A 52,654-nucleotide genomic window follows, 5' to 3' on the forward strand; every position below is an offset into this window, starting at 1 on the left:
CAGGTCGAGGGCGTGTTCCAGCGCGGCGACGCCATTGCCATTCGCGATCTGGAAGGGCGCACGCTGGCGCATGGCCTGTCCGAATACGATGCGATCGAGTGCAGCCGCCTGATCGGCACCCATTCGAGCGAGCAGGAAACGATCCTCGGCTATTCGCCGCGTTCGTCGATCGTGCACCGGGACCAGCTGATCCTGCTATGACGCCGAATTCCCTATGACGATTGCCCTCACCGGTGGCACGGGTTTCGTTGGCCAGGCATTGATCGAGCAGGCGCGGGCGCAGGGCGTCGTCGTCCAGGCGCTGGCGCGCAAGCCGCAGGAGCGGCGCAACGGCGTCGACTGGATCGCCGGCGATCTCGGTGACCGCAAGGCGCTCGCCAAGCTGGTCGATGGCACCGAGGCGGTGATCCACGTCGCAGGGCTGACCCACGCGCAAAACCCGGCCGCGTTCGAGGAGGCGAATGTCGCGGGCACCCTCGCGGTGATCGAGGCGGCGCATGCGGCGGGCGTACAGCGGCTGATCTTCGTTTCCTCTCTGTCGGCGCGCGAGCCTGGGCTCTCGGCCTATGGCGCCTCGAAGGCGCGCGCAGAACGCGTGGTCAAGGCCTCCGGGCTCGACTGGACGATCGTTCGCCCGCCGACGGTCTATGGCCCGCGCGACAAGGACGTGTTCGAACTGTTTCGCTCGGCCAAGTGGGGCGTTATCCCGACTCCCAAGGAAGGGCGCTCCTCGCTGATCCACGTCGAGGACTTGGCGCGCCTGCTGCTGGCGCTGATGCCGGGGGGCGAGGGCGTGTCGCACATGAATTTCGAGCCTGACGACGGCAAGCGCGGTGGCTGGAGCCATTACGAGCTCGCGCGGATGATCGGCTGGTCGGTCGGGCGCAGGCCCAAGGTCATCGGTCTGTCGAAGCGAACGATGCAGTGGGCGGCCAAGGCAGATGCCATGTTGCGCGGCGCCAAGGCCAAGCTTACGCTCGACCGCGTCGGCTATATGACCCACCCCGACTGGGTGGTCAGCCTCGGCGCGCGGGTGCCCGCGGCGCTGTGGCGGCCGCGAGTCGAGACGCGCGAGGGCATGAAGGCCACGGCGCAGTGGTATCGCGCCGAGGGCTGGCTCTGAGTCGTTAGCCGCTGGTTCGTCTCGTCTCGGCTAAATGCTGCGGTGCAGAAAACTTTTCTTACCAATAAGACCAATTAGATCAGCGTTCTATTCCTAGCTTTGCTCCTCAACTTCGCAGGAGCAGCATATGTCCAATCCCAACAAGACGCCGCGTGACGGAAGCGATGGAGCCCTTTCCGCCTCGGCGCGTTCCAACATCGCCATGCTGGTTTTCGGCTTCTTCACCCTCTGCTTCCTCGTCGCGATCGACCACGAAGAGTGGTTCCACCTGCGTCCGATCAGCGCCGGCGCAGTGGCCGTGTCGCACGCCTCTGATCAGGCGTCGGAGGCGCCGTGACGGCCGCGCACGAGGTCGCTACAGAAGCGCGGAATCGCTATTCCGGCAAAGGCGCGACACGATGATCGTCAAGGCGACTCCCAGCCTCAAGCAGATCGTTCGCGAGGTCTGGCGACCGCTCATGATCCTGTTCGTCTGGGACGTGCTCGTGACCGTCGCCTATTACCGGCCCAGCTTTTCGGCGCCCGAACTCCCGCTCACACTGTTCGGTTCTGTGCTCGCGCTGTTTCTCGGGTTCCGCAGCAATTCGGCCTATCAGCGCTGGTGGGAGGCGCGGTCGCTGTGGGGGCTGATGATCAACGCCAGCCGCAGCCTGGCGCGCGGGGTGCGCAATTTCATGCCCGATCCCGCCGCAGCGCCGCTCAAGCGCGAGATCGTCCGGCGACAGATCGCCTATGTCAACGCGCTGCGGTGCCAGCTTCGGCGCCAGGCGATGGACGAAGATATCGGCCGGTTCATCGAAGATCCGGTCCAGGATCCGGCGCTGGGCCGCGTGAACGTGGCCAACGGCCTGCTCGACGGCACCGGACGGCGGATCGCCGATGTCCGCGCGAAGGGCTGGATCGACAGCATCCAGCAGACGCAGATCGAGGCAGTGCTGGTCGACATCGCCAATGCCCAGGGCGGCATGGAGCGGATCAAGAACACGCCGCTGCCGGTCCACTATCGGTTTTTCCCGACCCTGTTCACGCACCTGTTCTGCATCCTGTTGCCGTTCGGCCTGGTCGAGACCTTGGGGCTCGCGACGCCGCTGGGTTCGACCGTGGCAGGGCTGATGTTTCTCGCCGTTCTGGCGATCGGTGACGACCTGGCCGAGCCGTTCGACAACCGGGTTCACGACCTGCCGCTTTCGGCGATGTGCCGCACGATCGAGATCGATCTGCTCGAAGCGATCGGCGACGCTCCGCGCCCGCCATTGCAGGCGGACAAATACGGCGTGCTCTGGTAGGTCTTCGGGTCGAGCCTCCCGGAGACCGCCGATGCCGAGCACTGCCAATCTGATCGCCTTCGCGCTGATCGCGCTCGGCATGGTGCTCACGCCCGGCCCGAACATGGTCTATCTGATCTCGCGCTCGATCTGCCAGGGGCGCGTGGCCGGGCTTATCTCGCTCGGCGGCGTGGCGCTGGGTTTCCTGTTCTACATGCTTTGCGCGGCCTTCGGCATCACCACGCTCGTGCTCGCCGTACCCTATGCCTACGACGCGATCCGTCTGGCCGGCGCCGCCTATCTGCTGTGGCTGGCCTGGCAGGCACTACGTCCCGGCGGCCGTTCGCCGTTCGAGGTCCGCGAACTGCCGGTCGACGGTCCGCGCAAGCTGTTCCTGATGGGGTTCCTGACCAACCTGCTCAATCCGAAGATCGCGGTCATGTACCTGTCGCTGCTGCCGCAGTTCATCGATCCCGCGCGCGGCTCTGTGCTGACGCAGGCGCTGGCGCTCGGCTCGACGCAGATCGTCATCAGCGTTTTGGTCAATGCCGCGATCGCGCTCTCGGCCGCGTCGATCGCGACCTTCCTTACCCAGCGGCCGACCTGGGCCGTGGTTCAACGCTGGCTGATGGGAACGGTGCTCGCCGGGCTCGCGGTCAGAATGGCGACCGAAGCCCGGCGGTAATCAGAACACCGGATCGTAGCCGGGCGGCAGTTCGCCCTGATCGTCGTCGGGCTTGCCCGGGACGTGGATGCCGCATTCGGTCTTGTCCCAGCCCTTCCAGCGGCCCGAGCGCGGATCCTCGCCCGCAGCGACCTTGGTCGTGCAGGGCGAGCAGCCGATCGAGGGATAGCCTTCGGCCACCAGCGGATGCGCGGGCAGGTCGTGCTCCTCGACATAGGCGGCGAGGTCCTCGGCGCTCCAGTCGATCAGCGGATTGATCTTGAGCCGGCCCTGGGCGTCGGTCACGTCGATCTCGAAGCGCGGCAGATTGGCGCGCGTCGCGGCCTGAAACGCCTTGCGGCCGGTGATCGTCGCATCATAGCCCGCCAGTGCCTTGGCCAGCGGCTTGACCTTGCGAATCTCGCAGCAGCCGTCGGGATCGTAGGACCAGCGCAGTCCGCTCTCGTCCTTCTTGGCCAGTTCGGCCTCGTCGGGCGTGAGGTTGATCACGTTGGTCAGGCCGAGCCTGGCGATCAGTGCATCGCGATAGGCCAGCGTCTCGGGAAAGTGCTTGCCGGTCTCGAGGAACAGCACGGGGATGTTCGGGTCGATCCGCGAGACGAGGTGCAGCAGCACCGTGCTCTCGGCGCCGAAGCTCGAGACCACGGCGACGTCGCCCGCCGCGCCGCTCTTGAGCACGCTGGAGAGCATCTCCAGCGTCTCGGTGCCGCGGAACATGCGGTTGAGGCGGATTGCATCCGCTTCGGTGAAACGCGGCCCCGTGTCGATACGGTCAACGGCGCGCACTAACTGTTCAGCCATGCCTCTTGGACCAGATTGCCGGGCGGCCGTCTCCAGTTGCCTGGTAGACGTCGGGCCAGCGGTTGAAAGCGTTCTCCGCATCCTGCGGATCGAGCGGGGCGTTCGGCGCGAAGCTGTCGAAGCCGCAGCGGCGGAGGTGCGAGAGCTGATCGACGAAGACCGCGCCCACGGCGCGCAGTTCGCCCTCGTAGCCCGCCTCGCGCAGCAGGCGCGCCGACGAATAGCCGCGGCCGTCGCCGAACGAGGGGAAGTTGACTTCGACCAGCCGCAGCCGGTCGAGGAAGGGCAGAAGCTCGCGTGCGTCATCGCCGGGTTCGATGCGAACCGAAGCGGCGTTGGTCTGATCGCCGAAGGAATCGACCGTCACCGCGGGATCGGTCACGGGCTCGTCGTCGCGGAACCGGTATTGGGTCTCAACCATAGATCGCCTCCTTGAACGGAGCCATGCCGATGCGGCGGTAGGTATCGAGGAAGCGTTCACCTTCCTGGCGCTGGGCCAGATAGAGGTTCGTCGCCTTTTCGACCGCGTCGACGACGCCGTCTTCGCTGAAGCCGGGCCCGGTGATCGTGCCGAGCGAGGTGTCCGCGCCTTCCGAACCGCCGAGCGAGAGCTGGTAGTTCTCGACGCCCTTGCGGTCGACGCCGAGGATGCCGATGTGGCCGGCGTGGTGGTGGCCGCAGGCGTTGATGCAGCCCGAGATCTTGAGCTTGAGCTCGCCGATCGTGTCCAGCCGGTCCTGTTCCTTGAAGCGCTCGGCGATCTTCTGCGCGACCGGGATCGAGCGGGCATTGGCCAGGCTACAATAGTCGAGGCCCGGGCAGGCGATGATGTCGCCGATCGTGTCGAGGTTGGCGGTCGAGAGACCGGCCGCGTCGAGCTTCTGCCAGACCGTGTAGAGATCGGCTTTCTTTACATGCGGGAAGACGATGTTCTGGGCGTGGGTCACGCGCAGTTCGTCGAACGAATAGTCGCGCGCCAGATCGGCCATCAGGCGGATCTGGTCGGCGCTGGCATCGCCGGGAATGCCGCCCACGGGCTTCAGGCTGACGGTCGCGATGACGTAGCCCTTTGCCTTGTGCGCGACGGTGTTGTTGTCGACCCACAGCTTGAAGTCGGGATCGGACAGGTCGAGATCGTCCGAAGCCGCGGCGTCGAAAGCCGGGTCGGCGAAGTGCGGGATGATCCGCTCGAGCTCTGCGATCGGAGGCTCGATGCCCTGCGTCAGCAGGTGCGCGAACTCTTCCTCGACCTGGCGCGTGTATTCGTCCTTGCCCATCTCGTGGACCAGGATCTTGATGCGCGCCTTGTACTTGTTGTCGCGCCGGCCGTAGCGGTTGTAGACGCGCAGGCACGCCTCCGAGTACGTGATCAGCTGGTCGAGCGGCACGAAGGGATTGATCAGCGGCGCGATCATCGGCGTGCGGCCCATGCCGCCGCCGACGTAGAAGGCGCAACCGATCTCGCCCGCGTCGTTCTTGACGATCTCGATGCCGATGTCGTGCAGGCGCATGGCCGCGCGATCGGTCTTTGACGCGATCACCGCGATCTTGAACTTGCGCGGCAGGTGCAGGAATTCGGGGTGGAAGCTCGACCACTGACGCAGCAGTTCGGCATAAGGGCGCGGGTCGATCAGCTCGTCGGCGGCGGCGCCGGCGTACTGGTCAGAGCTGATGTTGCGGATGCAGTTGCCGCTGGTCTGGATGGCGTGCATTTCCACCGTCGCGAGGTCGGCCAGGATGTCGGGCGCCTCTTCCAGCTTGATCCAGTTGTACTGGATGTTCTGGCGCGTGGTGAAGTGGCCATAGCCGCGGTCGTACTTGTCGGCGATGTCGCCGAGCATCCGCATCTGGGCCGAGCTCAAGGTGCCATAGGGCACGGCGACGCGCAGCATATAGGCATGGAGCTGGAGATAGAGGCCGTTCTGCAGGCGCAGTGGGCGGAAGTTTTCCTCGGCCAGGGTGCCGTCGAGCCGGCGGCGGGTCTGGTCGCGGAATTCCTCGACGCGGACATCGACCATTTCCTGGTCGTAGGAGTCGTACTTGTACATCTCAGATCACCCAGTTCAGCGCCGAAGGATCGGCGGGCTTGAGGGTCAGGTCGGGGCGCACCGTCGGCCCCAGGGCGCGGATGCGTTCCTTGATGTGGTTCGGCCGGACGCCCTCGGGCGTCTGCGTGGCATCGACCACGTAGGACGAGTTCACGTGGCGCGCGGCTTCTTCGCGCGCGAGGATCTCGTCGGGATGTTCGGTCGCGTCGACGGCGTCTTCGATGTGGAGCGACCAGGCCTGGCCGTCCCACCAGATGACGGCGCCCGTTTTCAGGTCGTTGCCCGTTAGGATTTTCACTTCTCTACCTCCAGCGCCAGTTTGCGCAGTTCCTGTTCCGGTTCGGCGGTGACGTCGCCGATCACGATAAGGGCGGGGCTCTTAACGCGATGCGTCGCGACGAGCGAGGGCAAACCGGCGAGCGGTCCACGCAAAACGCGCATTTCGGGGCGGCTGGCGTTCTCGATCACCGCGACGGGGACGTCGGGGGCGAGACCGTCGGTCATCAGCTTTTCCGAGATCGCTTCGCTGGTGGCGACGCCCATGTAGATCACCAGGGTGCGGCCCTTGCCGGCGAGGCCCGACCAGTCCTGCTCGGTCAGGCCCTTGCACTGGCCGGCGACGAAGCTGACGATCGAGGCGCTGTCGCGGTGGGTCAAGGGGATCTGCGCGGCGGCGGCCGCTCCCGTTGCTGCCGTGATGCCGGGGACGATCGCCACGGGCACGCCGGCGGCGCGGCAGGCCTCGGCCTCTTCGCCGCCACGACCGAAGACGAAGGGATCGCCGCCCTTGAGGCGGACGACGTCATGCCCGGTCAGCGCTGCGGCGACGAGCAAGGCATTGATTTCATGCTGCGGCATCGTGTGGCGCGCGCGGCTCTTGGCCACCGAGACGAGCTTCGCGGCGGGATGCGCGAGCGCCAGGATCGCAGGATCGACCAGCCCGTCGTGGACGATCAGCTTGGTGCTGCCGATGAGCCTTGCTGCACGCAAGGTCAGCAGGTCCGGATCGCCGGGGCCGGCGCCGACCAGGTGGACCGTGCCGACCGGGGGCGGGATCGATGACGGGGATTCGTTCATTGCGGCGCATTTGGCGACGAATGGGCAAACTCGCCAGTCAGATTGCGTTGGGGCGGGGCTAGGAGAACTTTAGCTAGCCTTGGCGTGGGCGCGGAAAGTCTTCCGGCACTTCGCGCAGCCGGATGTCGCGGAGCGGCGCCGGCACCCGCAATCCGTTCTCGCGGAACAGGGCCCACAGCCGCTTGAGCACGTCGGAGCGGACATTGCCGATGCCTTCCTCGGGATCGTCGATCCAGATCTGGATCTCGAACTGGATGCCGTTTTCGCCCAGGGTGTGGAGCCAGACCGTCGGCGCCGGATTGTCGAGCACGCGGTCGGTCTCGCGCGCCGCCCTGAGCATCAGCGCCTCGGCAAAGGCGATGTCGGTGTCGTAGGTCACCGAGACGGGCACCTTCACGCGGACGTCGCGGCTCGAATAGGACCAGTTCTCCACCTGATTGATCATCAGGTTCTCGTTGGGGATCAGGTATTCCTTCTTGTCGCGCGTGATCACAGAAACCGCACGGATGCCGATCTTCTTGACCTGGCCGACCGTGTTCGAGATCCCGTCGTTGACCGCGATGACGTCGCCCGGCTTGATCGAGCGGTCCATCAGCAGGATGATCCCGGCGATCAGGTTGCCGAAGGTCTTCTGCAGACCGAAACCGATCGCGAGGCCGAAGGCGCCCGAGAACACGGTCAGCGCGGTCAGGTTGATGCCGAGCACGTCGATGCCGATAAGGATCGCGACGACCCATACGACAATCGAGGCGATCTTCTCGCCAATCAGCCGCTCGGCCGCGTCGAGCGGGGTCAGCCGGTGGAACAGCCGCCGCACCAGGCCGGCGGCGATACGCCCGCCGACAAACACGCCGGCGAGGACGACGAGCGTGATGATCGCTCGATATATCGAAATGCGCGAGCTGCCGACGTCGAAACCGATCGAGTCCAGGTGCCGGACGACTTCGGAAAGGCCGGCCTCCCAGGTCATAGGGCGGCGAAGCCCCGTTCGAGATCGGCGATCAGGTCGGTCGGGTCTTCCAGCCCGATGGCCAGCCGCAAGCCGAAGCGGTCGGTCGGATTCCAGCCCGCGGGCGGCCAGGGCGTCACCGCGCGGATCGGCGCAGGATCGACGGGCACGACGAGACTCTCGAAGCCGCCCCAGGAATAGCCGATGCCGAACAGGCTCAGCGCATCGACGAAGCGTGCGCGGCTGGCGGCATCGCCGCCTTTGAACACGAAGCTGAACAGCCCGCAGCCGCCGGTGAAGTCGCGCGCCCAGACCTCGTGTCCCGGCGCGCCCGGCAGCATGGGGCAGAGAACATGCGCGACTTCGGGCCGCGATCGCAGCCATTCAGCGATCTCAAGCGCGCTTGAGGTTTCCTGCCTAAGCCGGATTCCCAAGGTGCGCAGCCCGCGCAGTGCCAGTGCGGCATCGTCGGGTGAGACCACCTGGCCGAGCTGCTGCGCGCGCTTGCGCAGCACGGCGTAAAATTTCTCCCCGGCCGACGCGGCACCCATCATCAGGTCCGAATGGCCGCCGACATGCTTCGATAGCGACATGACGGTGATGTCGATCCCGCGTTCGAGCGCGGGAAAGCCGAGCGGGCTGGCCCAAGTGTTGTCGAAGACCGAGACGAGTCCATGCCGGCGCGCGATCGCAGCGAGCGCAGGTACGTCCTGAACTTCCATCGTCAGGCTGCCCGGTGCCTCGAGCAGCACCGCGCGACTCCGCTCGCAGATCCCGGCTTCGAGCGAAGCCGGGTCGAGCGGATCGAAGAACCTTGTCTCGACGCCGAAGTCGGTCAGCAGGCCGATACCCATCGCGCGCGTCGGATCATAGGCATTGTCGGTGATCAGCAGCACATCGCCGGCCTTGAGCACGGCCATCAATGCCCCGGCCAGCGCAGCGACGCCCGAGGGGTAGAGGATCGTTCCGGCGGCTCCCGGCTCGATCTCGGTCAGCGCCTCGGCCAGGGCCCACTGCGTCGGCGCGCCGCGGCGGCCATAGAAGAAGCGCCCGTCCTCGTTGCGCTTGGGACCGTCCTTGAGCGCGGCCATGTCCGCATAGAGATGCGTCGAGGCGCGCCAGACTGGCGGGTTGACCACCGATCCGGTCCATTCGGGGCGTCGCCCGGCCGAAACGAGGCGGGTGGCGATTTTCGGCTTGTCGGTCGGGGTCTTGGCCATCGCCCCAGCCTTACCGCCGCGATGGCGGGCAGGGCAAGGATTGGCGTTATCGCGTCCCTTGCTGCGCTGCAGCAATCGTCCTGACACATAAGCTTGTCATCGCGCAGGAGCTGGAATTGTTCGCGAAAGGACAGGCAGACGATGCGCAAACCCCTGCAGATCGGTGCGACTGCGCTTCTTCTCGTTCTCTGGAGCCTGTCGGTGGCGGCGGCACCCGATCGGCCGGAAGGCGATTGGCCGGGCGACGGCATCGAGCATGCGAGCCTGCAAGGCGCTCTGCAGCTCGACGGCGAGGTCTTCCATGTCCAGGGCCTCGCGCTCGATAGCCGGCGAATCTGGGTCACTTCGGTCGATCAGACCAGCCGCAAGGGCTATCTCCATCTGTTCGATCGGACCACCGGCAAGGTCCTGCACCGTGTCGAGCTGACCGACGGTGTGCGCTATCATCCGGGCGGCATTTCGTTGTCGGGCCGGTCGATCTGGGTGCCGGTGGCCGAAATGCGGCCGGACAGTTCGGCCGTGCTGATCGAGATCGACGCCGACAGCCTCAAGGTGCGCCGCCGCATCCGCGTGGCGGACCATCTCGGCTGCGTGGCGGCGACGGGCCGCACCCTCGTCGCGGGCAATTGGGACAGCCGGCTGCTCTATGTCATCGATCTCGACGATCCTGGGCGGATGCGCACCGTGCCCAATCCGTCGCCCACGCACCATCAGGACATGAAATTCGTCGACGGCCAACTCGTCGCGGCCGGCAGTCTGGGCTGGTGGAGCGGCACCGTCGACTGGATCGACTGGCCCTCGATGGAACTGCGCCGCAGCCTGCGCGCTGGCGCGGTCGGCCCCGTGCGGCCGTTCGGGCGCGGCGGGCCCTATACCGGCGAAGGCATGGCGATCGAGGGGCGCGATCTCTACGTGGTGCCCGAAGACGGCCCGAGCCGCCTGTTCCATTTCCGGCTGGACGCGTGAGGGAAGGCCAGGGTCGATCGGTCCTAGCGCACGTTCAGGCCGAGTTGGCCGAGGAGCTGCGCAGCCTGCTCGCGCGAGATCGTCGCGCCGCGAAACTGGCGGGCGTCGAACAACTGCAGCCCGCCGAGATCGGCCCCGCGCAAGTCCGCGCCGTCGAAGCGCGCGCCGTCCAAGTTGGCCTCTCGCAGGCTGCATTCGACGAGCGTGGCCTGGCGGAAATCGCATTTGCGCAGATCGGCCTGCGAGAAATCGACCCGGGTCAGCGTGGCCTTGCGGAAGGTGTGACCGGCGAGCTTGGCGTTGACGAACAGGGTCTCGCCGAAATGGATCTCCAATCCCTTCACCTCGAACAGGTCGCCGCCGGTCAGCTTGCACTGGTCGAACTTCGCGGCCTGCAGGTTGGTGCGCCGGAACGCGGCATTGTTAAAATCGCTGGCGACGCAGCGCGCCGCGCCCATGTCTGCCCCGGTGAAATTGACGAAGGCGCCGCGGCACGATTGCCAGGTCGTATCTTCGAGCTTTGCGCGGCTGATGTCGGCTTTCCGCACGTTGCAGCGTTCGAACCGCCAGCCGGTCAGATCGAGCCCGGAGAGGTCGACCTCTTCGAGATCGCAGTCGACCAGACATTGCGCGCGCCCGGTCAGGCGCTCGATGTCGGCCCGCGCCAGGGTCCGATCCCGCACGGCGCGATCAGCGAAAAGATCATCCATGTCTGGCTAGGCCGGCCCCGTTGCCTTGGGGGTCGCCGGATCGGCGCCCCATTCGCTCCAGCTGCCGTCGTAGAGCGAAACCTTGTCGCGGCCGAGCAGGTGCAGCGCGAAGGCCACGGCGCAGGCGGTCATACCGCTGCCGCAGGTGGCAATGATTGGGCGGTCGAGGTCGACGCCGGCCTCCTCGAACACTGCGGTCAGCGCGGCCTTGTCTTTGTAGGTGCCGTCGGCGTTGAACAGCGCCTTGTAAGGCACGTTGCGCGAGCCGGGAATGTGGCCGGAGGCCAGGCCGGGGCGGCTTTCCTGCTCCTCACCCGTAAAGCGCGGGGTGCCGCGCGCGTCGACCAGTTGTTCTTCGCCGTGGCGCAGGTTGGCGAGGACGTCGTCCTTGGTGCGCAGCCGCTTGGCGTCGGACCAGGCGGTGAAATGACGCGCGCGCAGCGCGTTGCGCCCGTTCTCGATCGTGCGCCCTTCGGCCCTCCACTTGGCGAGGCCGCCGTCGAGCACGGCGACGTGGTGCGCGCCGAAGACCTGGCGCAGCATGTACCAGGCACGCGCCGATGTCCGAATCGCGCTGTCGTCGTAGAGGACGATGCGGCTGCCGTCGCCGAGACCGAGCTCCTGCATGCGGCTGGCGAACTTTTCGGCCGAGGGCAGGGTATTGTCGATCGGCGATGCGGGATCGACCAGTTCGGCCAGATTGAGGAAGACCGCGCCCGGAATGTGACCGGCCTCATAGTCCGCGCGCGCATCGCGCGCGGCGTCGGGCAGGTGATAGCTCGCATCGACGATCCTCAGATCGCTCGCGCCCATCTCATGGGCGAGCCATTCGGTCGAGACCAGGCTGTCCATTGCGTTCCCTTTGTTATGCTGCCGCGATTACTCCGTGGGTGGGCCGACGTCGAGAGCCGATCATGCCGGAACGCCGAGTTCTCTTTGACCCAGGCCGCGATCGACCCCCGGCCCGCGATCCAGCGGGAAGGGCCGCAGCGCGCCGCCCGGCTGCTCGCTGGCCTGGCCCACCACGAAGACGCGCGTGGCGACGGTTCCGTTCCCCGCTTCCGCGCGGAAGCGTGCCAGGGGCACGAAGACGCGAGCCGAGCCGCTGCCGATCGGCAGGATCGAGGCGATCGGCATGCGCAGTTCGCCGGCGAACGAGACCGACTCGCCCGGCGCGAGCGTCGCCGACTCGTGGAGCATGGATAGTGCGGCGTCGGCAGGCAGTAGCTGTTCTTCGGCCGAGCGCGAGGCGTGGGCCGAAACGATGTCGCCTGCCAGGCGCAGCGGGCCGGTCTCGGCATCGGCGCGGTTGGTCAGGGTCAGTCGATAGGCGAGCGCAGCGTTGACCATGGCGCGGCTCAAGTGGCGTGCCTCGAACCGCATCTCGAGCGGGCCTTCGGCAATCGCGGGCGGGGCGGGCTCGGGCGCTGGAGCGGGCGGTGGCGGCGGCGCCTTGTTGAGTTCTTGCGGGCGCGGCAGCGTCGCGGGCGGGCTGGGTTCGGGCCGTGCCTCGGCCGGTGTGGATGTTGGCGTGGGTTCGGCCGGCTCGTAAGATTCATCGAACGCGGCAGGGCTGCGCGTGCGGCGATAGAGCAGCGAGCCGATCAGCGCGACCAGCGCCGCACCGCCACCGATCCAGGGCCAGAGCCAGGGCGTCGCGTTGGTTACGGCGGAGGCGGGGGCCGCAGGAGCCGCTGGCTCGATCGCGGGAGCCGCGGTGCCCGTGGCCGGAATCGGCACGGTGGTAATCTGGGGTTGTTCGATCCCGGCCGGAGCCGGCGTGGGGGTGGATTGCCCGGCCGGTGGGCCGCGCAGCTCGATCGCAGCGCCGGTGCCGGGGCTCGGCCGCTCGGTTGCGCGCGGGCTTGCGGTCGCGCGCGGCGGCGCCGGACTTGCCGCGACGGGTGGCACCACGATCGTCGGCGGCGGTGTCGGGCTTGGCGCGGCGCGCGTCGGCGGCGCTGCCGTGGGATTCTCGGGGTCGACCGGGCCGGCCGCGGTCGCGGTCGGCGAGGGGCGCGCGGCGGGGAGCTGGAAGTCCTGCACCGCTCCCGGCGTTTGCGCCTGGGCGGCTGCGGCCAGAGCGAGCGCCGGCAGCATCGCCGTGCGCGCCATCAGGCCGGATGTGCTATATGATGTCTTTGTCATGTCCCCGCAGCGATCCCATGTCCCGCACGCGTGAACCGTGGGTGAACCCGCGCGACCTGGCCGCCGACTTGTGCGAGCGGCGCGATGACGGCAAGAGGCTTCGATGAGCGATACGCCACAAAGTTCGACTCCGTTGCATCTGGGCCAGCAGTCCGCACTGCCCGCTTCTCCGCAAGCGGCCGTGCTCGACTACGTCCCCAACCCGCGCACGGGCAGCCTCTATCTCGTGCGCTTCGCGGCGCCCGAATTCACCTCGCTTTGCCCCGTCACCGGCCAGCCCGATTTCGCGCATCTCGTGCTCGACTATGCGCCGGGCGAGACGATCGTCGAATCGAAGAGCCTCAAGCTGTTCCTCGGCTCGTTCCGCAACCACTGCGGCTTCCACGAGGATGTCACCGTCGGTATCGGCCAGCGGCTGTTCGCCGAGATGAAACCCAAGTGGCTGCGCATCGGCGGCTACTGGTATCCGCGCGGCGGCATCCCGATCGACGTGTTCTGGCAGTCGGACGTACCGCCGGCCGGGCTGTGGGTGCCCGACCAGGGTGTCGCGTCCTACCGCGGGCGCGGCTGAGCCGACTGGACCGAGGCGAGACGCAGCGAGGCTACCGGCTGGTTCTCGCGCGGTTCGCCCGAGCTCATCGCGACATTGGCGCTGATCGGCAGGCAACGCGCTTCGACCGACGGATAGTCGGCGCTCAGTGCAACGTCGCTTTCGAGCGCCATTTCGGCGTCGGCTTCGCACAGCACGCGCGCTTCGTAATGCTTCGGCGTAGCGGCCAGCTTCTGGCACTGGCTGCCGTCATCGGCGCAACCGAACAGGATAAGCGCGAAGATCATGCCGAAGCTCCTTCGATGAACCGAACGTCATGCGCGACGAAACGGTTCCTCGGTTCAACGCATCTTGTGGAAAAAACCTTCGCGCCTTCTTTGCAGCGCTTCGATTCCCTATCTCGACGACGGAGGTGAGCCGATGAGCGAATCCAAGATCGTAGCCTGTCCGACCTGCGCGACGCTGAACCGCCTGCCCGCCGGGAGGCTCGGCACCGGCGGCACTTGCGGGCGCTGCAAAGGCGCGCTGTTCCAGGCGACGCCGGTCGTGCTGACCGCGGCCAATTTCGATGCCCACGCCAGCAAGAGCGACCTGCCGCTGCTCGTCGATTTCTGGGCGGCCTGGTGCGGCCCGTGCCGGCAGATGGCGCCGGCCTTCGCCCAGGCGGCGGGTGAGCTCGAACCGGCGATGCGTCTCGGCAAGCTCGACACCGAGGCCGAACAGGCGATCGCGGGACGCTACGGCATCCGCTCGATCCCGACCTTGATCCTTTTCCACAAGGGCCGCGAGATCGCGCGCCAGGCGGGCGCGATGCCGCCGGCGGCGATCGTCCGCTGGGCGCGCGAGGCGGCTAGCGCGACAGCCGCTTGAGCGTTCCGCCGAGCGGCGCGGGCATGAAGCTGTCGCCCTCCGGCCAGTCGAGGAAGCCGAAGGCCGCCCAGGTGCCGCCGTCGACGTGGAGCGTCGTGCCGGTCACCGTGCGCGAGAGGTCGCTGACGAGGAACACAACGCCGTCGACCACCTCCTCTACCGTCGGCGGGCGCTTCTGCGGGACGTAGAACTCGATCGACTGGCCCAATGCGTCAGGGCCGAGCTCGGCGAGGCGCGCGAAGTCCTCGGGCGCGAGCGCGGCGTTCGAGGCGCGCGCGAGGCTGGTGTCGCTGGCCAGGCAGTTTACCCGGATCATGTCCTTGCCGAGCTCGACCGCGAGCGCTCGGCTGAAATTGGTCGTCGCAGCCTTGGCGCCGGCATAGACCGCGAAGGTCGCGGCGCCGCGGTGTGCCTCGATCGTGGTGAAGTTGACGATCGCGCCGCCGTTCCGCGACCGACGCAGCAGCGGCAGCGCGCGGTGGCAGGAATCGACGACATAGCCGTAGTTGAGCCGGATATCGCGCGCGTGGCTCTCGCGCGTCGTAGCCTCGAACAGCGAACGTGCGACGCCGCCGGGCACGTTGACCAGGATGTCGATATGATCGGTGTGCGCCGCGACCGCGTCGTAGAAGGCGTCGAGCGAGGCAGCATCCTCGACGTCGGCGTAGAGCGCGGTGATCGTGCCGCCGCGCGCCTCGACCTCGGGCACGATCGCCGCGAGTCCGTCGCGATCGTTGTCGCAGCAGATCACTTCGACGCCCTCGTCTATCAGCCCCAGGGTGACGCCGCGGCCGATATGGCCGGCCGCGCCGCCCACAACCACCGCGATCTTGCCGCGCATCGCTTCGGCTGCAGCCCTCAGTCCCATGTCGCTCTCCCGTTCTCGTTCGCGCCAGCCTATGGCGTGCTGAGCGACTGTTCAATATCGTGCGAGAGCTTGCGCAGGTCCGATTGCTCCGCCTATTGTATCCATCCGAATATAGATGCCGGAGAGACCGATGCCGCGCCTTCTGGCCCTGCTTGCCTTGCTGTTCGCCGCGATCGCGCCCGCAAACGCGCAGACGCGCGCGCCGCTGGTGCTCGCCGCCGCGAGCCTGCAGGAATCGCTGAACGCCGCGGCCGACAGCTGGGCGCGCAAGGGGCATCCGCGACCGGTGATCTCCTTCGCCGGGTCCTCGGCGCTTGCGCGGCAGATCGAGGCCGGGGCGCCGGCAGACCTGTTCATCTCGGCCGACGAGGAGTGGATGGACTATGTCGCGAACAAGCGGCTGGTGAAGCCCAACACGCGCGCCGCTTTCCTGTTCAACAACCTCGTGCTCGTCGCGCCGATTGCGAGCACCGTCCGGCTGACCGTGGCGCCACGCTTCCCGCTGGCGCGCGCGCTCGGCCAGGGCCGGCTGGCCATGGCCGATCCCGACGCGGTGCCCGCGGGCAAGTACGGCAAGCAGGCGCTGACGCGCCTCGGCGTCTGGCCCTCGGTCCAGGATCGCGTCGCGCGTGCCGAGAACGTGCGCGCCGCGCTGGCGCTCGTCGGTCGCGGCGAGGCGCCGCTGGGGATCGTCTACACCACCGACGCGCTTGCCGATCGCAGCGTCAAGGTCGTCGGCCGCTTTCCCGCGAACAGCCATGCGCTGATCGCCTATCCGGTCGCGACGCTGGCGAAATCGACCAATCCCGAGGGCGAGGCCTTCCGCCGCTATCTCCTTTCGGGCGAGGGCAAGGCCGTGTTCCGCCGCTTCGGCTTCGGTTCGCGGTGACGTGACCGAAACCGAATGGCAGATCGTCGCGCTGTCGCTGCGCGTAAGCGGCGTGGCGATCCTGCTCGCGCTGCCGCTGGCTTTCGCGCTGGCCTGGCTGCTCGCGCGCGGGCGCTTTCCCGGCAAGGTCCTGCTCGACGCGCTGGTCCACCTGCCGCTGGTGCTGCCGCCCGTGGTGACGGGCTGGATGCTGCTGCTGGCCTTCGGCGCCAACGGCCCGGCCGGGCGGTTCCTGGCCGAGACGCTGGGCCTGACCTTCATGTTCCGCTGGACCGGCGCGGCGCTGGCCGCCGCGGTCATGGCGCTGCCGCTGATGGTGCGGGCGATGCGGCTGTCGATCGAGGCGGTCGACCGGAGGCTCGAAGGCGCGGCGCGCACGCTCGGGGCGGGACCCTGGCGGACCTTCTTCACCGTCACCCTGCCGTTGACCATGCCTGGCGTGCTGGCCGGCCTGGTGCTCGGCTTCGCGCGCTCGATCGGCGAATTCGGCGCGACGATCACCTTCGTCTCGAACATTCCCGGCGAGACGCAGACCCTGCCGCTGGCGATCTACGCGGCGTTGCAGGTGCCGGGCAGCGAGGGCGCGGTGACGCGGCTGGCGGTGATCTCGGTGCTGCTGTCGCTGGCGGCGCTGGTGGCATCCGAGATGCTGGCGCGCCGCAGCGGGCGGGGGGGCGGCCATGTCCTTTGAGATCGACGTCACGATCGAACGCGGTGCGGCGCGCATCGTCGCCAACTACAAGGTGCCCAAGGGCCTGATCGCGCTGTTCGGCCCCTCGGGCGCGGGCAAGACCTCGATCCTCGACACCGTCGCCGGGCTGCTGCGCCCTACGCGCGGACGCATCGCCGTGGGCGATACCGTGCTGTTCGACAGCGAACGGAAGATCGACCTGCCGCCCGAACGCCGCGCCTGCGGCTACGTCTTCCAGGACGGCCGGCTGTTCCCGCACAAGTCGGTGCGCGACAACTTGCTCTACGGCTGGAAGCTCGCTGCCGAAGACCAGCGTTGGTTGGCGCTCGAGGAGGCGGTCGACTTCCTCGGTATCGCGCCGCTGCTCGATCGCATGCCGCGCACGCTCTCGGGCGGCGAGGCGCAACGCGTGGCGATCGGCCGGGCGCTGCTGCGCGGACCGAAGTTCCTGCTGATGGACGAGCCGCTGTCCTCGCTCGACATGGCGCGGCGCGAGGAGATCATGGCCGTGATCCTGCGCATCCGCGACGAATTGAAGCTGCCGATCCTCTACGTCAGCCACGACCGTGCCGAGGTCGAGCGGCTGGCCGATACGGTGATTCCGATCGGGGGCTAGATCGCCTTCATAAGCCCGGGCACTTGCAGTAGCAGTTCGCGCGCGAGGAAGCCGATCGGGCCGATCTCGACCGCGCAGCGACGGCCGGCCTCGCCGTGGAGCCACGAGGCCCAGAGCGCGGCCTCGAGCGGCGGCGCGCCGCGCGCGGCCAGGCCCGCGGCGATGCCGGCGAGGACGTCGCCCGAGCCGCCCGTGGCGAGTCCGACCCCGCCGCCGGCATAGGCGAACAGCGCGCCGTCGCGGTCGGCGATGAAGCTGGTCGAGCCCTTGAGCGTCACCACCGCGCCGAAGGTCTCGGCCGCGCGGCGCACCGCGGCGGGACGATCGGCCTCGATCTCGGCCGCGTCGCAATCGAGCATGGCGGCCATTTCGCCGATGTGCGGGGTCAGGATCGCCGGGCTCTTGCGCGCCGCCAGCGCTGCCGCGCGAGACGGCAGCTCCATCAAGGCTGCGGCATCGACGACGAGCGCCGGCCCGTCGTCCGCTTCGAGCAGTCGGTCGAGCGCCGCGCCGGCCGCCTTTGCCCCGCTCATCGCCGGGCCGACGACGATGGCGTCGCTGCGCGCGATGAAGTCGTCCAGGCCATCGTGCAGGCAGGCGATCTCGCCCTCGTGGTCTTCGTCGATCGGGAAGACCGCGATCTCGGGCATGGCCACGCCGAGCGCCAGCGCCGTGCTCCTGGCGGTTGCGACCTGGACCTTGCCCGCGCCCGCACGAAGCGCCGCTTCCGCGGTCAGCAAGAGCCCGCCAGGCACGCGCGCGCAGCCGCCGATGATGAAGACGCGGCCGCGTGCGTTCTTGTCGGCATGGTGGTCGGGATCGGGCAGCGGATGATCGCGCAGCCAATTGCTGTCCAGCGGAGTGGGGATGGGCGGAGTGGCATCACCCACGCGCGGCGACCATCTGATCGGGCTCGGCCGTGATCGGGGTGTCGTCCTCTTCCATCGGGGCGGTGACGTTGTAGCGCGACAGCACCAGCCCGCCGTCGCGGCCCGCCGCGGGGTCGAACTTGTATTCGGTGATCGCGCAGTTGGCGACGTCGCCCTGCTTGTCGATCGCCAGGATCTCGGCCTCGGTCAGGTTCTCTATGACGTAGCGCAGGCAGAGCACGACGACCTGGTGCGCGACGATCATCACGCGGCGGCCGCCGTAGTGGAGCGAGACCGTGTCCATCAGTGCACGCAGGCGGAATATCACGTCGGTCCAGGACTCGCCACCGGGCGGGCGGTGGTAGAACTTGCCCAGCAGCTTGCGGAACTCGGCCTGGTCGGGCTGGAACTCGTGGATGCCCGCGACCGTCAGGCCGTCGAGCACGCCGAATTCCTTCTCGCGCAGCCGCTCGTCCAGACATATCTTCTCGTCACCGGGGCAACCGCCGGCCTGGCGGAAGATCTGCGCGGTTTCGACCGCGCGGACATAGGGGCTCGCGAGCATGATCTCGGGCCGCTGTTCTTCGTGCCACGAGGCAAACCAGCGGCCGAGCGCCTGGGCTTGCTCGCGACCGAGCGCAGACAGCGGCACGTCGACGTCGCGGCTGGTCAAGGCGATGCGGGCCAGTCCCTCGGCGGTGGCCTTGTCGCGCGCGACGTTGCCCGCGCTCTGGCCGTGGCGCACGACCCACAGCGTAGAGGGCCAGCGCGGGGTCATCGGGGATGGGCTTTGCGATGGGTCATGGGAGGGTAACCGAGCGCGCGCCGCGCGGTTCCGATGTCAGGGGCGATCGGCGCGCGAACGCCCACCCAGGGCCAGCCGGGCATCGCCGAGCCGGTCGCGTGCGTAGACGTCGTCGCGGAACACGATGCGGCCGCCCTCGGGCATGGCCGTCAGATATGTGATGTAGACGGGAACCAGTTCGGGCAGGGCCAGGCGCTGCTCGGGATCGCCGCGCGGTCGGCGCGGCAGTGGGCGATTCATCAGCCAGCGGCCTAGCCGCTGCGCGTCCTCGAGCCGCACGCAGCCCGATGACAGCTGGCGCACGTCCTTGCGCAGCAGATCCTTGTCGGGGGTATCGTGCAGGTAGATGCCCTGGTCGTTGGGGAACATGAACTTGACCGTCCCCATGAAATTGCTGCCGCCGGGAAGCTGGCGCACGCGCGGCGCGGTGTCGCCGCCGGCCTCGACTGCACGCCAGTCGATCCGCGCGGGATCGATCGGGCGTGCCTGGTCCGACCAGTCCGAAAGTACCTGATAGCCGCCATTGCCGAGATAGGTCGTGCCCTTGGTATTCACGTTCCAGGCGACGCGGCTGCGCACGAGATCGGGCGGAACGTTCCAGTATGGGTTGACCACCGCATAGCGGATGTAGCCGGCCATCGTCGGCGTCTGCATCGCTTCCTCGGGCTTGCCGACGACGACGCGCATCGTGCCTGCGGGGCGGCCGTTTTCATACATCCACAGCCGCGCGCTGGCGGTGTCGACGAGGACATAGCGGCTGGCCGGATTGGCAGGGATCGCGCGGAGGCGATCGAGGTTGAGCGCGATCTGACGGCGCTGCGCCTCGTCGAGCGTCGCGTCGTCGAGGGCCTTGCGCAGCGGCGCGTAGAGCGGGTGCATCCAGGCCATCGTGCGCAGATGGCCTTCGAGCGAGGGCGCGCGCTCGGCCGTCTGCAGCGCGCTGCGGGCGGTGGGGACCGCAGGGCTCAGCGCCTCGCTCTCGTAGATCATCGGCGCGCGCTTGCCCGAGCGGAGCGCTTTCACGTAGGCGACGTAGCTCTTCGAGGCGGCGACTTCGGCCTTGGCCAGGTCCTCGGGCGTGCCGCCACGCGCCGCTTCGAACGCGCGCGCGAGCGCCGAGGCCTTGACCTTGCCGGGCTTGATCCGGTCGCGCGGGGCGGTTTCGAGCAGGTCCAGCAGCCGCGCCGCGGCGGGTGACACGCCGTTGGCCGCGATCCACAGTGGGCGGTTGTCGCGCGCGGCGTAGAATTCGCGCAGGTCCGAACCCGCGCGCTTGGCGATCTCGGCGCGCAGGGACGCCGAGGGGCTCGCCGCTGCCGCGGCCTCCCTGGCCTGGAGCGTGGCGGCACTGGTCGGGACCAGCGCCGCCGCACCCAGCGCGAACAGCAGTGCGCGTGTCACCGTCAGCCGCGTTCGCCGCGGCGGTAGGGACGGTCGATCGTGCGCGCAGCGCCCGGTTCGCCTTCGTAGTAACGGCCTTCGCGGACATAGCCGTCGGCGCAACCGTCGTTGTTGGCATCGGCCCAGACCGCGCCGGCAAGGCCGCCCACGGCCGCGCCGATCAGGGCACCGCCGAGCACGCTCACGCCGCCTGTGACCGCGCCGAGCGCCGCCCCCCCGGCACCGCCGACCGCCGCGCCGGTAAGCGCGGTACCGCCGACCGAACGGCAATCGCGCGGTGCCGCGGCGGCAGCGGTGTAATCGGGTGCCGTGCTGGCGGGCGCCGCGCTGGCGAGCGCGCTGTCATTGGTCGAGGCGCAGGCGGCGAGCGGCATCGAGGCTGCCGCCAGAAGCATCAAAACGGAAGGTTTCACAGTCCATCTCCTTCAGGCGTTGGGCGGCCAGCCTTTGCCGTTCCGCCGAAACGTTGCCCCCGCGAGCCAAACGCCGGAACCCTCGTGCTGTTCCGCCGCGGTCCCACGGCTCGGCGTGCGTTACTTTCGGTTAACCGTGTGGGAAATCTCACAGACCCCACCTTGCGGAGGGGCCTAGACCGATGGCGGCTCAACGAAAGCGACCCGTTGATAGAGCCACAACCTTGGGCCCCCGCTTCGGCGGGGGCATCTTTTTGCGACGGCTATGGACGAGGCTGAAAAGCCGCTAAGGGCGCGGCAGCAAGGGGACCGCCCATGGATTTCGACGACCAACTGCGCCGCTATTTCGCCACCACCGACCTGACCCAGGTGCCGCCCGAGGCACTGGAGACGGGAGTCGAGAAGATGCGCGTCGATTTCGGCATGGAGCAGGATCGGCCGCGCCGCTTCGCGCTGTGGACCTTGCTTCACATGTTCGGCGCAGCGCCCGATCTCGACGTTGCCTTCAAGGACGACGCCGATCGCAACGCTGCGCGGGACTTCATGGAAATGATGGAGCGCGCCGCCGGAGACTGAGCGGCGTCAGCCTGCCGGCGTGACGTTCACGTCCAGAACCTCGATCGCGTCTTCGCGCCCGTTGAACGCCACGCATTCTCCCGCCTCGGCACCGATCATCGCGCGGGCGAGCGGCGCGGTCCAGCTGACCGACCCCGCCGCGGGATCGGCCTCGTCGTCGCCGACGATCGAGAACGTCCGGTGCTTGCCGGCCAGGGTGAAGCTGACGGTCGTGCCGATCTCCACGGTCTCGCCGTCGGGCTCGGGCGCAGGTTCGGCGGTGATCTGGCGGGTCTGCCAATAGCGCAGGTCGCGCTTGGCCGCTTTGATCTCGCTCTCTTCGGCGCCCTCAGCCTCAAGCCGCGCGACCGCGGCTTCGACCTCGGCCACCTTTTCGTCGATCAGCCGCAGTCCACGCGGCGTGACCAGGTTGGGGCCGGGCGGGATCGGGATCTCGAACTTGGGCTCCAGATGTTCTTCGTCGCCTTCCCGGCGAAATGCCACGCTCATCGCTGTCTCCTAAGCGGTGAACGCTTCGATGGCCTCGTTGGCTTCGAGCCATTTCACCTCGGCCGCCGCGATGTCGTCCTCGATCTGCGCGCGGCGCTTCATGAGTTCGGTCATCGTCAGCTTGGCCAGTTCGCCGCTGGCCGACGAGGGATCGAACATCGCCTGATCGACCGCGCTGCGCTGCTTGGCCAGCTTTTCCAGCTCGCTCTCGATCGTCTTGGCGCGCTTGCGCAGTTCCTGACTCTTCTCGCGGGCTTCGGCGGCGGCCTTGCGCTGGTCCTTCTTGTTGACGCCCTTCTCACGTCCGCCGCCCGCCGAGGACTGCGGCTCCTTGGCGAGGACGAAGGCGATGTAATCGTCGATCGAGCCGTCGAACTCGCGCGCCGCGCCGCTGTCGACGAGGACCAGCCGGTCGGCGGTCATCTCGAGCATGTGGCGATCGTGGCTGACGATCACCACAGCGCCCGAATAGTCGTTGAGCGCCTGGATCAGCGCCTCGCGCGCGTCGACGTCGAGGTGGTTGGTCGGTTCGTCGAGGATCAGCATGTGCGGCGCGTCGCGCGTGATCAGCGCCAGCGCCAGACGCGCGCGCTCGCCGCCCGAAAGCTTGCCGACCTCGGTCGTCGCCTTGTTGCCCGAGAAGCCGAAGCGCCCGAGCTGCGCGCGCACGGCCGATTGCGTCGCGCCCTTCATCAGCTGGGTCATGTGCTGCAGCGGCGTCTCGCTGCGGTCGAGTTCCTCGACCTGGTACTGGGTGAAATAGCCGACGCGCATCTTGCCGCTGGCGTTCATCGCGCCGTCCATCGGCTTGAGTTGCGCCGCGAGCAGCCGCGCGAGGGTGGTCTTGCCGTTGCCGTTGCGGCCGAGCAGGGCGATGCGATCGTCGGGATCGAGGCGCAGGTTCAGCTTGCTGAGCACGGGCGTGTCGCCATAGCCGACCGAGGCATAGTCGAGCGTGATCAGCGGCGGGCGCAATTCGTCGGGATCGGGAAATTCGAAGCTCAGCGAGGGATCGTCGATCAGCTCGGCGATCGGCTGGAGCTTGGCCAGCGCCTTCTGGCGCGACTGCGCCTGCTTGGCGGTCGAGGCGCGCGCCGAGTTCTTGGCGATGTATTCCTGCAGATGGTCGCGCTGCGCCTGCTGCTTGGCCTTGGCCGAGGCGAGCTGCGCCTGGCGCTCGGCGCGCTGGCGCTCGAAGGCGTCGTAGCCGCCCGGATAGAGCGTCAGCTTGCCACCCGACAGGTGGAGGATGTGGTTGACCACGTTGTTGAGGAAGTCGCGCTCGTGACTGACGAGCAGGATCGTCGCCGGATAGGACTTGAGGAAGTCCTCCAGCCACAGCACGGCTTCGAGATCGAGGTGGTTCGACGGTTCGTCGAGCAGCAGCAGGTCGGGCTGCGAGAACAGCAGCGCGGCGAGGGCGACGCGCATGCGCCAGCCGCCCGAGAAGCTTTCGAGCGGGCGGTGCTGCGCGTCCTCGTCGAAGCCGAGGCCGACGAGGATGCGCGCGGCGCGCGACGGCGCCGAATGGGCGTCGATCGCGATCAGCCGCTCGTGGATCTCGCCCAGATGGTGCGGATCCTCGCAGGTCTCGCTCTCTATCATCAGCGCGGCGCGCTCGATGTCGGCGGCGAGCACGGTCTCGAACGGGGTGGCATCGCCGCCCGGGGCTTCCTGCGCGATGTAGCCGAGCCGGCTGCCGCGCGGCATGGCGACAGAGCCCGTATCGGGTTCGAGCATGCCGGCGATGACGCGCACGAGCGTGGACTTGCCCGCGCCGTTGCGGCCGATCAGGCCAATGCGGCCGCGTGGCGGCAGCTTGGCCGTAGCGTCGTCGATGATCGTGCGTCCGCCAAGGCGAACCGTGATGCCGGAAAGGTTGAGCATGGCGCGCGCCTAGCAGGCGCGGCGCGCGACCGGAAGCTCGGATCAGCTCAGCGCCGACTCCTTAGCGGAAGAATACCAGCCAGAGGATCAGGATGACGGGGATCGGAACGCCGACCAGCCAAAGAAGCAGAGCCTTGCCCATGATTTAACTCCTCGATTTCGGTTTGGCATGAAACCACCGGTCGCGCGGAAGGTTGCTGAGGCCTGATCGAGATCATGTTTCAAGACACGAGGACCGGCCGCGATGGATCGCCTGTTTACCCGCTTTTCCACGCTGATCTCCGCGGCGACCGGCCAGCCCCTGGCCTTCGTTCTGGCTTTCGGGGTGATTATCGTATGGGGCGTCACCGGGCCGCTGTTTCACTATTCGGATACCTGGCAGCTCGTGGTGAACACGGGCACGACGATCGTCACCTTCCTGATGGTGTTCCTGATCCAGAACAGCCAGAACCGCGATGCCGCGGCGATGCAGGCCAAGCTCGACGAGCTGATCCGCGCCGTCGACAATGCGCGAGAGCAGTTCATCGCCATCGAGCACCTGACCGATCGCGAGATCGAGAATATCCGCGCCGCGCTCGAGCGCGAGGTCAGCTGCAAGCCGGGCGAGGAGGACACCGCGCGCAAGTCGCTCGAACATCTGCTCAAGCGCCAGTGAAGCGATGATCGCGATCGTCGCGGGATTGTAACCGAGCTGGGGCAGGTCTGGTGCTCGAAGGAGCACGCCGATGAACCCGCCCGCCAGCCCCGCCGACCTCGACCGCATCAAGGAAGAGATCAGCGACGATTTCGACGAGGAACTCGAGCTCGAGCTCGAGGATGCACGGCTCGAGGACGTCGAAGGGATCGACGACGAGGAATTCGACCTCGAAGCGCGGCGAAGCCGCCGGCTCGACCGCCGCGTCTACTTCCGCGAGCTGTTCCGCCTGCAGCACGAGCTCGTCCGCCTGCAGGACTGGGTCGTCCACCAGGGCCTGCGCGTCGTGGTGATCTTCGAAGGGCGCGACTCGGCGGGGAAGGGGGGCGCGATCAAGCGCATCACCCAGCGGCTTAACCCGCGTGTCTGCCGCGTCGCGGCGCTGCCCGCGCCCAACGAGCGCGAACGCACGCAATGGTATTTCCAGCGCTACGTCCAGCACCTGCCCGCGGCGGGCGAGATCGTGCTGTTCGACCGGTCCTGGTACAACCGCGCCGGCGTCGAGCGTGTCATGGGCTTTTGCAGCGAGGACGACGTCGAGGAATTCTTCCGCTCGGTTCCCGAGTTCGAGCGGATGCTCGCGCGCTCGGGCATCATCCTCATAAAATACTGGTTCTCGATCACCGACGAGGAGCAGCAGTTCCGCTTTGCGCTGCGCATCCACGATCCGCTCAAGCAGTGGAAACTTTCGCCGATGGACGTGGAATCGCGGCGCATGTGGGAGGACTATACGCGGGCGAAGGAAGCCATGCTCGATCGCACGCACATTCCCGAAGCACCTTGGTGGGTTGTCGCGGCCGACGACAAGAAACGCGCGCGGCTCAACTGCATCGATCACCTGCTTTCACAGTTCGCCTATACCGACGTTCCCAAGGCAGCGGTGCACCTGCCGGACCGCGTGCGGCACGACGACTACATCCGCCATCCGGTTCCCGACGAGATGTACGTGTCGGCCAAGTTCTAATTCGGTCGCTAACGGACGTAGTTTTTTGATCGCCGGCACGGGTCATTCGTGCGTCTCAGGCGTTAGGCCTTTCTGAATCGGGGAGATCCAATACCGAACCCAAGCGAAAGACCTCATCCATGTCGGTCATCAAGATCCTGCTCGTCGAGGACGAAAAAGACATTCAGTTGATCGTCAAGATCGTGCTCGAGAAGAGCGGCGATTTCGCGATCGAGACTTTCGACGACGGAATCTCGGCGCTCGAACATCTGTCGGCCGAGCGGGATCGTTACGATCTTGCCGTGGTGAACTTCAGGCTTCCCGGCATGCACGGGTTGGAATTCATCCGGAAGATGCAGGCCATCCCCGCCTATGCGGACCTTCCGGCGATCCTCATTTCAGCTGCCCTGTTCGAGCGTGACCTCAACGGATACGAGGATATCGATGTGCTCGGCCTGATTTCGAAGCCGTTCGACGTGAAGGGATTGCCGCGCCAGGTGATGGACCTCTATCGCAGGCGCGACGGCTAGACGGGCCCTGCGCAACCATTTCGCCGGATCGCGCGTTTCTCGAGCAGATCGTGATCTTCGATCAAGCGAGGGGTGTCATGCAGGTCCAGTCCGCCGCCGCCGCAGCCCAGCCCGCCAGGATTCTCGTCCTGGAGGACGACGTATTCAACGCCATGCTGATGGAGGAAGCGCTCCAGGCTGCGGGGCACGAGGTCGTTGGTCCGGCGCTGACCATACCGCGCGCGATGAAACTTCTTGAAGACGGCGCGGTCGACGCGGCTGTGATTGACCTCCAGATCAACGACGACGTCTCATTCGACGTCGGTCGCCGGCTTGATGAACTGCAGATCCCTTGGGCGATCACCACGGGACATGCGCCCAATGCGATCGCGCCGCGGTTTTCGCACGTGCGGGTGCTGCCAAAGCCTTTCACCGTGGCTTCGCTGCTCAAATTCGTCGATGCGACGCTGCAGAGCCGATTGGGCTGAAGCCTGCCGTCTTCGATCGTGCCGGATGATGAAATTCCTTGTCAGTGGGGCGCGAGGCGTGCTTGGACGCCGCACCGGAATCTTCGGGGGAAGCCATGGCCGATCTGTATCTTTCGCTGGGCGAAGCCGTCGACGGCCTGACCTTCGTCAACGTCCAGGCCACCGACGCGCCGATCGAGCTGGCGCCTGTCTTCGTCGCGCCCGTCGCGTCGGCCACAGCCGGGGAGGATGACGCCGTCGAACTCGCCTTGCTGCAAGGTCAGATCGTCACGCTGGTCGGTTTCGACTCCGTCGGCGGCATTTTCACGATCTGACCGGCTCAGCGCCGGATGAAGCCCATCCAGCGAAGAAGCGCACAGGTGCCGGCTGCGGCGGCGAGCGCCAGCAGGATGGCGATCACCGTTCCGCCCGGGCCCTGTAGTCCCATGCCGCCGGTGTTCATGCCGAACACGCCGGTCACCAAAGTCGTTGGCAGCATCAGCGCGGTCATGATCGAAAGCAGGTAAAGGTTCTGGTTGGTCCGCTGCTCCTGCTGGATGTCGATCTCGTCGCGCAGGACGCGGAGCTGACCCTGGATCGACATGATGTCGCCGTCGAGCCCCAGCAGGCGCTGTGACAGATTTTCCATCACCGGCTGGAGCGTCGCGGGTACGTCGCTGTCGCGTTCCAGCCGCTGGAACACGCTGCGCATGCCCTCGAGCAGGCGGTGGATCTGCGCGAGGCGGCGGCGCAAGGTGATCAGTTCGCGGCTGGTGGGTGTGTGATGTCCATCGAGGAACGCGTCTTCGGCCGCCTGGACCTCGCGCTCGAGCGAGCGGGCGATATCGCCGATGTTCTGCGCGATCGCGCCGACCATCAGATCGAGCGCCGCGGCCGGACCTTCCGGGAGCGCGCCGGCCTCGATCCGGCGCCGGGCGATGTCGGCCGAGCGCACGGGGTGGAGCCGGGTGGTGATCACCAGATTCGGGCAAAGCGCGATGCGCACCGCGCCGATGCGGTCGGTCTGGGTGCGTTCGAAGTCGCGCTCGAAATCGTGGATGACACAGCCGACGCAATCGGCCTGCGCCACCGAGCGCTGATGCTGATCGGAGGACAGCAGCAGTTCGCGCACTTCGGGCGGGAGGTCGGCCGACTGTTCGAGCCAGCGGCGCGTACGCAGGTCGGCGAGGCTCAGGTGCAACCAGCGGAAGGTCTCGCCGACCGTGTCGCGATCGTCGCAGCCGGTCAGTTCGCGCGCGCCCTCGGCCGCGAAGGCCATGCCCCAGATCAGGCCGGGCCCGAGCGGATCCGATGCGGGACGGTCTTCCGCCAAGCCGGTTACATCAGGGCCGAGAACAGCGCGTAGAGCCCGCCCGAGAGCAGGATCGAGATCGGCAGGGTCAGCACCCAGGCCATCAGCAGGTTGCGCACCGTGCTCATCTGCAGACCCGAATTGTTCGCCGCCATCGTGCCGGCGACGCCCGAGGAGAGGACGTGGGTGGTCGAGACGGGCAGGCCGAGGTGATCGGCGCCGAAGATCGTGCCCATGGCGACGAGTTCGGCCGAGGCGCCCTGCGCATAGGTCAGGTGCGACTTGCCGATCTTCTCGCCGACCGTGACGACGATGCGCTTCCAGCCGACCATCGTGCCAAGGCCGAGCGCGAAGGCGACGGCGATCTTGACCCAGAGCGGGATGAACCGCGTCGCCTGGTCGAGGTCCTTCTTGTAGCTGTCGAGCACGGCGGCCTGCGGCTCCGCGATACCCGCGGGCTGGTCCTTGCTCAGCCGCTTGATCGCCTCGGAGGCCAGGTACATGTCGTTGCGCATGTTGTTGACCGCGGCACCGGGCACCTTCGCCAGCGAGCCGTAGCCCTGGACCTGGCCGTCGATGTCGCGGATCAGCACGGCGAGCGCGGGCTTCGTCTCGGGCGCATATTGGCGCTCGGCGATGTAGCGCGTGACCGTGGCGCGAGCGGCGACGGTATCGGCTCCGGCGGGGGCGGTAGGATCGAGCACGGCGCTGGCCGCGGCCGAGTTGACGTGGAACTCGCTGACGTATTGCGCCGGCACCGCGCGGTTGAGCGCATAGGCGGTGGGCACCACGCCGATCAGGATCAGCATGATCAGGCCCATGCCCTTCTGGCCGTCGTTCGAGCCGTGCGCGAAGCTGACGCCAGTGCAGGTGAAGATCAGCAGGCCGCGGATCCACCAGGGCGGCGGGGTATCGCCCTTGGGCGCCTCGTAGAGCGCCTTGTTGCGCACCAGCACCTTCATCGTCAGCAGCAGCAGCGCGGCGACGCCAAAGCCGATCAGCGGCGAGATCAGCAGGGCCTGGCCGATCTCGGTGGCTTTGGTCCAGTCGACCCCGGCCGTGCCGCTGCGGCCGTGGAGCATGGCATTGGCGATGCCGACGCCGATGATCGAGCCGATCAGCGTGTGCGAGCTTGAAGCGGGAATGCCGAAGAACCAGGTCGCAAGGTTCCATACGATCGCCGCGATCAGCAGCGCGAAGACCATCGCGAAGCCCGAATTCGAGCCCACCTGGAGGATCAGTTCGACCGGCAGCAGCGAGATGATGCCGAAGGCGACCGCGCCCGTCGACAGCAGCACGCCGAGGAAGTTGAAGAAGCCCGACCAGACCACGGCGACGTGCGCGGGCAGGGCATTGGTGTAGATCACCGTCGCCACGGCATTGGCCGTATCGTGGAAACCGTTCACGAATTCGAAGCCGAGCGCGATCAGCAGCGCGACGAACAGCAGGACGAAGGGCAGCAACACCGTGGTATCGACCCCCGCGGCACTGGCATCACCATAGACGCTCCAGACGACGTAGAGCAGCGCGGCGAGGATCGCGGCGCCGAAGCCCACGAAACCGGCGCGGCCCAGGCCGCGGTCGAGGTTCGGTCGGCCGGCCTCGGCGATGTCTGCGGTAAGTGTTGCCATGGTCGATTCGTCCCTTCGACCCTGGGCGTAGGAACACACTGTTACACTCGCATGTCCGCGGTCCGACCGCGTAGTCGTGGCAAGGGCGAATTCAGGATGCGTTTACCATCTTGAAGCTATGAAAAGCGCCATGTCGCACCCGATCACTCCGCGCCGTGACGAACGTCGTCCCGTGAGGATGGCCGCTACCTGCCGCACGCAGAGCGGGATGCGCGACAATGGCTATATTTCCGATATATCGCAATATGGCTGTCGTCTGACCACGAGCACGCTGGCCGTGCGGATCGGCACGCGTATCGTCATCCGCCCACAAGGGCTCGAAGGTGTCAGCGGGACGGTTCGGTGGATCGAGGGGCCGCATGCGGGCATCGAGTTCGACGCGCCGCTCTATGGCCCGGTGGTCGATCATCTCAGCCAGATGCACGCAGCGAACCAGCCGGTGGCCGTCTCCTCCTGCTGACCGGCCGGAAAGGCGCTGGCCAAGCCCGAGGCTAGCTGCAACACTCCTCCCAAAGCGGCGTCGCAGCGCGCCGATGGGAGATGCATCAGTGACCGCCATCCGTTCCGAATCGGCGCAGGACGCGCCAAACCATCCGCTTGCCGTGCGCATGGGCGTGATCGCCTGGCTCTCGCACAATGTCCTGATCGGCTCGATCTTCGGGACGGCGGGTATTCTGCTCAAGCCCATGCAGGAACGGCTCCAGGTCACTCCCGAACTGGCTTCGGCCGGCGTGCCGATGGTGATTCTCGGTTCGGCGATCCTCGCCTCGGTCGCGGGCGTGCTCGCTTCGCGCTTTTCGCTGCGCAGCCTGATCGCGGGCAGCGCCATAGCATCGGCGCTGGCCTGGCTGCTGCTCGCCTTTACCACGAGCTTCGTCGCCTATCTCATCGCCTTCGGTCTGCTTCTCGGTCCGGCCATGTCGCTGGCGGGCGCTGTCGTGCCGCCGACTCTGGTCACGCGCTGGTTCAACCGCAACCGCGGGCTCGCCATCGGCCTCGTCCATCTGCCCGTGATCGTCACGATCATGCCCGTAGCGGGCAATTGGGTCGTCGAGCATCATGGCGTCGAGACGCTGTTCCTCGCGCTCGCGGCGCTGTCCGGCCTCGTGCTGCTGCCCGCGGCGCTGCTCGTGATCGACCATCCGCCGGGCGAGACCGCCAAGCAGGCGGTCAGCACCGGCGATCCGGTGATCGCCGATACCGGGCTGGGCCTAGCGCAATTGCTCAAGAATCCGGTATTCTGGGGCCTCGCCATCGCCGTGGGATCGATCAACACCAGTTCGGTGCTGCTCGGCGTGCATCTCGTGTCGATGGGTGAATCCTGGGGCTTCACGCGCGACCACTCGGCGCTGCTCGCGTCGGTCATGTCGATGGTCGGTATTCTCGGCTCGATCCTGTTCGGACTGGTTTCAGACCGCATCGGCGGAGGGCGGACGCTGGCGCTGATCACCTTCGACGCCGGCCTGCTGTGGCTGGCCCTCCTGCTCGGCCTGCCGTTTCCTGTCGTCGCGGTGATCGTCGGCCTGATCGGCATGCACGGATCGGGCGCGATCCCCGCGCTCAGCCGCGCCATTTCCGACGCCCTGGGGGCGGCGAGCTTCAGCCGCGCCTATGGCCTGGCGACGACGCTGACCTTGCCGCTGATGGTCATCGGCGTGGTGGGGACGGGCACGGTCTATCGGATCAACCACGACTATGCGGTGACGATCGTGGCGATGGTCGGCTATTTCGCGGTGTCGGTGCTGCTCGCGCTATGGGCCTCGGCCAAGCGTGCCGCCCCCGTCGTGGCGGCGCCGCCGCGGCTTAGAAGCCGCGCTGGACGGTCTCCATCGACTGACCGGTGACGGGGTAGCCGTAGTCCTCGGGGATCGTCAGCCAGCGTTCGCCGTCGCGGTCGACCTGGCGCGGGGTGATCATCCGCACGGGAATCGCCTCGGCCTGCGCGCGCGCTTCGGCGAACGAGGAGAACAGCGCCAGCCGGTCGAGATTGCGCCGCGTCGGGAAGATCACCTTGATGTCGCCGGCGTCGGCCAGGCGCAGCGCCTCGGCGGCGCTCGCCCAGAACAGACGCGTGTTCTCGGTCGCGTCGACGGTAATGTCGACCGCACCGGTGCCGAGATCGGCGAGGAAGAAGCGGGTGTCGAACGAGCCCTCGCGCATCGGGCACCAGTGCGCGAAAGGCACGAGCCCAGCGAGATCCAGCGTCCAGCCGAAGCGATCGAGTACCGGCGCGAGTTCGCCCGTCTCGAGCAGCAGCGCGCGCGCGGCGATCGCATCGGTGACGGTGACGGGCTGCTCGACGGCGATGGCCAGGCCGGTCTCCTCGAGCGTCTCGCGCACGCCTGCGACACGCGAGGCGGCGATCTCGGGATCGGCCTGGGATGCGAGCCGCGCTGCGAGCACGCGGTCGGCCTCGTCGACACGCCCGCCGGGGAACACCGCGGCGCCGCCGGCAAAGCGCATCTCCTTGGCACGCTGGACCATCAGGAGCTGCGGCGGACCGCCCTGCGGGCAGTGGCGGAAGATCACGACGGTGGCCGCGGGGATCACTTTGGCAGGTACGGCGGCGGTGTCGTCGGATTGCGCGTTCATCGGTGTATTGTCCTGCCGCCAATCGCGCGTGGCAAGGAAAAAGCGGCGGGCCGGAACCGGCACGTGCTGTCGGAAAACCTTACAAGTCGCGATGAAATTCCGGTAGGCATTCTTCCGAAAGCCCCGAAAATAAGCAATTTCTACGAATTGGCACGCCTCATGCTATATATGGGGTACCCCAATGTAGTCTCGAATATGAGGCGGGGCCGGATCTAGTCTCCCCGGCTCCGCCTCCTCCCCCTCCGGGACGGGGTTTTCCAAAATCACCACCCTCATCCCAGCTTCGCTAACGTCCTGCGGGCGCAAGCTTCGCCATTCCTCTCCCGCTGATGGGAGAGAAGCGAGACTGCTGAGCGCAGCGAAGCTAGTCGCAGCGGTGAGGGTGGAGGGCCTCAGCCCTCGGCGAAGAGGCCCTGCAGTTCGCCGGCCTCGAACATCTCCATCATGATGTCGCTCCCGCCGACGAACTCGCCCTTGACGTAAAGCTGGGGGATCGTCGGCCACTCGGAGAATTCCTTGATGCCCGAACGGATCTCCAGATCCTGGAGAACGTCGACGCTCTCATAGGTAACATTGAGATGGTCGAGAATCGCCACGGCGCGGCTCGAGAAGCCGCACTGCGGGAACAGCGGTGTGCCCTTCATGAAAAGGACGACCGGGTTGGACTGGACGATTTCGGCGATGCGGCTCTGTGCGTCGGACATGGCTTGGTAGGGACCCTGATTTATGCGGTTCCTAGTTGGGAACCTCGGTCTTGAGTTGCAAGGCGTGGAGCTCGCCGCCCATGCGGCCGCCGAGCGCTTCGTAGACCAGCTTGTGTCGCTGCACGAGCGACTTGCCGCGGAAGCTTTCGGAGACGACGCGCGCCGCATAGTGATCGCCGTCGCCGGCGAGGTCGGTGATCTCGACCTCGGCATCGGGCAGGGCGGCGCGGATCAGCGCCTCGATCTCTGCGGCGGGCATCGCCATGGGCTCAGGCCTCGCCCATCAGCGCGCGGCGGGCTTCGACGGCCTTGTCGGCGAGCGCAGTGCGAACTTCGCCCTCGCTGGCGTCGACGCCGGCCGAGACCAGATCGCCGAGCAGCTTGCGGATCACGTCCTCGTCGCCGGCTTCCTCGAAGTCGGCCTGGACGACGCCCTTGGCATAGCCTTCGGTTTCAGCCGCCGAGAGGCCCATGCGCTCGGCCGCCCACTGGCCCAGCAGCCGGTTGCGGCGCGCCTGGATGCGGAACTGCATCTCTTCGTCGTGGGCGAACTTGGCTTCTTCTCCGCGTTCGCGGTCCTCGAAGGTCGTCATCTCGGCTCCTTGTGGTGTTCGCGCCGCGATAGGGCGGCGGGCTCGCGCATTCAATCCCTGCCGCGCTTCGGCGCGGTCCGGGGCAAGTCAGGCGGCCTGGCGACCGGGGTGCGCCAGGAAGGGCAGGTCGTTGTCGGCGCGCTTCTCGTAGGAACCGATCGCATCGGCCTGCGCCAGGGTCAGTCCGACCTCATCGAGCCCGTTCAGCAGGCAGTGCTTGCGGAACGGATCGACTTCGAAGGTGAAGCGGTCCTGGAACGGTGTGGTGACGCTCTGCGTCTCGAGATCGACGTCGATCGGGTCGGTCTTGGCGACCTCCATCAGCCGGTCGATCGCGTCCTGCGGCAGGACCACGGCGAGGATGCCGTTCTTGAAGGCATTGCCCGAGAAGATGTCCGAGAAGCTCGGCGCCAGCACGCAGGTCACGCCCATGTCGAGCAACGCCCAGGCGGCATGCTCGCGACTCGATCCGCAACCAAAGTTGTCGCCGGCGATCAGGATCGGCGCGCCGGCATATTCGGGATCTTCGAAGACGTTGCCCGGTTCCTTGCGAACGGCCTCGAAGGCACCCTTGCCCAGGCCTTCGCGCGTGATCGTCTTGAGCCAGTGCGCGGGAATGACGACGTCGGTGTCGACGTTCTTGCGTCCGAACGGGATCGCGCGGCCGTGGACGTGATTGATCGGCTCCATCAATCGGTCTCCGGCGTCTCGCTCACGGGCTTGGGCAAGGCCTTCTGGGCCCGTTCCTTGCGGCGCGAGTTGTAGAGCAGCGCCGCGGTCAGCGCGGCCGAGCCGATCGCGGCGCCCGCAAGCGCGGCCTTGCCCGTCCAGCTCGATTTGTCGGTCTTGTCGGTCATGAGGCCTCCTATGTGCATGCCTGCGCGCGGACGCAAGCTTCGGCTGCGGTTTCTAGGACAGGAATTCCCGCAATTCGAGCCAGCGTTCGCGCTTGGCCTCGAAGCGCATGGCCGCATAGGCCGGGCTGCTCGACGGCAGATCGACGAGGCGGACTGTCGCGTCGGTGAGCAACTTGCGCCCGATCCGCGCCGAAGTCCCGCCGTTGAACGCGACCGCGCGCAGGGCGGGCAGGCCGGCGACGAGCTCGGCCAGCGGGGCATGTTCGACCTCGCGGATCGCCGCGTCGAGGCTGCCCTGGCGCACGGCCGAGGCGATCGTGTCCCACAGGCCGATGCCGTGCGCGCGCAGAGCATCTCGCCTGGTCTCGTATTCGAGCGAGGCCAGGTCCTCGCGCCCGATCACCGCGCCGGTGAGCCGCCAGAACTGGTTCTGCGGATGGGCATAGTAGCGCCCGGCCGCCAGCGAAGCCTCGCCCGGCAGGGTGCCGAGAATCAAGACGCGCGTATCGGCGAAGACGAAAGGCGCGAAAGCGGACTTGCGCGCCTCTGTCAGGTCCCGAGCCGGATCAGGCGGGTTCGCCAACGAGCGTCCGCACGTCGGTCAGCTTACCCGTCACCGCCGCCGCAGCAGCCATGGCCGGCGAGACGAGGTGGGTGCGCGCGCCGGGGCCTTGGCGGCCGGTGAAGTTGCGGTTGCTGGTCGAGGCGCAGCGCTCGCCGGGCGGGACCTTGTCGGGGTTCATCGCCAGGCAGGCCGAGCAACCGGGCTCGCGCCATTCGAGACCGGCCTCGGTGATGATCTTGTCGAGTCCTTCGGCCTCGGCCTGGGCCTTCACCAGGCCCGAGCCGGGGACGACGATCGCCCACTTGACGTTGTCGGCCTTCTTGCGGCCGCGCAGCACTTCGGCGGCGGCGCGGATGTCCTCGATGCGGCTGTTGGTGCACGAACCGATGAACACGTTCTGGACCTCGATGTCGGTCATCTTCGTGCCCGGCTGAAGGCCCATGTAGTCGAGGCTGACCTGTGCGGCCTGCTGCTTCGAGGCATCGGCGAAGCTCTCGGGCGCGGGGACCGTGCCGCCGATCGGCACGACGTCCTCGGGGCTCGTGCCCCAGGTCACGGTCGGCTGGATGTCGGCGGCGTCGATGTGCACCGACTTGTCGAATTTCGCGCCGGGATCGGTCGCCAGGCTCTTCCACCAGGCAACGGCCTTGTCCCAGTCCGCGCCTTTGGGCGCGTAGGGGCGGCCGTTCACATAGGCGAAGGTCTTGTCGTCGGGTGCGACCAGGCCGGCGCGGGCGCCGCCTTCGATCGACATGTTGCAGACGGTCAGGCGGCCCTCGACGCTCATGTCCTCGAAGGTCGAGCCGCAGAACTCGATGACGTGGCCGGTGCCGCCGGCCGTGCCGATCACGCCGATGACGTGGAGCACGACGTCCTTGGGCGTGACGCCCGGCGCGAGCTTGCCGTCGACGCGAACCTCGAAGGTCTTCGACTGCGACAGGATCAGGGTCTGGGTGGCAAGCACGTGCTCGACCTCGGTGGTGCCGATGCCGAAGGCCAGCGCACCGAGGCCGCCGTGGCACGAGGTGTGGCTGTCGCCGCAGACGATCGTCGCGCCGGGCAGCGAAAAGCCCTGCTCGGGACCGACGACGTGGACGATGCCCTGCTCGACGTCGACTTCGCTGATATAGCGCACGCCGAATTCGGGCGCGTTCTTGGCCAGGGTCTGGAGCTGGTTGGCGCTCTCGGCGTCGGCGATCGGCACGCGGTTGCCCTGGGCATCCTTGCGCGCGGTCGTCGGCAGGTTGTGGTCGGGTACGGCGAGCGTGAGATCGGGGCGGCGCACTGGGCGGCCGGCGACGCGCAGCGCCTCGAAGGCCTGCGGGCTGGTCACTTCGTGGACGAGGTGACGGTCGATGTAGACGAGGCAGGTGCCGTCGTCCCGGCGTTCGACGACGTGGGCGTCCCAGATCTTCTCGTAGAGCGTGCGCGGTGCAGTGGTCATGCAGCGGCAGCTAGGCCCGTCGCAGGTGCATTTCAAGCGTCTTGCAGCCTATGGCAGATGCGCGAAAGCGCGGCGATCCGTTGGACCGCCGCGCTCCCGGAGATGCCCCTAGGGGCAAGCTGGCTCAACCGCGGCGGCCGTCCCAGTCGCGACGCTCCATGCGGAGTGCGATGCGGACGGAATTCACGCGCTGCTGCAGGTTGCGGACCTCGTTACGGTCGAGCCCGTTGCGCGCATACTGGGCATAGAGCCGCTTCACCTCGTTGGCCTGGCGGCGCAGGCCCTGGGCCTCGCGCTGCGAAATCGTGCGACGCTGGGCGGCGCGGGTGATCGTATTGTCGAGCGAATTGATATCCTGGCGAATTTCGTTGTTGCGCGCCGGCGTCAGGCGCCAAGCGTCGTTGCGGTTGTCGCCGCGCGCGTCGTGCCGGTTGTCGTGGCGCGGGCCGCCATAGGGCTGGGCCTGGGCGGCGCCGGCCAGCGAGAGCGCGGCGGCAGCGATGGCGAGCGGGGCGGCGAACTTGGTGAACTTGGTCATGGACTTTCTCCGTCTCTCCCGGGGGGCTGGGAGGTGTTCAGGAAACACCCGAACCGTTGAAAAGGCTCGTTTCAAACTGTCGCAATTGGTCGCCAGATGCCGCGGACATGGCCAACCGATGAACTTCGGATTAAAGGGCGAAGCCATGCCCATCGCTACCGCTGTCCTGATCGTGATTGCCACCGTCGCCGCGATGGAACTCGTCGCCTGGGCGAGCCACAAATACGTGATGCACGGCTTTGGCTGGGGCTGGCACCGCGACCACCACGAGCCGCACGACAAGTTGCTCGAGAAGAACGATCTCTACGCGCTGTTCGGCGCGGCGATGAGCATAGCGATGTTCGCGCTCGGCAGCCCGCTGGTGATGGGCGCCGCGGCCTGGGAGCCTGGCACCTGGATCGGCCTCGGCGTGCTGCTCTACGGCGTGATCTACACGCTGGTCCACGACGGTCTCGTCCACCAGCGCTACTTCCGCTGGGTGCCGCGCGGCGGCTATGCCAAGCGGCTGGTCCAGGCGCACAAGCTCCACCATGCGACCACGAGCAAGAAAGGCGGCGTCAGCTTCGGTTTCGTGATCGCGCGCGATCCCGCTTCGCTCAAGCGCGAGCTGCGCGAACAGCGCCAGGCGGGGATCGCCGTGCTGCGCGAGGCGATCGAGGACTAGGTCTCAGCCGCCAGGCGATCGAGCCAGGCCTGCGCCTGCTTGGGTTCACCCACCGCTTCGGGGCCGACCGGGCCGCGCGCCGCGAGGAATTCGCGATGCAGGTCGAACGGCGGCATGAAGAGCTGATCGCGCGCCTTGTCGATCTCCCCGGCGAGTTCGTCGAGCTCGGCGAGGACCGGGGCCACGCGTTTCTGCGCCACCTTGTCCTTCTGCTGGTCGAACAGGCCCCACTTGCCCGCGACGGTCACGCGCAGCGCGGCGACGAGCGCGGCGAGATATTCGGCTTCGAGTTCGGCGCGGCGATCATCGAGGCGGGCGAGACGGTCTGCTTTGGCCATCGCCTGCCTTACTAAGCCTCGTGCCCGCGCGCAAATCGACGGAGCCCGGCGCGAAAATGTCCCTTTTCTGCGCCGCCCGCGGCTTCGCTGGCTAGGCACCCGCCGGATGCTGGCCGATGCTTGCGGTCAAGCGATAGCAAAAGGGAAGAGGCATGGAACGTCAGCAGGAACAGGATCTCACCGGCAAGGTCGTGATCGTCACGGGCGCGAGCCGCGGCGTCGGGCGGCAGGCGGCGCTCTATTTCGCCGAGCGCGGCGCCAAGGTCGTGCTGGCCGCGCGCACCGTCGATCCCGATCCCGAGCTGCCCGGCAGTCTCGGCGAAGCCTTGAAGGCGATCGAGGCCATGGGCGGGGAGGCGCTGGTCGTGCAGACCGACCTCGCCAACCGCGCCGACCTGCAGAAGCTCGTCGATGCCACGGTCGAGCGCTTCGGCGGGATCGACGTGCTGGTCAACAACGCCGCCTCGACCGTCGGCTCGGTCTGGCAGAAGAAATTCCTAGACCTGACCTTCGACGAGTGGAGCAACGACTTCGACATCAACCTCCACGCGCCATTCACCCTGATGCAGCTCGTCACGCCGATCATGGCCGCGCGCGGCGGCGGGCGGATCGTCAACGTCACCACGGGCAGCGGCGAGGTCTTCCGCATGACCGAGGAGCATGTGCCGCCGGGCGAGGTGGTCGGACGCAACCTCGTCGTGCCCAGCTATTTCGCTAGCAAGCGCGCGCTTGACCGGCTCGGCAACGTCATCGCCCCCGAACTGCGCAAGCACGGCGTCTACGTCATCGGCCTGCACCCGGGCTGGGTCGCGACGGAGATCGTCAGCGCGCGGCTCGAGGCGCAAGGCTTCGATCCCAAGGAAGGCGACAACCGCCCGGTGCCACCCAGCGTGCCCGCGCGGATGATCGTCTACTTTGCGAGCTGCGCCGATCCCGACGAGTATACCGGGCGCCTGTTCTGGGCCGAGCGCGAGATGGCCGAACTCGGCGTGCCGGCCGAGGTGACGGAAACGGAACGGACCGCCGAGGAACGCCTGATCGTCACCACGAAGGTCTAGAGCCTGCTCCGGTTCGTGATAGGATCGCGGCCACGCCGCTAGGACGGCGGTTGGGACAGGCAAGGATGACGATGGCGCAATTGGGCCGCGATCCGATCATGACGCAGCGCCGGCGCGAGCTGGCGCGATGGGTGAACATCGAGAAGTCGATGCTCGACGACGTCGACCGCTTCACCGCGGAGAACCGCCTCGATTTCGCTGGCGGCGCGGTCGAGGTGCGTCAGTTTTCCTGGTCGAAGCCGGTCGAGAGCGTGTGGAGCACGGCGAGCCATTGCTACCTGCTGCACCTCTCGCTCGACGGGAAAGGGCCGCCGAACATCGTCACCAACCTCACGTCCGGGCGCAACGCCGCGAGCAGCATGGGCGCGCTGGCACTGGTGCCGCCGGGGCAGGCGCTCTCGTGCCTGAGCGCGGCGGGATCGTCGCGCGCGATCCGCTGTCTGCTCGATGCGCGCTTGCTCGAAGGCTTCCTCGCCGACCTGCCCGAGTGGCATGATGGCCTGCTGCACGAGGCCTTCAGCCTGTCGGGCGGCCAGATCGAATGGCTGATCCGGCGCATGTACCGCGAGCTGTCCGCGCCCGATTTCGCGACCGAGGCGATGCTCGCGACCTTCGCGCAGCAGCTCGCGGTCGAGATCGTCCGCAAGTTCGAGCTGCGCAGCGTCGCCGATTTCCGCCGCGGCGGCATGGCGCCCTGGCGCCTGCAGCGGCTGCGCGATCGGCTCTATGCCGAAGACCCGCTGCCCGATCTCGCCGAACTGGCCGAGCTTTGCGACATGACCGTGCGCCACCTCGCGCGCGCCTTCCGCACCGAAACCGGCCAGACTTTGGGCAAGTACCGCGAAACGGTGATGGTCGAGCGCGCGACGCCGATGCTGCGTCAGGGTCTGCCCGTCACCGAGGTGGCGGGGCGGCTCGGTTTCTCGAGCTCGGGCGGTTTCCGTTCAGCCTTCCGTCGCGCGACCGGCCTGCTGCCGAGCGAGATCAAGGCGGCGAATTAGGGGCTGAACCCTTCAACCCGCCCCGCAGCATTTCTTGTACTTCTTGCCTGATCCGCAGGTGCAGGGATCGTTGCGGCCGATCTTCGCGGGCCGCGGCGTCTCGGCAAGGCCATCGGCTGCGTCGCGGTGTTCGCGGCGCCAGGCGTCGAGCCGCAGCGTCCATTCGGGGATGCGCGCGGGTGCCTCCTGCGTCAGGCGGTCGATCTCGGCGCGATCGAGGTCGCTCTCGTCGCGGGCGATGCGGACCAGCGTGTCCATGCCCGCCATCGCCGCAGCCGCTTCCGCGTCGCCGCTCGCGGCGATGGCGGCCCAGGACCGCGGATAGAGGTTCACCGCCGCGGCGAAGCCCTCGATCCACAGCTCCCACATCACCTCGTCGTGCTGCGCGTCGATCTCGAAGAACGGCGCGTGGCGGCCCGCGGCGAGCGCCTGGCGGAGCCTGTCGTGGTGGTCGAGCACCAGGTCCGCATACCAGCGCGCCTCTTCGTCATCGACGAACGGCGCCGCGGTGCCGTCGGCGCTCCACACCAGCGGCAGCCAGTCTTCGGGCGGCACGCGATCGGGGCAGACGATCACCCCGGCCAGATAGCCGTCGAGATCGCTGAGCAGCATGGCCTCGCTCTCGGCGGGCAGGCTCGCGAGCGCGCCGTCGAGGCGGCGGAGGCGGGGGGACGAGATGCGCATGGTCCGCCCCTAGGACGATCGGGCTCTCGCGGGAAGCCGGCTATCAACCCCAGCCGCGGCGCGTGCCCTTCTCCCAGGCGCCCGCCGGGGCATAGGGCAGGCCGATGTCGTGGAGCGTCAGCACACCCGGCTTGGCCGCGACGATCTGCGAAATTGCGTTGATCGTCGCGTAGGATGTCGTCGCGGTCGGGCTCCAGGCGCCGTCGACCGGCGAGTCCGCGGGATTGGAGAAATGCATGCGCAGGTCGACGCTCGGCGCGCCGTCGACGACGAGGTGGTATTCCTTGTCGTCGATGTCCCAGTCCTCGGCGATCTGCTTGGTCAGATACCAGGTGATCTGCGCGCGCACCCGCGTCTCGCCGTTGATCTTGCCGTTCCAGCCGGCGCGCACCGCGGCATTGGTGCCCTTTTCCATGAGGAACCAGCCGAGGTCGACGCGCTCGGCGGCCGTCGCATAGTCGCAGTAGAAATCGACCTCGTCGAGTTCGAGGCCCAGGCCTTCGGCGACGCGTTCGGCGGCGTCCTTGAACATGACCAGCCAGGTCTTGGCCGCCTCGATCACTTCGTCGGTGACGCCGTGCTGGCCCATGCGGAAGAAATTCCAGGTCTCGGGCGATTCGTAACCCGAGCAGTCGGCCGATTCGTAGATCGAGACGCAATCGACGCGCGCGCAGACCGCGGTGATCGCGGTGGCCAGCGAGTTGATCCAGCCGGGATTGATGCCGGTGATGTAGAGCGAGGCCTTGCCGCGCTCGCCCGCCGCCTGGAGCCGGTCCTTGACCGCGCCGCGGATGCCGCCGACGTGGAAGAACAGATTGGTGCTGAGCACGTTGATGCCGGCTTCGAGCAGCTTCGCCACTTCATCGACGTCGCCGGTGAACGACGTGTAGATCACCGCGTGCGGGCGGGCAGCGATGATGTCGTCGATGCTGTTGGTCGCCTTGATCCCGGTATCGGGCCGACCGCAGAGCGCGCCGGCGTCCCGGCCTACCTTCTCGGGCGAATGAGCATAGACGCCGACCAGTTCGAGGTCGGGATTGTCGAGGATCCCCTGCATGGCCAGCCTGCCGACCTTGCCCGTGTTCCACTGGACGACGCGCAGCTTTTCCATCCGATGTCTCCCGTTATCGCTGATTTGCGCGGAATACGGACCTTCGGTGCGGTGCGGGTCAATCCCCGTTTGGGGACGTCTATTCGGGCCGTGTCGCGATCCAGGTGCCGGTGCAGAGCAAGACCGCGGTAACGCCCGCGGCGCCGGGCCAGCCGATTGTCAGCCACGAGACGACCGAGCTCAGCGCCATGACCACCAGGGCCGAGACCTTGGCCTTGCGCGAGATCGCCTTGCGATCGCGCCATTGCCGCAGCGAAGGGCCGTAGCGCGGGTGGGCGTAGAGCCGCTCGGCCCATTCGGGCCGACTGCGCGCGAAGCAGTAGACCGCAAGCAGCAGGAACGGCACGGTCGGCAGCACGGGCAGGAAGGCGCCGATCGCGCCGAGCGCGACGCAGAGCAGTCCGGCGGCCAGGTAGAGGTGCCTGGCCATCCTCGGCTCAGCCCGCCGCGTAGCGTGCGGCGGTTTCCCGGATCAATGCGATCATGTTGGGAATGCCCTGGGTGCGGTTCGACGAGAGCTGGTTCTTGAGCCCGAATGGTTCGAGCAAGGCGGCGATGTCGGTTTCCGCGATTTCCCGGGCCGGGCGATCCTGGACCGCTGACAGAACCAGCGCGACGATGCCCTTGGTGATCCCAGCGTTGCTGTCGGCGAGGAAGTGCAGGCGCCCATCATTCTCGGCATCATCGAGCTTGGTCGGATAGACCCAGACGCTGGCCGAGCAGCCGCGAACCTTGGTGGCGTCGGTCTTGAGCGGTTCGGGCATGGGATCGAGCTCCCGGCCGAGTTCGACCAGCATGGTGTAGCGGTCGTCGCCTTCGAGAAAGCTGTATTCTTCGAATATGTCGTCGAGCGTGCGCATGGCCGGTCATCTAATCGAAGCGCGCGGGTGCACAAGCCCCGCGCGCCCGATCATGATGTTGGTATCGGCGATCAAGGCAGTCTGCTGTCGCCTTCGACCCGCTGCGTGTCGCGCAGGGCGTCTATCTGGGCGGAGATGTCATAGCCGCGATCGGTGACGATGCGTTCTAGCACGCGCACGCGCTCTTCGAGTTCGCGGATGTGCGTCGCGTATTGCGCGGCCTTTTCCGCGGTTTCCACCGTGGCGCCCTTGAGCTGCATCTCGGCCAGCTTCGTCTGGTGCCGCGACCAGACGATGAAGCCGACCATGATGAAGGGCGCCAGCGGGATGAGTACGGCGAAGTCCATTGGTGATTTCCCCCTCGATCCGGCGTGTCAGCGCAGCCCATCGATCTCGCGCGAGAGGCGCGGGTTCGATGCGGAATAATAGGTCTCGACGTCACCGAGCGGGCTGCCCCCGTCGCGCCAGTCGGTACGGCTGGCGCCGAAGCTAGAATGCCGGTCGTAGCGATCCTCGAGTTCGGCTGGGCGCGGATTGGCGACGAGGCCGATGAGCAGGTAGACGAGCAGCAGCGAACCGACGCCCGCCAGGAACAGGAGCGCGGTCGCGATGCGGATCCAGAGGGCATCGACGCCCGTATAGTCGGCCAGGCCGGCGCAGACGCCCATCAGCTTGCCGTCGCGCTTGTTGAGGTAGAATTTGCGTCGCATGACTTGCCTTTCACGCTGTGCTTTTGAGGGTCAGTTCGACGGGTCGCGATCGCCGAGCTTGCGCTTGAGCGCCTCGAGTTCGCGGTCGACCTTGTCGTTGCTTTCGAGCGCGGCGATCTCGTCGGCGAGCGAGGGCTGGGCCCCATTGCCTCTTTGGCCACCGAGGTCGAGCGAGTCGGCCCGGCCTTCCGCGTAATCGACGCGGCGTTCGAGCTGGTCGAACCGGGCCATCGCCGCATCGACGCGCTCGCTCGACATCAGCGTCCGCATGCGTACGCGATGCTCGGCGCTTTCGAGCCGGACCATGATCGAGCGCTGGCGCTGGCGGGCTTCGCGCAGCCGGTTCTGCAGCTTGTCGATGTCGTCCTCGTAGGCGCGCACCGATTCCTCGAGCGTGGCGATCTCGCGCTGGAGCTGGGCGACGAGGTCGGCTGCCTTCTGGCGCTCGATCAGGGCGGCGCGGGCCAAGTCCTCGCGGTCCTTCGACAGGGCGAGCTGCGCCTTCTCGGTCCAGTCGGCCTGGAAATGCTCGAGCTTGGCGATGTGGCGACGCATCTCCTTCTGCTCCGCCAGCGAGCGCGCGGCGCTCGAGCGGACCTCGACCAAGGTCTCCTCCATCTCGAGGATGATCAGGCGGATCATCTTGGCCGGATCCTCGGCCTTGTCGAGCATGTCGGTGATATTGGCGGCGATGATGTCCCGCGTGCGCGAGAAGATGCCCATGCGGCGTACTCCGGTTTGCGGTCTGGGATAGAGGCGAATGCGATCGATTTCCATATCGATCCGGGAAGGACGCGCGCCGACGGGCGGCAGCGGTGCCGGCTCGGGTGCGGTGGGGGTGAAGGCGGCGGTCTGGTCGGTCACGGTCTTACCTCGTGGTGCGGGCGGTGGGGCGGCGTTGCGGGCTGGCCGGGCAGCCGGTGTCGCGGGTGGCTGCGGCCCATTGCGGCGGAGGCTCGCAACGCGCCGCTGGTGGCTCTTGGACGCTGAGCGAAAGGGCCAAGAGCAGGGGCACGCTCATCTCGCCACGGCCTGGAAAAGCGGCGAGAACAGCGCGAAGACGCTCATCGCGCTGACGCTGGCGAAGATCGCGCGATCGAGCAGGCTCATCGCGGGGAAAGCGGCGAGGGGTGACATGGCGGGCTGGTTGGTCATGGGTGAGGTCCTTCCTTCAAGTTTTCTGTCCACCCTTGAGCAACGGTCGTGCCAAATTGGTATTTCGTCTTTAATTCAATGGATTGATGATTTTTTCCGGATTTGGGGTGTCAACAATATTGCTAAATATAGGGAAATTACGCTAAATATTGGCAATGGAGCGCGAGGCACAATTCGTTGGAGAATCGCCTGCCTTTTTCGACGCGCTCGAGCGCGCCAGTCGCGCCGCGGCTCTCAACCGCCCGGTCCTGGTGATCGGTGAGCGCGGGACCGGCAAGGAACTGATCGCAGAGCGTCTCCACCGCCTGTCGCCGCGCTGGGGTGAAGCGATGATCGTGCTCAACTGCGCGGCGCTGCCCGAAACCCTGATCGAGGCCGAACTGTTCGGCCACGAGGCCGGCGCCTTCACCGGCGCGACGCGTGCTCGGGCTGGGCGGTTCGAAGAGGCGCACGGTGGCACCTTGTTCCTCGACGAGCTCGCTACGCTCTCGGCTGCGGCGCAGGAAAGGCTGTTGCGCGCGATCGAATATGGCGAGGTCACCCGCATCGGTGCCTCGCGGCCCTTGCGAGTCGACGTGCGTATCATCGCCGCGACCAACGAGAATCTGCCCGCGCTCGCCGAGCAGGGGTGCTTTCGTGCCGACCTGCTCGATCGCTTAAGCTTCGAGGTTATCACTCTGCCGCCTCTGCGTGCGCGGGGTGACGACGTGCTGCTGCTTGCCGAGCACTATGGCCGGCGCATGGCGACCGAGGCAGGCTGGGACGGCTGGCCGGGTTTCTCGTCCGAAGCGCGGCAGGCGCTGTCGGCGCATGTCTGGCCGGGCAACGTGCGTGAGCTGCGCAACGTGGTCGAGCGTGCGGTCTATCGCTGGGACGAGTCCGAACGCCCGGTCGCCGAGATCGTGTTCGATCCGTTCGAGAGTCCTTGGCAGCCGCGTCGCACACCTGAGCCGCCTGCGGCAGCGGTCGTGCCGACGGAGTCGGTGTCGTTGCCGTCCGAGCCCGGCGATCTGCGCGCCGCTGTGGATAGATACGAGCGCGGCTTGATCGAGCAGGCGCTCGCGCGGCACCGCTGGAACCAGCGCAGCACCGCGCCCGAGCTGGGCCTGACCTACGATCAACTGCGTCATGCGATGAAACGGCACGGGCTGTTTCAGCGCGCCTGATCGCTCTTGCATTCGGCCGCAGTTGCGCCTATTTGCGCCATATCCCGACATTGTGATGCAAGGTCAGGGCCGGCACCGAAAGGTGGCGGCGCCCACCGGCCTTGCTCGTGTTTCGGGTTTTTGGAGTTTTCATGGCGGATATCGCGCGCATTATCGAGATCGTCGAACCCGAGGCCAAGGCCCTGGGCTTCGAACTCGTGCGCGTGGTCTATTTCAGAGGCGGCGAGATCGGGCCTCTGAGTGAGGCCGACGAATACACGCTCCAGATCATGGCGGAGCGGCCCGAGACTGGCCAGCTCGTGCTCGACGATTGCGCCGCGCTGTCGCACCGGATTTCCGATCGAATCGATGAGCTCGAAGCGGCGGGCGACGTGCTGATCGGCGATGCCTACCGGCTCGAGGTGAGCTCGCCGGGTATCGATCGCCCGCTGACCCGCGTGAAGGACTTCGCCGACTGGACCGGCCATGAGGCCAAGGTCCAGCTCGTCAGTGCGGTCGCCGACAACCGCAAGGCGCTTCAAGGCGATATCGTTGCTATCGAAGATGGCGTGATCGCGTTCGATGACCGCAAGAGCGGTCGCGTCAGCTTTCCGTTTTCTGATGTCCAGTCCGCCAAGCTGATCTTGACCGACCGATTGATTGCCGCCACGCGCCCGTTGGAAGCCGACGGCGCCGAAGAGATTTTCGAGGAACAGGAAGACTCATAATGGCCAGTGCGATGTCCGCAAACCGCGCCGAACTGCTCGCGATCGCGAATTCGGTCGCCACCGAGAAGATGATCGACAAGTCGATCGTCATCGAGGCGATGGAAGAGGCGATCCAGAAGTCCGCGCGCAACCGCTACGGTGCTGAAAACGACATCCGCGCCAAGCTCGACCAGCGCACCGGCGATCTGCGCCTGTGGCGTGTCGTCGAGGTCGTCGAGGAAGTCGAAGACTACTTCAAGCAGGTCGATCTCAAGGCCGCGCAGAAGCTCGACAAGAACGCCAAGCTCGGTGACTTCATCGTCGATCCGCTGCCGCCGGTCGATCTTGGCCGCATCGACGCGCAGTCGGCCAAGCAGGTGATCTTCCAGAAGGTCCGCGATGCCGAGCGCGAGCGCCAGTACGAGGAATTCAAGGATCGTGCGGGTGAGATCATCACCGGCGTGATCAAGTCGGTCGAGTTCGGCCACGTCATCGTCAACCTCGGCCGCGCCGAGGGTGTCATCCGCCGCGATCAGCAGATCCCGCGCGAAGCCGCCCGCGTCGGCGAGCGCGTGCGCGCGCTGATCCTCAAGGTCGAGCGTCAGAACCGCGGTCCGCAGATCTTCCTGAGCCGCGCGCACCCCGAGTTCATGAAGAAGCTCTTCGCGCAGGAAGTGCCCGAGATCTACGACAACGTCATCGAGATCAAGGCGGCCGCCCGCGATCCGGGCTCGCGCGCCAAGATCGGCGTGATCAGCCGCGACTCGTCGATCGACCCGGTCGGCGCCTGCGTCGGCATGAAGGGCAGCCGCGTCCAGGCCGTCGTGCAGGAACTGCAGGGCGAGAAGATCGACATCATCCCCTGGAGCGAGGATACCGCGACCTTCGTCGTCAACGCGCTCCAGCCCGCGACCGTCAGCCGCGTCGTCATCGACGAGGAAGAGAGCCGCATCGAAGTCGTGGTGCCCGACGACCAGCTGTCGCTGGCCATCGGCCGCCGTGGCCAGAACGTGCGTCTGGCCTCGCAGCTCACCGCTTCGGCGATCGACATCATGACCGAGCAGGAAGCCTCGGAGAAGCGCCAGAAGGAATTCGCCGAGCGCTCGAAGATGTTCGAGGAAGAGCTCGACGTCGACGAGACGCTGTCGCAGCTGCTGGTCGCCGAAGGCTTCAGCGAGCTCGAGGAAGTCGCCTATATCGAGCTCAGCGAGCTGGCCACGATCGAAGGCTTCGACGAGGAGCTGGGCGAAGAGCTGCAGAGCCGCGCGACCGAAGCGCTCGAGCGTCGCGAGGAAGCGCACCGCCAGGAGCGTCGCGGTCTGGGCGTCGAAGATGCCCTGGCCGAACTGCCGCACCTGACCGAGGCGATGCTGGTCACGCTCGGCAAGGCCGGCATCAAGACGCTCGACGATCTGGCCGATCTGGCCACCGACGAGCTCATCGCCAAGAAGCGCCAGGAGCAGCGCCGCCGCGACAATTCGCCGCCGCGCCGCGACAGCCGCCGCGAAGAAGACAAGGGTGGCGTGCTCGGCGAGTACGGCCTGAACGAAGAGCAGGGCAACGAAATCATCATGGCCGCGCGTGCGCACTGGTTCGAAGACGAACCGGCAACAGAGGAGGCCGCCGATGCGGAATCCTCGCAATGAGCGCCTAGGCTCCGACAGGTCAGCGGCTGAGCCGGAGAGGAAATGCATCCTTTCCGGCGAGCACGCGGCGCGTGACGCGCTGATCCGTCTGGCGATCTCGCCCGACGGATTGGTGCTGCCCGATGCCCTCGCCCGCGCCCCCGGACGCGGGGCGTGGATCGGTGTTTCGCGTGCAGACCTTGAAATCGCGATCGCCAAGGGCAAACTAAAGGGAGCGCTGGCGCGCGCGTTCAAAGGCGCGGCGCTGACCATTCCCGACGATCTGGCCGAACGGATCGAGATCGCGCTGACGCGCACCTTCACCGATCGTCTCGGGCTCGAGATGCGGGCGGGCAAGTTGCTTGTCGGCTCCGATCGCATCGCCGAGAACGCGCGACAGGGCAAGGTCGCCTGGCTCGCGCATGCGGCCGACGCGGCCGAGGACGGATCGCGCAAGCTCGATCAGGCCTGGCGCGTGGGCGAAGATGCGGAAGGCAGTGGTCTGCGTGGCGACACCTTGCCACTGGACCGGGCGGCTCTGTCTGTGGCATTGGGCCGCGACAACGTCGTCCATTTGGCGCTCGCGGACAAAGCGGCGGCCGCAAGGCTATCCGAACCGCTGCAGCGCCTGCTCCGTTACCTCGGCTCCGCCGGCGCACCAGATGAAGGTGGAGCCGCCGCCGAGGCGACAGACACAGATGAAGGCAAAGACTCGGCGGATACCGCTGCGCCGCTTGCCATGACGACGAATTTGGACCGAAGGGCATAAGTAGACGTATGAGCGATACCGACAACAAACCGACTCTGGGCCGCAAGCCGCTTGGGCTGAAGCGCTCGGTCGAAGCGGGCGAGGTCAAGCAGACCTTTAGCCACGGCCGCACCAACAAGGTCGTGGTCGAGGTGAAGCGCCGCAAGCTGATCGGGAAGCCCGGTACGCCCGAGGCCGCGCCGGCCGAGCCCGTAGCCGCGCCGCCCCCGCCGCCGCCGGTCCAGCAGCAGGCCCCGCAGCCCGCACCGCGGCCGACCAACGTCGCGCCGACCGGCGAGACGCGCCAGGAGCTCCAGGCACGCCTGCTGCGCGAGGCCGAGGAAGCTCGCATGGCTTCGCTCGAGGCGGCCAGCCGCCGCGAGGAAGACGAGCGCCAGCGTGCTGCCGAGGAAGAGCGTCGCCGCGCCGAGGCCAACCAGACCAAGGTCGCCGCGCCGGTCGTAGAGAGCACGCCCGCTCCCGAAGTCGCTGCCGCTGCCGCTGCCGAGGCGCCCGCCGCGCCCGAGGTCCAGGCACAGGCCCCGGCCGAGCCCGCCGCGGAAGCACCTGCCGTTGCCGCATCCGACGCCGAGGAACGCCCCGCCACCCAGGCCGCGCCCGCGCCGCGCCGCTTTACCCCCGTCGCAGCGCCCAAGCGTCCCGAGCCCGCAGTCAAGAAGCCCGCGCACGCCCGCGACAAGACCGGTGCCGGTGACCGCCGTCAGTCGGGCAAGCTCACCGTCACGCGTGCGCTCAACGAGGACGAGGGCGCGCGCGCGCGTTCGCTCGCCGCGCTCAAGCGCGCGCGTGAGAAGGAAAAGCGTGCCCATTATGCGGGCAAGTCGCAGCCGCGCGAGAAGCAGGTCCGCGATGTCGTCGTACCCGAGGCGATCACCGTCCAGGAACTCGCCAACCGCATGGCCGAGAAGGGCGCCGACCTCGTGAAGGCGCTGTTCAAGATGGGCGTCATGGTCACCGTCAACCAGACGATCGACCAGGATACCGCGGAACTGCTCGTCGAGGAGTTCGGCCACAACATCACGCTCGTGTCCGAAAGCGACGTCGACATCGACCATTCGGCCGACGTCGATGCCGAGGAGACTCTGCAGACGCGTCCGCCGGTGGTTACGATCATGGGTCACGTCGATCACGGCAAGACCAGCCTGCTCGACGCGCTGCGCGGCACCGACGTGGTGCGCGGCGAAGCCGGCGGCATCACGCAGCACATCGGCGCCTACCAGATCAAGACCAAGGGCGGCGATCTGATCACCTTCCTCGACACCCCGGGCCACGAGGCCTTCACCGAGATGCGCATGCGCGGTGCCAATGTCACCGACATCGTCATCCTGGTGGTCGCGGGTGACGACGGGCTGATGCCGCAGACGATCGAGGCGATCAACCACACCAAGGCTGCCGGCGTGCCGATGATCGTGGCGATCACCAAGGCCGACAAGCCCGAGTACAAGTCGCAGAAGATCCGTGAACGTCTGCTCGAGCACGAGATCGTCGTCGAACAGATGTCGGGCGACGTCCAGGACGTCGAGGTTTCGGCCAAGACCGGCGCTGGGCTCGACGAACTGATCGAGAAGATCCTGCTTCAGGCCGAGCTGCTCGAGCTGCGCGCCAACCCCGATCGTTCGGCCGAAGCCACCGTGGTGGAGGCCAAGCTCGACAAGGGCAAGGGCCCGCTGGCGACCGTGCTGATCAACCGCGGCACGCTCAAGGTTGGCGACATTTTCGTCGTCGGCACCCAGTCGGGCCGCGTCCGCGCGATGCACGACGACAAGGGCCGCCAGATCAAGAGCGCGCCGCCCTCGCTGCCGGTCGAGGTCCTTGGCCTTGGCGGCGTGCCGATGTCCGGCGATACGCTGACCGTCGTCGAGAACGAAGCGCGCGCCCGCGAAGTCGCGAGCTACCGTCAGGAGCAGGCCACCGCCAAGCGCACGACCGCGGCCCCGGCGAGCCTCGAGAACATGTTCTCGGCGCTCAAGGACAAGCAGACCGTGCTCGAGTACCCGATCGTCGTCAAAGCCGACGTCCAGGGTTCGACCGAGGCGATCGTCAATGCGCTCAATAAGATCTCGAACGACGAGATCAAGGTGCGCGTGCTGCATTCGGGCGTCGGTGCGATCACCGAGAGCGACGTGTCGCTGGCGCAGGCTGCCGGTGCACCGGTGGTGGGCTTCAACGTCCGTCCAAACGCCAAGGCGCGCGAGATGGTTGAGCGCTTCAAGGTGCCGATGAAGTATTTCGACGTGATCTATCAGCTCACCGAGGAAGTCGCCAAGGAGATGGCGGGCATCTGGGGACCGGAGCGCATCGAAACCGTGGTCGGCCGCGCCGAGATCAAGGAGATCTTCCCGGCGGGCAAGAAGGACAAGGCGGCGGGTCTGCTCGTCACCGACGGCTATATCCGCAAGGGCCTCTACGCCCGCGTTACCCGCGACGACGTCATCGTCTCGAAGACGACGATCGCCTCGCTGCGACGCTTCAAGGACGACGTGGCCGAAGTCCGCGCCGGTCTGGAATGCGGCGTGGTCCTTCAGGACACGAACGACATCAAGCCGGGCGACGTGCTCGAGACCTTCGACGTCGAGATGCGCGAACGGACGCTGTAATTGGCGCAAAGCAGATGGCGTAAATCTAAGCTTCCCACCAAGTCGGTCGCCAGGCCGACGTGGTGGGAACCGAATGAGCGCTATGTTGACAGTGTTCGTAACGGCGGATGGCTGTCCGGCGTGATCGTCGGCATCTCGCCCATCATCCTGCTGGGTTAAAATCGTGCCTCGCTACATTGCGCTGTTCGACAGTATTCGTGTCGGAGCCAAACGCCTGACCATGGCGGAGTTGCGTGCGGCCTTGGAGGCCGAGGGCTTCTCGAATGTCGAGACCGTCGTTGCCGGCGGCAACCTGCTGGTCGATCATGACGAGCGACCCGACGAAGGGCTCGAGGAAAAGCTCGGCCTGATGCTGCGCCATCGCTTCGGTATGCAAGGCGTGGCCCTTGTCCGCTCGCGCGCCTCGCTGGCCGCGGCGATCGACGGCAATCCGTTCGCGGCAGAGGGCGAGGAGGACTTCATTCACACGCTCTTCCTCGATGGTTCGGTCGATCCCGAGGCCTTTGCGCGGCTCGAGTCCGGGCGGCAGGGTGTCGAAAGGCTGGCGATGGGTGACCGGGCTCTCCATATCGACTATGTCTCCGGCGGCGCTGAGGGCAAGCAGGTGGCAGCATTCGTCGAACGGCGGCTCGGTCGCCGTGGAACCGCACGCAGCCTGCGGTCGATGAAACGTATGCTGGCCAAGATGGACGCAGTTTGAAGACGAAGGTTTGAACAGGATGGCTCGCACCACTACCAATCCCGAAACGCGCAATGTTCGGCTGCTCAAGGTCGGCGAGCAGGTGCGCCACGTCGTCTCCGATCTGCTCATGCGGCAGGAGGTGCACGACGACGTGCTCTCGGCCCATGCCGTCAGCATCACCGAAGTGCGCATGTCGGCAGATCTGCGTCATGCCTCGGTCTATGCCAAGCCGCTGCTCGGCGCCGACGAGGAGATCGTGATCAAGGCGCTGCGCACCCACACCGCCTTCTTCCAGCGCGAGGTCGCGCAGCGGCTCAAGCTCAAGTATGCGGCGAAAATCAAGTTCCTGTCCGACGAGAGCTTCGATGAGGCCAGCCGCATCGATGCTTTGCTCTCCGATCCGCGCGTGGCGCGCGATCTCGCTGCGGGCGAGGGCGAAGACTAAGGCGTGGCCAAGCTCTATTTCTACTATGCCAGCATGAATGCTGGCAAATCGTCGACCTTGCTCCAGGCCAATTTCAACTACCGCGAACGCGGCATGGCGACGATGCTGTGGACCGCGGCTTTCGACGATCGCGGTGGTGAAGCGGCGATCGCCAGCCGTATCGGCCTCGCCGCCGACGCCCATCGCTACGAGCCGACCACGGACCTTTGGGCGCGCATCACCGCCGCTCATGCTGTGCAGCCGCTCGCCTGCGTGTTCGTCGACGAGGCGCAGTGGCTTTCGGTCGCGCAGGTCTGGCAACTCGCGCGACTGGCCGACGAGGCGAATATTCCGGTGCT

Annotated in this window: 68 protein-coding genes (2 of these 68 cut by a window edge); 30 read left to right on the forward strand and 38 right to left on the reverse strand. The window is 67.1% G+C overall.

The features are described from left to right. From proB to WG901_RS18930, 5 genes are all read left to right on the forward strand, one after another. Positions 1–201, forward strand: partial view of a glutamate 5-kinase gene (gene proB, locus WG901_RS18910; RefSeq protein WP_339588669.1) — the final stretch only. The gene continues 930 nt to the left of window position 1, outside the view; only the last 201 of its 1,131 coding nucleotides appear in the window; the start codon falls outside the window, past its left edge; it ends in the stop codon at positions 199–201. A gap of 13 nt (positions 202–214) precedes the next feature. Then, complete coding sequence (locus tag WG901_RS18915; RefSeq protein ID WP_339588670.1) at positions 215–1,123, forward strand: NAD-dependent epimerase/dehydratase family protein; 909 nt, start codon at positions 215–217, stop codon at positions 1,121–1,123. Between the two features lie 127 nt (positions 1,124–1,250). Further along, positions 1,251–1,460: a hypothetical protein gene (locus WG901_RS18920; protein ID WP_339588671.1), complete on the forward strand. Its 210-nt coding sequence runs from the start codon at positions 1,251–1,253 to the stop codon at positions 1,458–1,460. A 61-nt stretch (positions 1,461–1,521) separates the two neighbouring features. Next, positions 1,522–2,409, forward strand: coding sequence for a bestrophin family protein (locus WG901_RS18925; protein WP_339588672.1), 888 nt, complete (start codon positions 1,522–1,524; stop codon positions 2,407–2,409). Between the two features lie 31 nt (positions 2,410–2,440). Beyond that, a complete protein-coding gene (locus WG901_RS18930) occupies positions 2,441–3,073 on the forward strand; it encodes a LysE family translocator (RefSeq protein ID WP_339588673.1) in 633 nt (210 codons plus the stop codon). On the opposite strand, the gene WG901_RS18935 is transcribed toward WG901_RS18930, so the two are convergent. From WG901_RS18935 to metC, 7 genes are all read right to left on the reverse strand, one after another. Next, complete coding sequence (locus tag WG901_RS18935; protein WP_339588674.1) at positions 3,074–3,874, reverse strand: phosphoadenylyl-sulfate reductase; 801 nt, start codon at positions 3,872–3,874, stop codon at positions 3,074–3,076. It lies immediately after the preceding gene. Next, positions 3,867–4,295: a DUF934 domain-containing protein gene (locus WG901_RS18940; protein WP_339588675.1), complete on the reverse strand. Its 429-nt coding sequence runs from the start codon at positions 4,293–4,295 to the stop codon at positions 3,867–3,869. The genes WG901_RS18935 and WG901_RS18940 overlap by 8 nt, the downstream gene beginning before the upstream one ends. Continuing rightward, positions 4,288–5,922, reverse strand: coding sequence for a nitrite/sulfite reductase (locus WG901_RS18945; protein WP_339588676.1), 1,635 nt, complete (start codon positions 5,920–5,922; stop codon positions 4,288–4,290). Before WG901_RS18945 ends, WG901_RS18940 begins: the two co-directional genes overlap by 8 nt. Position 5,923: 1 nt before the next feature. Continuing rightward, entirely contained in the window at positions 5,924–6,220 is a 297-nt protein-coding gene (locus tag WG901_RS18950) for a DUF2849 domain-containing protein (RefSeq protein ID WP_339588677.1), read from the reverse strand. Beyond that, positions 6,217–6,999 (reverse strand): uroporphyrinogen-III C-methyltransferase, encoded by a 783-nt coding sequence (gene cobA, locus WG901_RS18955; protein ID WP_339588678.1) that lies wholly within the window; start codon positions 6,997–6,999, stop codon positions 6,217–6,219. Before cobA ends, WG901_RS18950 begins: the two co-directional genes overlap by 4 nt. A gap of 73 nt (positions 7,000–7,072) precedes the next feature. Further along, positions 7,073–7,969 (reverse strand): mechanosensitive ion channel family protein, encoded by an 897-nt coding sequence (locus tag WG901_RS18960; protein ID WP_339588679.1) that lies wholly within the window; start codon positions 7,967–7,969, stop codon positions 7,073–7,075. Continuing rightward, positions 7,966–9,168 (reverse strand): cystathionine beta-lyase, encoded by a 1,203-nt coding sequence (metC, locus tag WG901_RS18965; protein ID WP_339588680.1) that lies wholly within the window; start codon positions 9,166–9,168, stop codon positions 7,966–7,968. Before metC ends, WG901_RS18960 begins: the two co-directional genes overlap by 4 nt. Positions 9,169–9,309: 141 nt before the next feature. Here metC and WG901_RS18970 point away from each other — a divergent pair, with 141 nt between their 5' ends. Next, entirely contained in the window at positions 9,310–10,134 is an 825-nt protein-coding gene (locus WG901_RS18970) for a DUF6454 family protein (protein ID WP_339588681.1), read from the forward strand. A 23-nt stretch (positions 10,135–10,157) separates the two neighbouring features. Here WG901_RS18970 and WG901_RS18975 read toward each other — a convergent pair whose 3' ends face one another. Genes WG901_RS18975 through WG901_RS18985 form a run of 3 tightly spaced genes read right to left on the reverse strand, consistent with a single transcriptional unit; the run spans position 10,158 to position 12,992 of the window. After that, positions 10,158–10,844 (reverse strand): pentapeptide repeat-containing protein, encoded by a 687-nt coding sequence (locus tag WG901_RS18975; RefSeq protein WP_339588682.1) that lies wholly within the window; start codon positions 10,842–10,844, stop codon positions 10,158–10,160. 6 nt (positions 10,845–10,850) lie between these two features. Continuing rightward, positions 10,851–11,696 carry a 3-mercaptopyruvate sulfurtransferase gene (gene sseA / locus WG901_RS18980; protein ID WP_339588683.1) on the reverse strand — a complete coding sequence of 282 codons (846 nt, stop codon included), beginning with the start codon at positions 11,694–11,696 and terminating at the stop codon, positions 10,851–10,853. Between the two features lie 60 nt (positions 11,697–11,756). Then, entirely contained in the window at positions 11,757–12,992 is a 1,236-nt protein-coding gene (locus WG901_RS18985) for a hypothetical protein (RefSeq protein ID WP_339588684.1), read from the reverse strand. A gap of 103 nt (positions 12,993–13,095) precedes the next feature. Here WG901_RS18985 and queF point away from each other — a divergent pair, with 103 nt between their 5' ends. Beyond that, positions 13,096–13,563, forward strand: a complete 468-nt coding sequence (queF, locus tag WG901_RS18990) for a preQ(1) synthase (RefSeq protein ID WP_339588685.1) — start codon at positions 13,096–13,098, stop codon at positions 13,561–13,563. On the opposite strand, the gene WG901_RS18995 is transcribed toward queF, so the two are convergent. Then, positions 13,545–13,829, reverse strand: coding sequence for a hypothetical protein (locus WG901_RS18995; protein WP_339588686.1), 285 nt, complete (start codon positions 13,827–13,829; stop codon positions 13,545–13,547). The two genes, queF and WG901_RS18995, sit on opposite strands and share 19 nt — an antisense overlap. A gap of 133 nt (positions 13,830–13,962) precedes the next feature. Here WG901_RS18995 and trxC point away from each other — a divergent pair, with 133 nt between their 5' ends. Continuing rightward, the gene (gene trxC, locus WG901_RS19000; RefSeq protein WP_339588687.1) at positions 13,963–14,412 is read left to right on the forward strand and encodes a thioredoxin TrxC; all 450 of its coding nucleotides are present in this window, start codon (positions 13,963–13,965) and stop codon (positions 14,410–14,412) included. Here trxC and WG901_RS19005 read toward each other — a convergent pair. After that, positions 14,393–15,280, reverse strand: a complete 888-nt coding sequence (locus tag WG901_RS19005; RefSeq protein ID WP_339588688.1) for an SDR family NAD(P)-dependent oxidoreductase — start codon at positions 15,278–15,280, stop codon at positions 14,393–14,395. The two genes, trxC and WG901_RS19005, sit on opposite strands and share 20 nt — an antisense overlap. Before the next feature lie 130 nt (positions 15,281–15,410). Here WG901_RS19005 and modA point away from each other — a divergent pair, with 130 nt between their 5' ends. From modA to WG901_RS19020, 3 genes are read left to right on the forward strand one after another with little or no spacing between them, the layout of a single operon-like run. Further along, entirely contained in the window at positions 15,411–16,169 is a 759-nt protein-coding gene (modA, locus tag WG901_RS19010) for a molybdate ABC transporter substrate-binding protein (protein ID WP_339588689.1), read from the forward strand. A 1-nt stretch (position 16,170) separates the two neighbouring features. Beyond that, on the forward strand, positions 16,171–16,860 hold the full coding sequence (modB, locus tag WG901_RS19015; RefSeq protein WP_339588690.1) for a molybdate ABC transporter permease subunit: 690 nt from the start codon (positions 16,171–16,173) through the stop codon (positions 16,858–16,860). Further along, on the forward strand, positions 16,850–17,476 hold the full coding sequence (locus WG901_RS19020) for a molybdenum ABC transporter ATP-binding protein (protein ID WP_339588691.1): 627 nt from the start codon (positions 16,850–16,852) through the stop codon (positions 17,474–17,476). The genes modB and WG901_RS19020 overlap by 11 nt, the downstream gene beginning before the upstream one ends. On the opposite strand, the gene WG901_RS19025 is transcribed toward WG901_RS19020, so the two are convergent. The 4 genes from WG901_RS19025 to WG901_RS19040 all read right to left on the reverse strand — a co-directional run bounded on the left by WG901_RS19025 (position 17,473) and on the right by WG901_RS19040 (position 20,964). After that, a complete protein-coding gene (locus tag WG901_RS19025) occupies positions 17,473–18,366 on the reverse strand; it encodes an NAD(P)H-hydrate dehydratase (protein ID WP_339588692.1) in 894 nt (297 codons plus the stop codon). The two genes, WG901_RS19020 and WG901_RS19025, sit on opposite strands and share 4 nt — an antisense overlap. Continuing rightward, positions 18,359–19,123 carry a histidine phosphatase family protein gene (locus WG901_RS19030; protein ID WP_339588693.1) on the reverse strand — a complete coding sequence of 255 codons (765 nt, stop codon included), beginning with the start codon at positions 19,121–19,123 and terminating at the stop codon, positions 18,359–18,361. The genes WG901_RS19025 and WG901_RS19030 overlap by 8 nt, the downstream gene beginning before the upstream one ends. Positions 19,124–19,186: 63 nt before the next feature. After that, on the reverse strand, positions 19,187–20,551 hold the full coding sequence (locus WG901_RS19035; RefSeq protein WP_339588694.1) for a L,D-transpeptidase family protein: 1,365 nt from the start codon (positions 20,549–20,551) through the stop codon (positions 19,187–19,189). A gap of 2 nt (positions 20,552–20,553) precedes the next feature. Beyond that, the gene (locus WG901_RS19040) at positions 20,554–20,964 is read right to left on the reverse strand and encodes a hypothetical protein (protein ID WP_339588695.1); all 411 of its coding nucleotides are present in this window, start codon (positions 20,962–20,964) and stop codon (positions 20,554–20,556) included. Positions 20,965–21,279: 315 nt separating this feature from the next. Here WG901_RS19040 and WG901_RS19045 point away from each other — a divergent pair, with 315 nt between their 5' ends. Beyond that, positions 21,280–21,540 (forward strand): hypothetical protein, encoded by a 261-nt coding sequence (locus WG901_RS19045; protein WP_339588696.1) that lies wholly within the window; start codon positions 21,280–21,282, stop codon positions 21,538–21,540. Positions 21,541–21,546: 6 nt separating this feature from the next. Here the strand turns inward: WG901_RS19045 and WG901_RS19050 are convergent, their stop codons facing one another. Both WG901_RS19050 and WG901_RS19055 read right to left on the reverse strand, forming a co-directional pair. Continuing rightward, positions 21,547–22,029 carry a GreA/GreB family elongation factor gene (locus tag WG901_RS19050; protein WP_339588697.1) on the reverse strand — a complete coding sequence of 161 codons (483 nt, stop codon included), beginning with the start codon at positions 22,027–22,029 and terminating at the stop codon, positions 21,547–21,549. A gap of 9 nt (positions 22,030–22,038) precedes the next feature. Continuing rightward, positions 22,039–23,916: an ABC-F family ATP-binding cassette domain-containing protein gene (locus WG901_RS19055; RefSeq protein WP_339588698.1), complete on the reverse strand. Its 1,878-nt coding sequence runs from the start codon at positions 23,914–23,916 to the stop codon at positions 22,039–22,041. Positions 23,917–24,160: 244 nt separating this feature from the next. Here WG901_RS19055 and WG901_RS19060 point away from each other — a divergent pair, with 244 nt between their 5' ends. The 5 genes from WG901_RS19060 (at position 24,161) to WG901_RS19080 (ending at position 26,864) form a co-directional block, all read left to right on the forward strand. Next, the gene (locus WG901_RS19060; protein ID WP_339588699.1) at positions 24,161–24,571 is read left to right on the forward strand and encodes a low affinity iron permease family protein; all 411 of its coding nucleotides are present in this window, start codon (positions 24,161–24,163) and stop codon (positions 24,569–24,571) included. A gap of 70 nt (positions 24,572–24,641) precedes the next feature. Beyond that, complete coding sequence (gene ppk2, locus WG901_RS19065; protein WP_339588700.1) at positions 24,642–25,574, forward strand: polyphosphate kinase 2; 933 nt, start codon at positions 24,642–24,644, stop codon at positions 25,572–25,574. Between the two features lie 119 nt (positions 25,575–25,693). Further along, entirely contained in the window at positions 25,694–26,083 is a 390-nt protein-coding gene (locus WG901_RS19070) for a response regulator (protein WP_339588701.1), read from the forward strand. A gap of 77 nt (positions 26,084–26,160) precedes the next feature. After that, the gene (locus WG901_RS19075; protein ID WP_339588702.1) at positions 26,161–26,550 is read left to right on the forward strand and encodes a response regulator; all 390 of its coding nucleotides are present in this window, start codon (positions 26,161–26,163) and stop codon (positions 26,548–26,550) included. Between the two features lie 62 nt (positions 26,551–26,612). Then, positions 26,613–26,864, forward strand: a complete 252-nt coding sequence (locus WG901_RS19080) for a hypothetical protein (RefSeq protein WP_339588703.1) — start codon at positions 26,613–26,615, stop codon at positions 26,862–26,864. A gap of 5 nt (positions 26,865–26,869) precedes the next feature. On the opposite strand, the gene WG901_RS19085 is transcribed toward WG901_RS19080, so the two are convergent. Both WG901_RS19085 and WG901_RS19090 read right to left on the reverse strand, forming a co-directional pair. Then, on the reverse strand, positions 26,870–27,862 hold the full coding sequence (locus tag WG901_RS19085) for a CorA family divalent cation transporter (RefSeq protein WP_339588704.1): 993 nt from the start codon (positions 27,860–27,862) through the stop codon (positions 26,870–26,872). A 5-nt stretch (positions 27,863–27,867) separates the two neighbouring features. Next, positions 27,868–29,472 carry an inorganic phosphate transporter gene (locus tag WG901_RS19090; protein ID WP_339588705.1) on the reverse strand — a complete coding sequence of 535 codons (1,605 nt, stop codon included), beginning with the start codon at positions 29,470–29,472 and terminating at the stop codon, positions 27,868–27,870. A 130-nt stretch (positions 29,473–29,602) separates the two neighbouring features. Here WG901_RS19090 and WG901_RS19095 point away from each other — a divergent pair, with 130 nt between their 5' ends. Together WG901_RS19095 and WG901_RS19100 are read left to right on the forward strand one after the other, a co-directional pair. Further along, complete coding sequence (locus WG901_RS19095; protein ID WP_339588706.1) at positions 29,603–29,932, forward strand: PilZ domain-containing protein; 330 nt, start codon at positions 29,603–29,605, stop codon at positions 29,930–29,932. Between the two features lie 88 nt (positions 29,933–30,020). Next, positions 30,021–31,316, forward strand: coding sequence for an MFS transporter (locus WG901_RS19100; protein WP_339588707.1), 1,296 nt, complete (start codon positions 30,021–30,023; stop codon positions 31,314–31,316). On the opposite strand, the gene WG901_RS19105 is transcribed toward WG901_RS19100, so the two are convergent. From WG901_RS19105 to WG901_RS19145, 9 genes are all read right to left on the reverse strand, one after another. Next, entirely contained in the window at positions 31,276–32,064 is a 789-nt protein-coding gene (locus WG901_RS19105) for an NUDIX hydrolase (RefSeq protein ID WP_339588708.1), read from the reverse strand. The two genes, WG901_RS19100 and WG901_RS19105, sit on opposite strands and share 41 nt — an antisense overlap. A 392-nt stretch (positions 32,065–32,456) precedes the next feature. After that, positions 32,457–32,768 (reverse strand): Grx4 family monothiol glutaredoxin, encoded by a 312-nt coding sequence (gene grxD / locus WG901_RS19110; protein ID WP_339588709.1) that lies wholly within the window; start codon positions 32,766–32,768, stop codon positions 32,457–32,459. 31 nt (positions 32,769–32,799) lie between these two features. Further along, a complete protein-coding gene (locus WG901_RS19115; protein ID WP_339588710.1) occupies positions 32,800–33,033 on the reverse strand; it encodes a BolA family protein in 234 nt (77 codons plus the stop codon). Positions 33,034–33,037: 4 nt separating this feature from the next. Then, positions 33,038–33,361: a DUF1476 domain-containing protein gene (locus WG901_RS19120; RefSeq protein ID WP_339588711.1), complete on the reverse strand. Its 324-nt coding sequence runs from the start codon at positions 33,359–33,361 to the stop codon at positions 33,038–33,040. Between the two features lie 87 nt (positions 33,362–33,448). Beyond that, positions 33,449–34,051, reverse strand: a complete 603-nt coding sequence (leuD, locus tag WG901_RS19125; protein WP_339588712.1) for a 3-isopropylmalate dehydratase small subunit — start codon at positions 34,049–34,051, stop codon at positions 33,449–33,451. After that, complete coding sequence (locus WG901_RS19130) at positions 34,051–34,218, reverse strand: hypothetical protein (protein WP_339588713.1); 168 nt, start codon at positions 34,216–34,218, stop codon at positions 34,051–34,053. Before WG901_RS19130 ends, leuD begins: the two co-directional genes overlap by 1 nt. Positions 34,219–34,270: 52 nt before the next feature. Next, positions 34,271–34,801: a DNA-deoxyinosine glycosylase gene (locus WG901_RS19135; protein WP_339588714.1), complete on the reverse strand. Its 531-nt coding sequence runs from the start codon at positions 34,799–34,801 to the stop codon at positions 34,271–34,273. Then, positions 34,785–36,227 carry a 3-isopropylmalate dehydratase large subunit gene (gene leuC, locus WG901_RS19140; RefSeq protein ID WP_339588715.1) on the reverse strand — a complete coding sequence of 481 codons (1,443 nt, stop codon included), beginning with the start codon at positions 36,225–36,227 and terminating at the stop codon, positions 34,785–34,787. Before leuC ends, WG901_RS19135 begins: the two co-directional genes overlap by 17 nt. Positions 36,228–36,351: 124 nt before the next feature. After that, positions 36,352–36,765 carry a hypothetical protein gene (locus WG901_RS19145; RefSeq protein WP_339588716.1) on the reverse strand — a complete coding sequence of 138 codons (414 nt, stop codon included), beginning with the start codon at positions 36,763–36,765 and terminating at the stop codon, positions 36,352–36,354. A 145-nt stretch (positions 36,766–36,910) separates the two neighbouring features. On the opposite strand from WG901_RS19145, the gene WG901_RS19150 reads away from it, so the two are divergent. Then, positions 36,911–37,429, forward strand: coding sequence for a sterol desaturase family protein (locus WG901_RS19150; protein ID WP_339588717.1), 519 nt, complete (start codon positions 36,911–36,913; stop codon positions 37,427–37,429). Here WG901_RS19150 and WG901_RS19155 read toward each other — a convergent pair. Further along, complete coding sequence (locus WG901_RS19155) at positions 37,426–37,767, reverse strand: hypothetical protein (protein WP_339588718.1); 342 nt, start codon at positions 37,765–37,767, stop codon at positions 37,426–37,428. The genes WG901_RS19150 and WG901_RS19155 overlap by 4 nt on opposite strands. A 152-nt stretch (positions 37,768–37,919) precedes the next feature. Here WG901_RS19155 and WG901_RS19160 point away from each other — a divergent pair, with 152 nt between their 5' ends. Beyond that, complete coding sequence (locus WG901_RS19160) at positions 37,920–38,825, forward strand: SDR family NAD(P)-dependent oxidoreductase (RefSeq protein ID WP_339588719.1); 906 nt, start codon at positions 37,920–37,922, stop codon at positions 38,823–38,825. Between the two features lie 71 nt (positions 38,826–38,896). Then, on the forward strand, positions 38,897–39,826 hold the full coding sequence (locus WG901_RS19165) for a helix-turn-helix domain-containing protein (protein WP_339588720.1): 930 nt from the start codon (positions 38,897–38,899) through the stop codon (positions 39,824–39,826). 12 nt (positions 39,827–39,838) lie between these two features. Here WG901_RS19165 and WG901_RS19170 read toward each other — a convergent pair whose 3' ends face one another. The 8 genes from WG901_RS19170 to WG901_RS19205 form a co-directional block, all read right to left on the reverse strand. Next, on the reverse strand, positions 39,839–40,510 hold the full coding sequence (locus WG901_RS19170; protein ID WP_339588721.1) for a UPF0149 family protein: 672 nt from the start codon (positions 40,508–40,510) through the stop codon (positions 39,839–39,841). Positions 40,511–40,553: 43 nt separating this feature from the next. Continuing rightward, on the reverse strand, positions 40,554–41,621 hold the full coding sequence (locus tag WG901_RS19175; protein ID WP_339588722.1) for an NAD(P)H-dependent amine dehydrogenase family protein: 1,068 nt from the start codon (positions 41,619–41,621) through the stop codon (positions 40,554–40,556). A 79-nt stretch (positions 41,622–41,700) separates the two neighbouring features. Next, positions 41,701–42,051, reverse strand: a complete 351-nt coding sequence (locus tag WG901_RS19180; protein WP_339588723.1) for a YbaN family protein — start codon at positions 42,049–42,051, stop codon at positions 41,701–41,703. Positions 42,052–42,058: 7 nt separating this feature from the next. Continuing rightward, a complete protein-coding gene (locus WG901_RS19185) occupies positions 42,059–42,481 on the reverse strand; it encodes a SufE family protein (RefSeq protein ID WP_339588724.1) in 423 nt (140 codons plus the stop codon). A 71-nt stretch (positions 42,482–42,552) separates the two neighbouring features. Further along, entirely contained in the window at positions 42,553–42,828 is a 276-nt protein-coding gene (locus WG901_RS19190) for a hypothetical protein (RefSeq protein ID WP_339588725.1), read from the reverse strand. Positions 42,829–42,855: 27 nt separating this feature from the next. Further along, entirely contained in the window at positions 42,856–43,191 is a 336-nt protein-coding gene (locus WG901_RS19195; protein ID WP_339588726.1) for a PspC domain-containing protein, read from the reverse strand. 30 nt (positions 43,192–43,221) lie between these two features. Further along, on the reverse strand, positions 43,222–43,968 hold the full coding sequence (gene pspA, locus WG901_RS19200; RefSeq protein WP_417603730.1) for a phage shock protein PspA: 747 nt from the start codon (positions 43,966–43,968) through the stop codon (positions 43,222–43,224). 240 nt (positions 43,969–44,208) lie between these two features. After that, the gene (locus tag WG901_RS19205) at positions 44,209–44,346 is read right to left on the reverse strand and encodes a hypothetical protein (RefSeq protein ID WP_339588727.1); all 138 of its coding nucleotides are present in this window, start codon (positions 44,344–44,346) and stop codon (positions 44,209–44,211) included. Positions 44,347–44,501: 155 nt separating this feature from the next. On the opposite strand from WG901_RS19205, the gene pspF reads away from it, so the two are divergent. The 8 genes from pspF to WG901_RS19245 form a co-directional block, all read left to right on the forward strand. Beyond that, positions 44,502–45,512, forward strand: coding sequence for a phage shock protein operon transcriptional activator (gene pspF, locus WG901_RS19210; RefSeq protein WP_339588728.1), 1,011 nt, complete (start codon positions 44,502–44,504; stop codon positions 45,510–45,512). 131 nt (positions 45,513–45,643) lie between these two features. Next, a complete protein-coding gene (gene rimP, locus WG901_RS19215; RefSeq protein ID WP_339588729.1) occupies positions 45,644–46,219 on the forward strand; it encodes a ribosome maturation protein RimP in 576 nt (191 codons plus the stop codon). After that, positions 46,219–47,844 (forward strand): transcription termination factor NusA, encoded by a 1,626-nt coding sequence (nusA, locus tag WG901_RS19220; RefSeq protein ID WP_339588730.1) that lies wholly within the window; start codon positions 46,219–46,221, stop codon positions 47,842–47,844. Before rimP ends, nusA begins: the two co-directional genes overlap by 1 nt. After that, positions 47,825–48,592, forward strand: a complete 768-nt coding sequence (locus WG901_RS19225) for a DUF448 domain-containing protein (RefSeq protein ID WP_339588731.1) — start codon at positions 47,825–47,827, stop codon at positions 48,590–48,592. Before nusA ends, WG901_RS19225 begins: the two co-directional genes overlap by 20 nt. 8 nt (positions 48,593–48,600) lie before the next feature. Then, positions 48,601–51,189, forward strand: coding sequence for a translation initiation factor IF-2 (gene infB, locus WG901_RS19230; RefSeq protein WP_339588732.1), 2,589 nt, complete (start codon positions 48,601–48,603; stop codon positions 51,187–51,189). A 163-nt stretch (positions 51,190–51,352) separates the two neighbouring features. Beyond that, the gene (locus tag WG901_RS19235) at positions 51,353–51,889 is read left to right on the forward strand and encodes a DUF1697 domain-containing protein (protein ID WP_339588733.1); all 537 of its coding nucleotides are present in this window, start codon (positions 51,353–51,355) and stop codon (positions 51,887–51,889) included. A 19-nt stretch (positions 51,890–51,908) separates the two neighbouring features. Continuing rightward, on the forward strand, positions 51,909–52,316 hold the full coding sequence (rbfA, locus tag WG901_RS19240) for a 30S ribosome-binding factor RbfA (RefSeq protein ID WP_339588734.1): 408 nt from the start codon (positions 51,909–51,911) through the stop codon (positions 52,314–52,316). Between the two features lie 3 nt (positions 52,317–52,319). Then, positions 52,320–52,654, forward strand: the 5' portion of a protein-coding gene (locus tag WG901_RS19245) for a thymidine kinase (protein WP_339588735.1). Its footprint extends 253 nt past the window's final position; only the first 335 of its 588 coding nucleotides appear in the window; the start codon lies at positions 52,320–52,322; its stop codon lies off the right edge, out of view.

Origin of the sequence: Novosphingobium anseongense (genome assembly GCF_037482895.1) — a bacterium.
In the GTDB taxonomy this organism is placed as follows: Bacteria; Pseudomonadota; Alphaproteobacteria; order Sphingomonadales; family Sphingomonadaceae; genus Novosphingobium; species Novosphingobium anseongense.

Excerpts from the sequence above, each read along its gene's own strand:
- nusA (WP_339588730.1), top strand. The coding sequence starts at position 46,219 with ATGGCCAGTGCGATGTCCGCAAACCGCGCCGAACTGCTCGCGATCGCG.
- WG901_RS19050 (WP_339588697.1), bottom strand. The coding sequence starts at position 22,029 with ATGAGCGTGGCATTTCGCCGGGAAGGCGACGAAGAACATCTGGAGCCC.
- WG901_RS19175 (WP_339588722.1), bottom strand. The coding sequence starts at position 41,621 with ATGGAAAAGCTGCGCGTCGTCCAGTGGAACACGGGCAAGGTCGGCAGG.
- WG901_RS19160 (WP_339588719.1), top strand. The coding sequence starts at position 37,920 with ATGGAACGTCAGCAGGAACAGGATCTCACCGGCAAGGTCGTGATCGTC.
- WG901_RS18920 (WP_339588671.1), top strand. The coding sequence starts at position 1,251 with ATGTCCAATCCCAACAAGACGCCGCGTGACGGAAGCGATGGAGCCCTT.
- WG901_RS18925 (WP_339588672.1), top strand. The coding sequence starts at position 1,522 with ATGATCGTCAAGGCGACTCCCAGCCTCAAGCAGATCGTTCGCGAGGTC.
- WG901_RS19205 (WP_339588727.1), bottom strand. The coding sequence starts at position 44,346 with ATGACCAACCAGCCCGCCATGTCACCCCTCGCCGCTTTCCCCGCGATG.
- WG901_RS19090 (WP_339588705.1), bottom strand. The coding sequence starts at position 29,472 with ATGGCAACACTTACCGCAGACATCGCCGAGGCCGGCCGACCGAACCTC.
- WG901_RS19095 (WP_339588706.1), top strand. The coding sequence starts at position 29,603 with ATGTCGCACCCGATCACTCCGCGCCGTGACGAACGTCGTCCCGTGAGG.
- WG901_RS19055 (WP_339588698.1), bottom strand. The coding sequence starts at position 23,916 with ATGCTCAACCTTTCCGGCATCACGGTTCGCCTTGGCGGACGCACGATC.
- WG901_RS19060 (WP_339588699.1), top strand. The coding sequence starts at position 24,161 with ATGGATCGCCTGTTTACCCGCTTTTCCACGCTGATCTCCGCGGCGACC.
- WG901_RS18960 (WP_339588679.1), bottom strand. The coding sequence starts at position 7,969 with ATGACCTGGGAGGCCGGCCTTTCCGAAGTCGTCCGGCACCTGGACTCG.
- pspA (WP_417603730.1), bottom strand. The coding sequence starts at position 43,968 with ATGGAAATCGATCGCATTCGCCTCTATCCCAGACCGCAAACCGGAGTA.
- WG901_RS19075 (WP_339588702.1), top strand. The coding sequence starts at position 26,161 with ATGCAGGTCCAGTCCGCCGCCGCCGCAGCCCAGCCCGCCAGGATTCTC.
- leuC (WP_339588715.1), bottom strand. The coding sequence starts at position 36,227 with ATGACCACTGCACCGCGCACGCTCTACGAGAAGATCTGGGACGCCCAC.
- grxD (WP_339588709.1), bottom strand. The coding sequence starts at position 32,768 with ATGTCCGACGCACAGAGCCGCATCGCCGAAATCGTCCAGTCCAACCCG.
- infB (WP_339588732.1), top strand. The coding sequence starts at position 48,601 with ATGAGCGATACCGACAACAAACCGACTCTGGGCCGCAAGCCGCTTGGG.
- WG901_RS19225 (WP_339588731.1), top strand. The coding sequence starts at position 47,825 with ATGCGGAATCCTCGCAATGAGCGCCTAGGCTCCGACAGGTCAGCGGCT.
- WG901_RS19190 (WP_339588725.1), bottom strand. The coding sequence starts at position 42,828 with ATGGACTTCGCCGTACTCATCCCGCTGGCGCCCTTCATCATGGTCGGC.
- WG901_RS19115 (WP_339588710.1), bottom strand. The coding sequence starts at position 33,033 with ATGGCGATGCCCGCCGCAGAGATCGAGGCGCTGATCCGCGCCGCCCTG.
- queF (WP_339588685.1), top strand. The coding sequence starts at position 13,096 with ATGAGCGATACGCCACAAAGTTCGACTCCGTTGCATCTGGGCCAGCAG.
- WG901_RS19130 (WP_339588713.1), bottom strand. The coding sequence starts at position 34,218 with ATGACCGACAAGACCGACAAATCGAGCTGGACGGGCAAGGCCGCGCTT.
- WG901_RS19155 (WP_339588718.1), bottom strand. The coding sequence starts at position 37,767 with ATGGCCAAAGCAGACCGTCTCGCCCGCCTCGATGATCGCCGCGCCGAA.
- WG901_RS19005 (WP_339588688.1), bottom strand. The coding sequence starts at position 15,280 with ATGGGACTGAGGGCTGCAGCCGAAGCGATGCGCGGCAAGATCGCGGTG.
- WG901_RS18935 (WP_339588674.1), bottom strand. The coding sequence starts at position 3,874 with ATGGCTGAACAGTTAGTGCGCGCCGTTGACCGTATCGACACGGGGCCG.
- WG901_RS19020 (WP_339588691.1), top strand. The coding sequence starts at position 16,850 with ATGTCCTTTGAGATCGACGTCACGATCGAACGCGGTGCGGCGCGCATC.
- metC (WP_339588680.1), bottom strand. The coding sequence starts at position 9,168 with ATGGCCAAGACCCCGACCGACAAGCCGAAAATCGCCACCCGCCTCGTT.
- WG901_RS19165 (WP_339588720.1), top strand. The coding sequence starts at position 38,897 with ATGGCGCAATTGGGCCGCGATCCGATCATGACGCAGCGCCGGCGCGAG.
- WG901_RS19145 (WP_339588716.1), bottom strand. The coding sequence starts at position 36,765 with ATGACCAAGTTCACCAAGTTCGCCGCCCCGCTCGCCATCGCTGCCGCC.
- modA (WP_339588689.1), top strand. The coding sequence starts at position 15,411 with ATGCCGCGCCTTCTGGCCCTGCTTGCCTTGCTGTTCGCCGCGATCGCG.
- WG901_RS18970 (WP_339588681.1), top strand. The coding sequence starts at position 9,310 with ATGCGCAAACCCCTGCAGATCGGTGCGACTGCGCTTCTTCTCGTTCTC.
- WG901_RS18945 (WP_339588676.1), bottom strand. The coding sequence starts at position 5,922 with ATGTACAAGTACGACTCCTACGACCAGGAAATGGTCGATGTCCGCGTC.
- WG901_RS19170 (WP_339588721.1), bottom strand. The coding sequence starts at position 40,510 with ATGCGCATCTCGTCCCCCCGCCTCCGCCGCCTCGACGGCGCGCTCGCG.
- WG901_RS18940 (WP_339588675.1), bottom strand. The coding sequence starts at position 4,295 with ATGGTTGAGACCCAATACCGGTTCCGCGACGACGAGCCCGTGACCGAT.
- WG901_RS19195 (WP_339588726.1), bottom strand. The coding sequence starts at position 43,191 with ATGCGACGCAAATTCTACCTCAACAAGCGCGACGGCAAGCTGATGGGC.
- WG901_RS18995 (WP_339588686.1), bottom strand. The coding sequence starts at position 13,829 with ATGATCTTCGCGCTTATCCTGTTCGGTTGCGCCGATGACGGCAGCCAG.
- leuD (WP_339588712.1), bottom strand. The coding sequence starts at position 34,051 with ATGGAGCCGATCAATCACGTCCACGGCCGCGCGATCCCGTTCGGACGC.
- WG901_RS18985 (WP_339588684.1), bottom strand. The coding sequence starts at position 12,992 with ATGACAAAGACATCATATAGCACATCCGGCCTGATGGCGCGCACGGCG.
- WG901_RS19150 (WP_339588717.1), top strand. The coding sequence starts at position 36,911 with ATGCCCATCGCTACCGCTGTCCTGATCGTGATTGCCACCGTCGCCGCG.
- WG901_RS19120 (WP_339588711.1), bottom strand. The coding sequence starts at position 33,361 with ATGACGACCTTCGAGGACCGCGAACGCGGAGAAGAAGCCAAGTTCGCC.
- ppk2 (WP_339588700.1), top strand. The coding sequence starts at position 24,642 with ATGAACCCGCCCGCCAGCCCCGCCGACCTCGACCGCATCAAGGAAGAG.
- WG901_RS18930 (WP_339588673.1), top strand. The coding sequence starts at position 2,441 with ATGCCGAGCACTGCCAATCTGATCGCCTTCGCGCTGATCGCGCTCGGC.
- pspF (WP_339588728.1), top strand. The coding sequence starts at position 44,502 with ATGGAGCGCGAGGCACAATTCGTTGGAGAATCGCCTGCCTTTTTCGAC.
- trxC (WP_339588687.1), top strand. The coding sequence starts at position 13,963 with ATGAGCGAATCCAAGATCGTAGCCTGTCCGACCTGCGCGACGCTGAAC.
- cobA (WP_339588678.1), bottom strand. The coding sequence starts at position 6,999 with ATGAACGAATCCCCGTCATCGATCCCGCCCCCGGTCGGCACGGTCCAC.
- sseA (WP_339588683.1), bottom strand. The coding sequence starts at position 11,696 with ATGGACAGCCTGGTCTCGACCGAATGGCTCGCCCATGAGATGGGCGCG.
- WG901_RS19185 (WP_339588724.1), bottom strand. The coding sequence starts at position 42,481 with ATGCGCACGCTCGACGACATATTCGAAGAATACAGCTTTCTCGAAGGC.
- WG901_RS19030 (WP_339588693.1), bottom strand. The coding sequence starts at position 19,123 with ATGACCCCGCGCTGGCCCTCTACGCTGTGGGTCGTGCGCCACGGCCAG.
- WG901_RS19045 (WP_339588696.1), top strand. The coding sequence starts at position 21,280 with ATGGATTTCGACGACCAACTGCGCCGCTATTTCGCCACCACCGACCTG.
- WG901_RS18915 (WP_339588670.1), top strand. The coding sequence starts at position 215 with ATGACGATTGCCCTCACCGGTGGCACGGGTTTCGTTGGCCAGGCATTG.
- WG901_RS18975 (WP_339588682.1), bottom strand. The coding sequence starts at position 10,844 with ATGGATGATCTTTTCGCTGATCGCGCCGTGCGGGATCGGACCCTGGCG.
- WG901_RS19180 (WP_339588723.1), bottom strand. The coding sequence starts at position 42,051 with ATGGCCAGGCACCTCTACCTGGCCGCCGGACTGCTCTGCGTCGCGCTC.
- WG901_RS19070 (WP_339588701.1), top strand. The coding sequence starts at position 25,694 with ATGTCGGTCATCAAGATCCTGCTCGTCGAGGACGAAAAAGACATTCAG.
- rbfA (WP_339588734.1), top strand. The coding sequence starts at position 51,909 with ATGGCTCGCACCACTACCAATCCCGAAACGCGCAATGTTCGGCTGCTC.
- rimP (WP_339588729.1), top strand. The coding sequence starts at position 45,644 with ATGGCGGATATCGCGCGCATTATCGAGATCGTCGAACCCGAGGCCAAG.
- WG901_RS19105 (WP_339588708.1), bottom strand. The coding sequence starts at position 32,064 with ATGAACGCGCAATCCGACGACACCGCCGCCGTACCTGCCAAAGTGATC.